We start from the raw sequence: 40,388 nt of genomic DNA, 5'->3' as shown, positions 1-40,388 counted from the left end.
CCCAAAATAGGCCTCTAAAATTTTTGGAGTTGTCCCCTAAAAACTTTGGTTACCCACTTATATCCGTTTCAATTCATCCATCATAGCTGGACGCTTTTTATATAGTATTTTCCATTCAGACACAATATCTTTTACAATTTGTGAACTACCTTCTATTTGTTGCATATTTCTTAATAAAGAAACCAAATACGCATAGTCTTTTCGTTTGTTAGCATATATAGCCATACGATTTACTTCTTCTTTGTATTTATTTATGATTTGTTCCGGATATTTTTTTACTAATATATCTTCATATAATTGTAAAACATGCAATCCTGAAGAATTCAAAACACATTCCAGTAATTGATCGTACATTTTTTCTTCTGCATATATTTCATCTAAATAAGAAGTTGTCGAAAGTTTTTGAATAATTTCTTCTCTTTTTATAAGCCATTGATCCGTAGTATATTGTTCTTTTAATTCTCTATAAATTTCCATGTCTCCTTGTTTATATTCAAGAACCAGTTTCCATAGTTGTTCAATATATAAATCTTTTTTTCCTTGTAAAAGATAAATATCTTTTTTCATTACATTATAATCAACTATTAAACCTCTGTTTTCCTGATCCAATACAATACTTTTATCTAAAACACCAAGAACGCGATCATATTCCTGATTTTTCATACATATATCTATATAATATTTTCGAATAAAAGAATATTGCCAATATGTTTCACAAACTTCATTTATTTCGTCAGGATTCTTCAACAATTCTAAATAATATTCAATCCATTTTTGAATTCGATATTTTCTTGTCCATTCATTTTGTATATAATCACAATCTTCAATTTTATTCTTAACAAAATCTAATTTTCTTTGTTCATATTCTTTTTCTTCAAATCCATAAATAATGATTCTTTCTATATAATCTGAGTCTTCAACATGATTGAAAAACCAGTTAAACATTTTTTCTTTTTCTACTGGATTTGCTCTTTCAATTAATTCCCGCCATACTTCATAGATTTGTTCTGATAATATTGTTGTTCCTCCAGCGGAATCATCCATTTCGGCACTGCAAATTAATAAAAAGATGTAATTCACAACTTCAAATGCTCCTAAATAATTTTCATTACTTATCATTTGAAATATATCATTATTTATCATATCTTCTAATTCAGATATAAAATCATCGGCATGATAATAATCAATAAAATGATCTCTACCTGCATATCTTTTTGTTATGACATCAATTTGTCGAATATATTCATTGATTATTTGTTTATTATCTGGTTTCTTGACTTTGTTGTAAAAGCGCAATAAAAGTTGTTCATCATTTAATAAAACAGATGACAGAAAAGAATATACATCTTCTTCATCAGCATTTTTAATCAACTGATCAATTTCATTTCTTTTTTTAATTTCTTCCTCAATCAAAGAAACCGGCTTTAATAAAATATCTTGTTCTATTTCTTCTTCTTTTTCAGAATAAGCAAATAATACAGCTGCCATATGTTTACAATTATTTCCTTTTGCGGCATATGGACACGAACAATACATATCGATAATTTCATCATCTTCTATCAATATATTGACTTCATAGTCTTCGTTTCCCATGACAGTGGCACTGATTTCTTGATTTGTTACTACTAAATCTTCTACTGCATTTTCGTTATAATAATCCCATCCTCTATCGAGGATACGATTTGTAAATAAATATTCCCATTCCATATTATTTTTCTTCTACTTTTTCTGGTAAATACAACCGTACTTCTTCAATTCTATTTTTTTCTAAACTAATGACTTTGATTTTAATGCCATTTTCTAATGTGACTGTATCATATTGTTTCGGAAAACATCCTAAAGCATCAATAACCAATCCACCAATGGAATCAAAATCTTCATTGTCTAAATCTAAGCCCAGGGCATCGTTTAGATCATGTAAATTAATATATCCTTTTACATCATATGTCACATCATTTATTTTTTTAATATTTTGTTGCTCTTCTTCATCATATTCATCATGAACATCTCCAACAATTTCTTCAATAATATCTTCTAATGTGACAATACCCGCTAATTCTCCATATTCATCTACAACAATTGATAAATTAAACGTAGATTCTTTCATTTCTACGAGTAATTCTGATATTTTTTTGTTTTCATATGTAAAATATGGCTTTCTTAAAATTTTATTGATATCAAAGTCATTTAAATTTTCATACAACAATAAATCTTTCATATTCACTAAGCCTATAATGTTGTCTATAGATTCTTTATAAATTGGAATACGCGTAAATTTATCTTGTCTAAATATTTTGAGTAGATCTTCATATGTACTTTCAATATCTGCCATAACCACATGAACTCGAGGTACCATGACATCTCTGGCTTTGGCATCTGAAAAATCAAATACATTATTAATTAAATTTTTTTCATCTTCTTCAATGACCCCTTCTTCATGAGAAACATCCATCATCGTTCTTAATTCTGTTTCTGTCATAGATGGATTGTTGTTGTCCATATTGGCTCCTAGTATATGTAAAACAATATGACTAATTCCATTGATACAAAAAATAAAAGGCGTCAATATTTTCATTAAAAATAAAATAATAGGTGCATAAGACAATGCGATGTCTTCAGCATGTTGTGTTGCCATAGTTTTAGGAGTAATTTCTCCAAAAATCAAAATAAATAATGTGATTAAAAAAGTCGCAACACTTACTGCAGCCCCTCCAAAAGAATAAGCAATCGTTGCAGCAATACTGGCTGCATATGTATTAACTAAGTTATTTCCAATTAGAATAGCACTTAACATTTTGGCTTCATCTTCATAGATTTTTAATAATGTTCTGGCTCTTTTATTTCCTTGTTCATCCAATGTACGAATCTTAATTCGATTCACTGAAACAAGGGCTGTTTCAGCTGATGAAAAGAAAGATGATAACAACAATAAAATAATTAAAATAATAACTTGAATTTTCAGCTCGGTGTCCATTTTTTCTCCTTATTTCTTTCGTGGAATACATAAACGAATTTTGTTTTCTTCCACCTCAATTGTTGGATTCTTTAATAAACGAATTTCTCCATCTAAATTTCCATAAATACCTTGATTATTTGTATGCAAAGATACAATGTTTCCTTTTGTGACATAAGCTAATTCCGGATAATTTAAATGTTCTCCTTTTTCATAGATTTTCGCTAATTGAATGATTTGCGTTCGCTTAATATCTTTAATTAAACAAATATCCAACATGTGATCATTGATTAAAGCTTTTGGACAAGGTTTATAGCCTCCTCCGTAATATCTTCCATTTGTGATTACAACAAATGAAAAAATATGTTCTTGTATTTTATCACAGTCAATTTGAATATCAAATTCTGAAGATATGGGCTGTCTTAAACTTGACAACATGCCTAAATAATAAGGAAGAATACCTCGTAAAGGCAGTTTCTTACGAAAATCATTCACGTGTCTGGCAACATGTACATCAAAGCCAAAAGAAACGGTATTGATGGCATATTCTCCATTGACTTTTAATAAGTCACAAGAAATAATGTCTGGATTTTTATAATATTCAAAATTTAAGAAATCTTCTCTGTCTAAGTGATCAAAATACTTAATAAAGTCATTTCCAGTTCCAATGGGAATAATCGATAACGTAATGTGTTTACATCCAGCTATTCCATTGACAATTTCATGAAGCGTTCCATCGCCTCCACACGCAAACATATGAATGTCTTCTTCCTCTTTAAATGCATATTTTCTGGCAATATGACAAGCATGATTCATGGATTGTGTTTTTTCAATGATAACCGTTTTTCCTTTAAAATATTTTTTAATTTGTTCCATCAAAGTATATAAACCATCTTGACGAGAATTCGGATTTATAATAAATACATATTTCATACAATTTCCTTTATATCTTTTATTATTTTTTCTATATCACTGGCATCATACCAATGCACATCCATTTGATGTTTAAACCAAGTGTATTGTCTTTTGGCATATTGACGAGAATGAATTTTTATTCTTTCTTTTATTATATCTAAAGACACATTATTTAAAAAATAATCTTTAAATTCTTTATAGCCAATGCCTTGAAAACTCGTATATTCCCATGTTTTTTCTTCTTGAAATAAAGAAGATACTTCTTCTACAAGACCTTGTTCAAACATTTTATCGACTCTTTGATCTATTCTTTGATGCAATACATCACGATTTAAATCCAATCCCACAAAATAAACATCATATAAAGGAATATGTTGCTGCTCCTTTTCTCGTTGCGATTTAGTTTTACCAGTATGTGCCATTTGTAGAGCTCGAATTATTCGTTTTCGATTGTTGATATGAATTTTATCTAATGCATCGGGGTCTGTTTTCTGTAATTGTTGAAATAATTGTTCATTGGATAAAGAATTTAAATAATTTGTGTATTTTTCATCTTCTTCTTCCATTTCAAATTCATAATCAAATAAAGCTGCTTTTAAATAAAGACCTGTTCCTCCACATAAAATCACTTGTTTTCCTTTATGTTGAATATCACAAATAGCTTGTCGACATAGTTTTTGAAATAACATAACATTATATGGTTGATCATAATCTTGTATATCAATTAAATGATGAACAATGCCATCCATTTCTTCTTTCGTAATTTTAGCCGTTCCAATATTCATTTTTTTATAGACTTGCATACTATCACAAGAAATTACTTCACCATTTAATTCTTTTGCTAAACGAATTGATAAACTTGTTTTTCCTATCCCCGTAGGTCCTACAATCGCAATTATTTTATCCACGTTCAAACTCCTTTAATAATTCTTTGTCACTTATCACAATCACTGTTGGTCGTCCATGTGGACAATGATATGGTTGTTCACATTTTTGAAGATCTAGAATCACTTGTTTCATTTCATCCATTGTTAGTGAGCGATGAAATCGAATGGAACTATGACATGCCATAGTTGCTAAGACATGTTTTCTTAGTTTTAACATATCGATTTGCTCATTTTGCATAAAGAAATCCAGTAAATCTTGAAAAAAATCATTTTCATGTACGTCTTGAAACCAAATTGGAATTTCACGAACAATGACTTGATCATTTCCAAAGGGTTCAAATTCCAATCCAAAATATTGCACTTGTTCATTGATTTTTGGGATTTGAACCATTATATCTGGTGTTACATTAATTTGAATAGGAACCATTAAAGGTTGTTTTTGAAGACAAGGCTTTTCTAATGATTTCTGTATCTGTTCATAATGATATCTTTCTTGAGCCGCGTGTTGATCTACAATTACGAGTCCTTGTTCATTGGAACACAAAATATAGGATTCATGGAATTGAGCCAATACTTGTAGATGATAAAAGAATTCTTTTCCCTTGGATTCTTCTTTTATTTGTTTTTCTTCTATTGGTTTTGATTCTACTTTTTGATAGGAATCAAAACCAAACAAAGATTCATTGACAGTTATAGAAGGCTTTGATTCAAATTTTTCTTCTATTTCATATGAAAAAGAAATTGGTTCCTGAACAAAGGTCATTTTCTTTTCTTTTGGTGGATTTACTTTTTCAACGGTTTGAAGTGATTGTTTCAATGTTTGTTTCAAAGTCGAACGAATCAATGATATACATTGGTTTTGTTTCGAAAGACGTACTTCCCATTTATTGGGATGCACATTGACATCCACTAATTGTGTATCCATTTCTATATTGATCACAACAATTGGATATCGATTTACCGGTAAATAATCACTATAGGCATCAATTATCGCATTTTGAATATGTGAAGAACGAATGAGTCTTGTATTTAATGAAATAAACATAAAATATTTTGTAGCTCGATTAATTTTTGGCTGAATTGCATAGCCAGTAATATGAAAATCGTCGTCTCTTTGTTCAAAGGCAATGGCATTTTCAGCTACTTCTTTTCCATACATTTGATATAAAATTTCTTGTATATTTCCATTTCCACTGGTTTGAAAAACCACTCTTCCATCATGTGATAATACAAAACGAATATGGGGATGACTTAATGCCATTTTATTAATTAAATCTGCAATCACAGAGAATTCATAGGCAGCACTTTTTAAATGTTTAAAACGAGCAGGTGTTTTTAAAAACAATCCTTCTATTTCTATTTTTGTACCTTTTGGACAATCACATCTTTCTTCGCTTATTTTTTCTCCATAACTATATCGAATCAAACTTCCTTGTTTGCCATCATTTGTTTCTAATTCTACTTTAGAAACAGCCGCAATACTGGGAATGGCTTCACCTCGAAAGCCCATAGTTGATATATTAAATAATTCTTCTTCGGAATGCATTTTACTTGTGGCATGACGAAAAAATGCCATTTTGGCATCTTCTGGATCCATTCCGCATCCATCATCAATTATGACCAGTCTTTCAATTCCGCCTTGAAAGGCTTCAATTTCAATAGTGGATGCTTGGGCATCTATGCTATTTTCAACACATTCTTTTACAATTCCAGCAGGTCTTTCTACAACTTCTCCTGCTGCAATCATATTCGTTAAGTGTTCACTTAAAACATGTATTTTAGACACTTTATTCCTCTTTTCTAATCTATTTCATCGGCTATTTTTTTTAATTCATATAAACAATCTAAGGCTTCTCTTGGACTCATGGAATCAATATCCATATCATGTAATCGATCCAGTAATTTGGATTTTTCAGGTTGAATGGGATCCATCACAAATAAACTTGGTTGATAAGAAGATGTTTTATCGATGTTTTCATAGTCTTGCAGCAATTGCTGAGCTCTTTCTAAAACTACTTTAGGAAGATGTGCCAGTTTTGCCACATGAATTCCATAGGATTTATCGGCTTTTCCTTGAACTAAACGATAACGAAATTCTATTTCTCCTTTTTTTTCTTTTACATCCACATGAATATTTTTCACACTTTGATGTGTTTGTTCCATTTGTGTTAATTCATGGTAATGCGTTGAAAATAAAGTTTTTGCCTGAATAACATCTTCAATATATTCCAACATAGATTGAGCTAGAGCCATTCCATCATAAGTGGCGGTTCCTCGTCCTATTTCATCAAATAATATTAAGGAATGTTTTGTTGCATAACGAAGAGCTACATTGGCTTCCATCATTTCCACCATGAACGTTGATTTTCCAGTTAAAATATCATCATTGGCTCCAATTCTTGTAAAAATACGATCAAAAATAGGGAGGTCACATGATTTAGCGGGAACAAAACTTCCCATTTGTGCCATAATTACAATTAAAGCATTTTGTCGCATATAAGTGGATTTTCCACCCATATTGGGTCCAGTAATTAATTCAATAGAATTATTTTCGTCCATGATCCAGTTATTTGAAATAAATTTTTTCTTTTTCATTCGATCATCTAGAATTGGATGTTTTCCTTCAATGACTTTCACATACATTTCAGGATGAAAAGTAGGACATACATATCCTTTTGAAATAGCTAATTGTGTTAATGAAACAAGAACATCAATAGTGGCCAGTGCTTTAGCACAGCTATGTAAATCAAATAATTCTTCTTTTATTCTTTGAAGAAGCTGTGTAAATAATTCTTGTTCTAATTTTATTTTTTGTTCTTGAGCATTAATAATTTGTTCTTCTTTTTCTTTTAATTCATTAGTAATGTATCGTGTTGCATTGGCTAAGGTTTGTTTCGGATAGTAGCCATATTCTTCTTTGATGGAAGGAATGTAAGCATTTCGAACTTCAATATAATAACCAAATACTCGATTATATCCTATTTTTAAGGATTTAATTCCTGTTTTTTCTCGTTCTTTATTTTCAATTTCCAATATATAGTTTTTTCCTTCATTGGATATTTTTCGTAATTCATCTAATGTTTCATTGTATCCATCATTAAAAATGCCGCCTTCTTTTAAAGAAATTGGTGGGTTTTCCACGATTGCGTTTTGAATTTCTAAATATAAATCGTAACAATTCGGTGTTTCTTTAAATTCAGGAAAAGAATCTAGTTTTTGGGCATATTCTAAAATCGGTTTAGCATGTTCTAGAGTTGTAACAAGTTGTAAAACATCTCTTGGACTGGCATTTCCATAGGCCATGCGAGAAGCAAGTCGTTCCATGTCATAGACATAGACTAAGTGTTCTTTTAAATTTTCTCTAAGCATGAAATTTTCTTTTAATTTCATAATCGCTCTTTGTCTTTTTTCAATTTTAGAAGCATTGATTAATGGCATTTCAATCCATTGTTTTAATTCACGAGAACCCATAGCACTTTGACATAAATCCATAAAAGACCATAAACTCTCGGATTTTGTGCTTGAAGAATGACTTGTGATCAAATCTAAATGATTTTTTGTTTCATAGTCTAGAACCAATGTCGATTGAGCATCCATTGATAAAATTGGCATAAAATGATCAATGTGTTGTTTCTGGGTTTCTTTTAAATAAGCCATTAATTGTGCTAAAGCATTTTCTATGATGTCTGTACTGTTTTCAGGTAATAATTTCTGGTCTTCTATTTCCAAATTTGTTTTCTTTTGTGTAGAAATAGTGATGGTTTCCATTTCTTCTAGAGCACTCATCCATCGTTTATCCAAAGAAACAGGAACCACTATTTCACTGACCTCCATTGTTAATAATGCCTTTTCCAAAGAAACAAGAGAACGATCCAATAATTGATATTTTAATTCTCCTGTACTAAGTTCACAAAATAAAAGACAAATATTCCAGCTGTTGATAGAAATAGATGCCATATAATTACTCGATTTAGCATCACTGACTTCATCCATATAAGTTCCTGGTGTAACAACTTTTATGATTCCTCTTTCAACGAGTCCCTTAGACTGTGATGGATCAGTAAGTTGTTCACAAATCGCAACTTTATATCCTTTTTTTATTAATCTTTGTATATAGGAGTTGGCGGCATGATAAGGTATTCCACACATTGGAACTTTTTCATCTAAACCTGCACTTTTTCCTGTCAATACCAGGTCTAGTTCCTGACTGGCACATTTCGCATCGTCATAAAACATTTCATAGAAATCTCCCACGCGATAAAATAAGATTTTATCTGGGTTTTGTTCTTTTACTTGCAGGTATTGCTCCATCATAGGAGATAGTTTTTTTTCTTTCATATTTTGCCTCCAATATGAGTATTATATCATTTTTTTTGAATCTTTTATAATTGTGTTATACTATTAAAAATATAAGGGGTATTGACTTTGAAACAGACAATTATTTTTAGAAATAAAATTTATAAAATTGATATAGGATTCATTACAATTTTAGTGATCATGGCTTTGACGAGTTTATTTGCGATTTATAATGCGTTTAACTTAATTAAAGTAGGATCGGGAACTTCTTATTTATTGAAACAATTTATGTGGTATATCATATGTTTCTTTGCGATGATTTTTCTTTGTTCCTTTTCCAATGATTTTATTTTCAAATACATGAAGAAAGCCTATTATTTTTTATTGACGACTTTAGTTTATTTGTTGTTTTCTCGTATTTTATATATCGCAACGGGTCATACACTTCCATTGGCTCCGAATATCAATGGAGCCATCAGCTGGTTTTCCATTCCGTTTATAAGTTTTCAGCCAAGTGAATTTATTAAAATTGTTTTAATTGTTTTAACAGCTCAAATCATTGCGAAACATCAGGAAAAATATCCAAAAGCAAATTTTAGAACGGATTTACAATTGTTTATAGAAATTGCGAAAATTTTAATTCCACCACTTGTTCTAATTTTATTGCAACCTGATACAGGTCTATGTATTATTATTTGTTTTAATATAATGGTTATGGTTTTATGTAGTGGTATTCGTAGAGGATATATTATTGGTATTTTTTCTTTCATTGGTATTTTCATTGTTTTATTTTTGTTTATTTATTATAACGAAAATGATTTACTTGTTTCTTTAATTTCAAATTATCGAGTTCAAAGAATCGATGCCTGGCTGGATCCTGAAAGTAATATCCTGGGAAGTTCTAACCAATTATATACGTCTTTACTTTCATTAGGAAGTGCTGGTTTATTGGGTTATGGTTCACAAGCTAATATCATTTCGATTCCTGAAGCACAAACCGATTTTATTTTTGCAGCCTTTGGTCAGTGTTTTGGTTTTATAGGAACGACATTTATTGTTCTTCTTTGTCTGGCTCTGGATTTATATCTATGCAAAATTGCTTATAATACCATAAATAAAAAAGATCGATTGATTGTGATTGGTGTTATCGGTATGTTGTTATATCAACAAGTTCAAAATATGGGAATGATTTGTGGTTTATTACCAATTACAGGTATTACTCTTCCTTTGATTTCTTATGGAGGAAGTAGTATTTTATCTTATTTTATTGCATTTTCTTTTGTAATGAATTTAAGTCCACAATCAAAAAGGACGATTTCATTGTCTCGTCCTAAATTCAAGAAAAAATTAATATAAGTTTTTTAATCGTTTTAAGTAAGAATAAGTACGATATCTGGCAAATCGTACTTTTTTTGTAGAAGTACAAATTTGTATTTCATGTATTTTATTTTTTTCAATTTTCCTATGATCGTAATTGATATTGGCATATTGAATACAATCACCTTTTATTTTTAGTTTTCTTGTTTCCTTCATAATATATGGATTTTGTAAAGAATGATGTTTTCGATTTGAAATAGGCATAATTTCTGTTAGTTGAAGAACATTAATACCAAAATCTACAACGGCTCCATTTAATGCCCGATTAATGGCACTAGAACCGACTTGTGTACTTACACATATTCCAGAACCACATGTTGTTTCAAATTTTTCATCATCAATATATATATCTAAATTTAATGTTTTATCCATAGAAGCTATTCGAACTTCATTTAATGCATAATAGTATTCTTCATTTTCTGGAAAATATATTTGTAAAAGTGGTCGTGTTTCAATATCAGGTTTTTCATTTTGAATAATTAAATTTATTAATTCATCAATTTCAGATTGCGTAAAATCCGTTAAAAATCCTAAAGTACCTGTATGAATTCCTACAAACATAGTGGAATCTAATATATGTATATATTGATGAATTGCCCTTAAAAATGTACCATCTCCACCCACACATATTACTAAATCTGGTAGTTGTGTGTCATATTTAAAGTCATGTTTTGTCAGTTTATCAATGATTTTATTTTTTAATTGTACGGAATTTGCATCTGTACGATCTACAATAGAAAATTTCATGTTGACCTTCTTTCATATCAGATTTATTCTATCATAGAAAAGAGGAATTTAAATATGTTTAATCAAATGGAAAGAGAATTAAAAATTTTAGTTCAAAAATTTGAATATGAAAAAATAAAAAATTCATATGATTTTTCAAATCCAAGAATTCAAAAAAATGTTTATTATGATACACCCTCTAATGAAATTAAAAACAAAGGAGGGGCTATGCGTATTCGTACAATTAATGGTCATCATTTTTTTACTTTAAAATTAAAGAAAGATAATATTACGCATTATGAATATGAAAAAGAAATAAATACAGATAAAATTGAACAAATTCAAGATAATGAAGTATTACATTGGATTCATTCTTTACATTTAAAAGAAAAACTTATACCTATCATTTCTTTTGAAACAGAACGAAGAATGTGGATTACCAATTTAGCTGAAATTTGTGCAGATAAAAATATATTTGGTGATGTGATTGATTATGAAATAGAATATGAATATCGTATAGATCATGATGGAATTCAAGTATTCAATGATTTATTAAAACCAGTTCATCTATATTATGAAAAAAATTGCTCCAGCAAAATTGCCAGAGCTATGAATTATATTTTATGTAATAAACGATAAAGGAAGGATTTGGAATTATATTCCGATTCTTTCTTTTTATATTGTTCTAATTCAACTTGTAAACTAGAAACAGATTCAATTTTTTGAAGAAGATCTTCATTTTCCTTTTTTAATTCAGATTTTTCTTTTTCCAATACCTGAATTTGTTCATCTTTTGTTTGTTGTTCAATTAAAAATGTTTGTTTTGATTTTTCTAATTCAAGTTTTAATTTTTCCTGGTACAATTGCTCAATTAATTGTTGAGATTTTTCTTTTTCTTCAATGACTGCTTTTAATTTTTCATTTTCATATCGTAATTCCATTTCTACGGTTGAAATTTCATTTTTTTCTTTACGAAAATAAGTAGATAATTTTTCAACACCTTCTGCTTTAATGGTAATACGCTTCGTCTCAGGGTTTTTATATTTCCAATCTTTATCTGGATAATCTTTTACTAATTTAGCAACTGCTTTATCAACTGTATTTCTTGATTTATTAAATTGCTGACAAATTTGTGCAATATCCATATCATAATACACATCAATAGTCTGATTTTCATCCATATTTCATACCCCCTATTCATGTATTCTGTTTCCTATTAAATCTTTAAAATTATAACAAAATTCATTTCTTCTAACAACTAATGGATGTCACTATTTTTTTCTTTTCATACGTTTTTCATTCTGATTATCCTATTTTTAATATTTATTTAGTATGATTTATTTATGATTTTCCTAACATTATATTTTTATTCATATATTTTTCATATGAACATTATTGTACATAAATGTGAATTTTCATATTTATTTCATATTCATAAATTAAAATATGAGTAATCATAAGAAATTCATATTACACAGTTTTTTTATATTATATTTATTTTTTCTTTTCATATGAATTTAATAATATATTTAGTCAATATTTTAATAATTATCTAATTTCCATGTTCATGTGATATTTTATATGAATTTAATATGATTAAAGAAAATAAATATTTCTGATTTTCAGATATGTTATCCTATAAAATATGATTAATCATAAGAAAAATATAGAATTTTATTATATTTCTTATATATATTTATTCTATGTGAATATAATATATGAAAATAATAAAAAAAATCAGATATTTATCAATATGAAAATCAGTTATCTGATCTCTTTTGAAATGCTTTTAATAAAGTTAAAGTGTCTGTGTAATCTAAATGAGAACCTAATGGAATTCCATTTGCTAATTTAGTCACTTTACATTTATCTTTTAATAATTTGGATAGATATAAAGAAGTGGTTTCTCCATCTACTGTAGGATCTAATGCCAAAATAACTTCTTCTGTATCTTCCTGTATACGATTTAATAAACTATTTATATTTAATTGTTCAGGTAAAATTCCTTTTGATGCATTAATTGTTCCATTCAAGACGTGATATACACCATTATATTCTTGAATAGATTCAATTGAATCAATATTTTTTGGATTTTGTACGACGCAAATTAATTTATGATTTCTGTGACTATTCATACATATTTCACATATTTCCCCTTCACATAAGTTACCGCATATATTACATGTATGAATTCCTTCTTTAATATCTACTAATGATTGAATCATCTGGTCTATTGTTTCATCATCCCAACTCAAAGTGGTAAAAGCATAACGTTCTGCTGTTTTCTTTCCAACACCAGGTAATTTTGAGTAAGAATCAATCATATTTTGAAATTTCTTTGGATACATATTTATTCACCTTAATCTTCTATTATTTCTAAATCTGAAAATACTTTCATTAATTCATCTTCTGTTTTATTGATTTTCATATGATTATTTTTTATTTTCACATGAACAACAGCAGGTTCAGGTAAAGTATTGTTTTTCATACGCTTTAAAAATTCATTTTGTGATTTTTCAGATTGTTCTTGGGTAATCGCAAATACTTTTTTAGGTTTACCTAATAATTCATTCATAAAATTTTCATATCCTTCTTCATTTTGGATATTATTTACATTTTTAACTTGTATATTCGAATTTAAAACAACAACCCAATATGTTTCTGAACTCGATAGTAATTTCATATTCATCAGGCTATTCGCATATTTTCCATATTCTAGATTTGATAAATATCCATTCATTTTTTCTAATTTAGATAAATCTTCCATTTTAATTTTCTTATTAGATCCTGTCAGTAGCTGGATAATATATTCATCATTTAATAAAATATTTCTTTCTTTATTTTCTGTATCTGATGTTTCACGTGAAACATTTATTTTTTGTGGAACATCAGATTTTTCTTTTGTGTTGAATACTTCTTTTATTTCATCTTGTTTTATGAATTCATTATTTCTTTCAGATTTAGTATTGATTGATTCATATGATTTTTCAATATCAATTTTGTTTGTTTTTAAATCATATGATTCAGATAATATCTGCAAAAAACAGGATTCAATATAATCTAATACATTTGAAGCAAATACAAACTTAGAATACGTGTCCATTAAATGATTTAATACATTTAATTTATAAGGAACAGATGTATTTGAAAAACAAGATTGAATAACTTGTTTATGTGAATGACTAACTAATGTTGTGTTTGATGAATAATCCATGATTATACTTTCTTTAACCAAATTTATAAAATCTTTCATAAACATTTGTAAATCAATTCCCATATTTGCGTATTGATTTAAAGTATTTAACAATAAATCTATATCTTTATTTGCTAAATAAGAATAAATTTTACCAATATCAGATACATTTAATACTCCATAAATTTTTCTAACATCATCTGCTTTAATATTCGTAATACAATAAGCAATGCATTGATCAAGAATGGATAAAGAATCTCTCATTCCACCATCTGCCAGTCTTGCAATTAATGAAATCGCATCTTCATCTATTTCAATATTTTCTTGTTTGCAAACTATGTTTAATCTTTTTGAAATGTCTTTTTCTGATACTTTTGAAAAATCATATCTTTGACAACGAGAAATGATAGTTGGAATCACTTTATTTGGTTCAGTTGTTGCGAATATAAATATGACATGTTCAGGAGGTTCTTCAATTGTTTTTAATAAAGCATTAAAAGCACTAGAAGACATCATATGAACTTCATCTATGATATATACTTTATATTTTCCTATTAAAGGTGCATATTTTACTTTATCAATTAAATTGCGTACTTCTTCCACTCCATTGTTTGATGCAGCATCTATTTCGATAATATCAGGATGATTGGATAAAGAAGACATTTTGCAATTTTCACATTCACCACATGGTTTATTTTCATTCTCACAATTTAACATTTTTGCGAATATCTTCGCAATGGTTGTTTTACCTGTACCTCTTGGACCACAAAACAAATAAGCATGAGCAATTTTATTTTGATATACAGCATTCTTTAGTGTCTGTATAATATGTTCTTGTCCCACAACATCTTCAAATTTTTTTGGTCTATATTTTCGATAAAGAGCTTGATATGCCATAATTTCACTTCCTAACGCTTCTATTATACATGAAAAAAAGCATAAAATTAATCATGCTTCTTTCTCTTTAATTTAAAAAATTGTTTTAATAAACTTGAACATTCTTGTTCACATATACCAGAAAAATAAGACGGATGATGATTGTATTCTTTGACATCAAATAATTTAGTACAAGTTATTACACTTCCTCCTTTGTGATCATAAGCACCAAAATAAACATTACGAATACGAGATTGAATAATGGCTCCAGCACACATTGGACAAGGTTCCAAAGTAACATATAAATCACATTCTTCCAAACGCCATGTATTTAATTTTTTACATGCTTTTTGAATCGCAAGAATTTCTGCATGAGCAATGCTTTGTTGTGTTTTTTCTCTTTTATTATGCGCTCTGGCAATGATTTTTCCATCTTTAACAATTATACATCCAATAGGTACTTCATCTTCCTGAAATGCTTTATAAGCTTGTTTAAGAGCCTCTTTCATCCATTTTACTTCTTCCATAAATTCTCCATATAAAAAGCTACCACACATGACAGAGCATACTTAAGGCTGCTTCGTTCCCGACCTGACCTGATTCATAAGATATCATTGTAGTAGCGTTAGTATTATAACAGTTTCAACAATTTAAATCAACCATCCATTTTTTTAGAAAATTTAAATTGGAATATCCCGTTTTTTTTACGACTATGAATTTGTTTATATCAAATATATATCAAATAATTGTCTTCATTTTATTCAATTGATGCTAATCTAGTTCTTAAGAACAAAATCAATTACTGTTTTAAAATCATAAAATATAAGATAATTATCAAATTAATTAAAAATATTCAAAGAGTGTATTTGTCAATCTAAAATTGAGCCACTTATCAATGATAAATGGCTTCTCTTTGTTTAATAGTTAATTTTTAATTGGCCTTTATTACGAGTTCACAATAAGAAAGTATAGTATTTATTCATTATTATTCGATATTTTCAAAAATATTAAAAATATAAATATATTGTTGTCATACTAAAATATAAAAAGGAATATCTCGTTGAGAAATATTCCAATATAATATTAACCAATTTTTTTCTTTCCACCCATATAAGGTTGTAAAACTTTTGGAATTAAAATAGAACCATCTTCTTGATAGTTATTTTCAATCAAAGCAATTAATCCTCTAGGAGAAGCAACGACTGTATTATTTAAAGTATGTAAAAAATAAGTGCCTTTTTCTCCTTTTGTACGAATTCCTAAACGTCTTGCTTGTGCATCTGATAAATTTGAACAAGAACCAACTTCAAAATATTTCTGTTGTCTAGGTGACCATGCTTCAATATCACAGGATTTAACTTTTAAGTCTGCTAAATCTCCTGAACAACATTCTAATTGACGAACAGGAATATCCCAACTTCTAAATAAATCCACCGTTAATTTCCACATTTTTTCATACCAATCCATAGATTGTTCTGGTTCACAAATGACTATCATTTCTTGTTTCTCAAATTGATGAACACGATACAATCCTCTTTCTTCCAATCCATGGCTTCCTCCTTCTTTTCTAAAACAAGGAGAATAAGAAGTCATGCTGACAGGTAGTTCTTCTTTTTTTAATATTTGTCCTTTAAATTTACCAATCATTGAGTGTTCAGAAGTACCAATTAAATATAAATCTTCTCCTTCAATTTTATACATCATAGCTTGCATCTCTGGAAAGGACATTACACCTGTTACAACATCTGAGTGAATCATAAAAGGAGGAATCGCATATGTAAAACCATGATCAATCATAAAATCACGTGCACATGCAATCATGGCTTCATGTAAGCGAGCAATATCTCCTAATAAATAATAGAATCCTTCACCACTAGTACGACCTGCAGCTTCTTTATCCATTCCATTGACTGCTTTGATAATATCAGCATGATAAGGAATTTCATAATTTGGAACAAATGGTTCTCCAAAACGTTGTACTTCTACATTTTCAGAATCATCTTTTCCAATTGGAACACTTGGATCAATAATATTTGGAATTTGAAGCATTTTATCTCTTACAGAATCACGTAACTCATTTTCTTTTCTTTCTAATTCTTCTATTTCTTTTGCGATATCTGCAACTTTTTGTTTTACTTGAGCTGCTTCTTCTTTCTTTCCTTGCTTCATCAATAAACCAATTTCTTTAGAAATTTTTTTACGATCAGCTCTTAAATCATCTCCTCTTTGTTGACAAGCACGTAGTTCTTTATCTTCTTCTAATACTTCATCAACTAAAGGAAGCTTTTGATCTTGAAATTTTTTTCGAATGTTTTCTTTTACAACTTCGGGATTTTCTCTGACAAATTTAATATCTAACATAATTTCCTCCTAAAATAAAAAAAAGAGATACCACCCATAAAGGGACGATATCTCGCGTTGCCACCCTTTTTACTTTATAAAATAAAGTCACTTGACATGATAACGGTATGTACCGAATTTAACTACTTTATTCATTAAATTACTCAAAGGTGCTTTTCTTTGTTTCTTTATAAATGTTTTCACCAGACACATTTTCTCTACAAAAAAGAAATCAAATACTTTTCCTTTTCAACGTTTTACTCATCATTTATATCATTAAAAACATAAAAATTCAAATAAAAGAGTAGTAAAAAACTACTCTTCATCTTTTTCTTCATCTTGATGATAAATCAAAGTAACTTTAGTAACCTTTGCATCTTCCGTTAAATTAATTAAACGAACTCCTTGTGTATTACGACCATAAATACCAATCTTAGATAAATCAATACGAATCATAATACCAGTACTTGAAACAATCATTGCATCTTCATCTCCATGAACCGATTTTACACAAACTAAATTACCAGTTTTTTCTGTAATATTAATTGTTCGTACACCTTTTTTACCACGAGACGTTAAACGATAATCTTCAATCTTACTACGTTTTCCATATCCATTTTCGGAAATAGACAACAAAGTATCACCTTCACTGCTTAAAGCAACACCTACTACTTGTGAACCATCACAATTAAATCCAGCAACTCCAGCTGCATTTCGACCCATCATACGAACATCTGTTTCTTTGAATCGAACCGCTTTTCCATTAGATCCTGCAATAATTACGTCATCTTCACCTGTTGTCATTTTCACAAATGCCAAAGAATCATCTTCACGTAAAGTAATAGCTATTTTACCACTTCGATTAATACGCATAAATTCTTCTAATGGAGTACGTTTTACCAATCCATTTTTTGTCACAAATAAAATAGATTTAAATTCAACATCTTGTCGAACCGGTAACATCGTCTGAATTTTTTCATCTTTTTGAAGATCAATTAAATTCACAATTGGAAGCCCCTTAGCTGTTCTTGAACCATTTGGAACTTTATAACCCTTAATACGATATACACGACCTTTATTTGTAAACAACATCAATGGATCATGATTATTCATAGTGATCATCGTATCAATTGAATCTTCTTCATTTAAAGTCAACGACTTAATTCCACGACCACCACGATTTTGTGTTTTATATGTATCCACTAATTGAGATTTAATATAACCAGATTCCGTCAACATAATCACAACATCTTCTACTGGAATTAAATCTTCATCATCCATATCTACAAAACTATCTGAAATTTCTGTACGACGATCGTCACCGTATTTTTGATCAATTTCAGTTAAATCCTTACGAATAATTTCTAAAATACGAGAATGATGTTCTAAAATATCTCGATAATCCGCAATCTTGATTAATAAATCATTATATTCATTTTCAATTTTATCTCTTTCTAAACCAGATAAACGACGAATCTGCATCGCAAGAATAGCCTTTGCCTGTGCTTCACTTAAACCAAAAGCTTCGCCTAATTCAATAATCAAACCAGCTTCATCGCTTCGAGAATGACGAATTAAATGAATAACTTCATCAATATGATCAATCGCAATTCTGAATCCTTCTAAAATATGAGCTCTATCCAATGCTTTCTTTAATTCAAAACGAGTCTTTCGTTCAATGACTTCCACTTGAAAATCAATATAATCCGTAATCACTTGTTTCAAAGACAATTGTTTAGGTGCTCCATTTTCCAATGCCAGAATATTAATTCCATAAGATGATTGCAAAGGCGTCATACGAAATAACTGATTTAAGATAACATCTTCCTGTACATCTTTTTTCAATTCCATGACAATACGAATACCTTCACGATTACTTTCATCATTTAAATACGTAACACCTTGAATTTCTTTATCACGAATTAAAGAAGCCATTTTTGTAATTAAACTCGCTTTATTGACTTGATAAGGAATTTCATAAAAAATAATACGTTTCTTACCATTTGGCTCCACTTCCAATTTATATTTCGAACGAATTAAAATAGAACCACGACCCGTTTCATATGCCTGACGAATCCCTTTGCGACCTAAAATAATTCCACCCGTAGGAAAGTCTGGACCCTTAATATATTCCATCAATTCCAGTACAGTAATATCTGGATTATCCATAACCGCAAAAATAGCCTGAATAGTTTCTGTTAAATTATGAGGCGGAATATTGGTTGCCATACCAACCGCAATTCCCATGGAACCATTAATTAATAAATTAGGAATACGACTTGGAAGAACAGTTGGCTCTGTTTCTTCGCCATCGTAGTTTTCAATAAAATCCACTGTATCCTTATTAATATCACGCATCATTTCCATAGAAATTTTTGACATACGAGCTTCTGTATAACGCATTGCAGCTGCTCCATCACCATCTAAAGACCCAAAATTTCCATGTCCATCTACTAATGGATAACGATAATTAAAATCCTGTGCCATACGAACCATGGCATCATATACAGCTGTATCTCCATGAGGATGATATTTACCAATAACATCCCCAACAATACGAGCACTTTTCTTATGAGCAACCGACGAAGTGATATTTAAAGAATTCATCGCATGTAAAATACGACGATGCACTGGTTTCATTCCATCTCTTACATCGGGTAAGGCACGCTGTACAATAACAGACATAGAATAATCCAAAAAGGATTCACGCATCTCTTTTGAAATCTCTACATCCTCAATATAATCATATTTCTTTTCCTGATCCATTGTGCCCTCCTATTAATAATCCAATTTTGCATAAACTGCATTGGTTTGAATAAAATCACGACGAGGTTCCACATCTTCACCCATCAACATACTAAATACACTATCAGCTTCCATCGCATCATCAATATTGACACGCTTTAAGATACGATTATTTGGATCCATTGTTGTTTCCCATAACTGCTCTGCATCCATTTCTCCTAAACCTTTATAACGCTGAACCTTATATCCATCTTTAAATTCCTCACGCAGCTGATCCATTTCCTGTTCCTTATATGCATACGCAATTTTCTTTCCTTTTTGGACTTTATAAAGAGGAGGCTGAGCAATATATACATAGCCATTTTCAATAACCGGTTTCATAAAACGATATAAGAACGTTAACATTAACGTACAAATATGACTACCATCAACATCGGCATCTGTCATAATAACAATTTTATGATAACGTAGTTTATCCAAATCCACATCCTCCTGGATACCACAACCAAAAGCCGTAATCATACTGCGAATCTCAGCATTTTCAAAGATACGATGTGTACGTGCCTTTTCTACATTTAAAATTTTTCCACGCAAAGGTAAAATCGCCTGTGTCTTCGCATTTCGACCTTGTTTTGCTGACCCACCGGCAGAATCCCCTTCGACAATGAAAATTTCACATTCTGAAGCATCTTTACTCGAACAATCCACTAATTTTCCAGGTAACGCATTGATACCATCCAAAGCCGATTTACGACGCGTCATTTCACGAGCTTTTTTAGCAGCAATACGAGCTTTAGAAGCTACTATACATTTTTCAACAATTGCCCTGGCATCAACTGGATTTTCTAAGAAAAACTTTTTTATTTGTTCTCCTGCAATATTAGAAACAATCTTACGAACTTCACTATTTCCTAATTTTGTTTTAGTTTGACCTTCATATTGAGGATCCGGATGCTTAACAGAAATAATCGCAACTAAACCCTCTTTCACATCATCTTGTGACAAAGTTTCATCTTTTTTCAATAAATTATTATCTTTTCCATATCCATTGATGACACGAGTTAACGCCATACGGAATCCATCTTCATGAAAACCACCTTCATGCGTATGAATATTATTACAGAACGAATAAATATTTGACTGATATCCATCATTGTATTGTAAAGCCACTTCCGCAAAAATATCATTTTGTTTGCCACCCACATAAATTACACGATCACTAATTAATTTTTTTCCATGATTCAAATAATTTACATATTCAATGATTCCGCCTTCATATTTATATTCTGCTTTTTTTACAGGATCGATACGACGATCTTCAATCGTTAAACGAATATCTTTATTCAAAAAAGCCAATTGACGAAGACGCGCATTTAAAACATCAAAATCATAAACTGTTGTTTCTTTAAAAATTTCTGGATCTGCTTTAAAACGAACCATAGTACCCGTTTTATCTGTAGTTCCAATTACTATTAAAGGCGAAACTATATTTCCTCCATTTTCAAAACGAACATTATAAATTTTCTGATTCTGATAAACCGTTACTTCCAGCCATTCACTTAATGCATTTACAACACTGGCACCAACACCATGTAGTCCCCCAGAAACCTTATATGCACCACCACCAAATTTACCACCGGCATGCAAAACTGTCATAATTGTTTCAACTGCACTGATACCTGTTTTTTCATGCACACCAACAGGCATACCACGTCCATTGTCAATAACACAGATTACATCATCTTTTTCAATAATTAAATTAATTTCATTGGCATAACCTGCTAATGCTTCATCAATTCCATTGTCTACAATTTCCCAAACCAAATGATGTAGTCCACGAGAACTCGTGGAACCAATATACATTCCAGGACGAAGACGAACTGCTTCCAATCCTTCTAATACCTGAATATCATCAGCTGTATATGAATGATCCACATGCGTGGCTTCGTTTTCTAATTCCTCAAATTCCATCATTTTATTTTCAATCATTGCGAAACCTCCTTCACAAATCCATTTGTAACTTCATAAAACTTGACATTTCGATTTCCAAACCACGACACATTAATTTTTTCTGCCGTCGTAATAAATATCTGCATATTCACAGGAAGAATCGAAAGAAGTTCTTTTTTACGACTCTGATCTAATTCACTAAAAACATCATCCAATAATAAAATAGGATACTGCTTTGTTTTTTCATAAATCATTTTGGCTAACCCCAATTTCAAAGCCAATAAAAAACTACGCTTTTGACCTTGACTCGCCATTTCACTGACACATTTTCCATTTAATAAAAATTGAATATCATCCCGATGAATTCCATAATTCGTCTGTTTATATAAACAATCTTTATCAAAACTATTTTCATATAAATTAACAATTTGATTTTTTAAATCCTTAGAACAATCAATAAAAGACACATACCTTGCATCTAATTTTTCTTTTTCTCTTGAAAAAAAAGGATACAATTCATTTGCATACTCCATTAAGTTTTTTAAAAACGTAGTTCTTTGTTGAATGATAACAACTTCATCTTCAATCATTTGTGAAGTATAAACCTGAATTAATTCCCTGTTCACATTTTCCTGCTTTAAAGCTGCATTCCGATTTTTTAAAGTACGATTATAATGCGACAAAGTAAACGTATATTTTTTTGATAACTTAATTAATTCCATATCAATAAAATTACGCCGTACTTTTCTAGGCGCATTAAATAATAAAATATCATCGGGACAAAAAGAAATTGCATTCACAATGCCTACAAAATCAGAATACTTTTTTATAGAATTGTCATTATGGAAGAGATGTTTTTTCTGATTGGAAACAACGACTTTGACATTAGACACTCTGTGATGGGACTCAACTTTTGCTTCAACTAACATTTGATCAAACGAATCCTGAATCATATTTGTAAAATCATTCGTTCGAAAAGAATGAAGATGACTCAAAAAATATATGGACTCGACCAGATTGGTTTTTCCTTGTGCGTTTTTTCCATAAAAACAATGAATATAATTTTCCTTAAAGTTAAATTCAACATTTTCAAAATTACGAAAATGAATTAACCTCAAAGACTTTATATTCATTCCACTTCAATCCTTAAATTCTCATCAACTGTAACAACATCATGAACACGAATCTTACGACCTCTACGATTATCTTCTATACCATTTACATAAATGATATGAGAACTTAAATAGGCCTTTGCTTCGCCTCCACTTGATATAATGTTACAAGCTTTGAGCAACTGGGCTAAGGTGATATATTCATTTTCTAGTTTAAAACGCATAAAACAACCCTCTTTCCACCCATAAATAATACCATAAAAACTGCCAATTTACCATAATAAAAGGAGCCCTAAGCCCCTTAATCATAACTACGAACTGGTACAACAATCATCAATACAGAACAATCATCTGGGTTACTAATTTTTATTGGTTTCATCAAACCGGCAAATTCTAATTTAACGCGATTACAATTCAAAGCACGAATTGCTTCTAACATATATGTTCCATTACAAGACAAACGAATATTTTCACCACTATATTGACAAGAACTTAGAATCTCATCTGAATTTCCAATTTCACTTGAACTCGTTTTAATATGTGTTTCACTTTCAGTACATTCTAATTTAATCAAATGAATCTTTTCATTTCGAATAAAGTTCGTACGATCAATAACACCAGCTAATTCATGACTAGAAACCAGCATATGAGAAATTTCAGTTGTTGGAATAATTCGATCAATATCCGGAAAAGTACCATCAATTAATCGAGACTGAATAATTGTATGGTCAAAAACAAATTGAACTTTTTTTGAATCAATAAATAAATCCACAAAATCATTCGCATCACTTAAAGATTTTACAACTTCGGATAAAGATTTATTCGGAATTGTGATATTGAAATCATATGAATCATTCAATTCAATTTGTTTACGAGCTAGACGATAGGAATCTGTTCCCGAACAACAAAGAGTATTTCCATTAGCTTTAAAATTAACACCATTTAAAACAGGACGCGTATCCTTATCACTGCACGCAAAAGCCGTTTGCGAATAAATTAGTTTTAAGTCTTCACTTTTTAATTGAATTTTTGTATTTGGAACAGAAAAATCAATATTTGGATATTCATTAAATTGAATTCCATTTAAATTAAATTGACCATTTAAATTGGAAATACAGACCTTTGAAAAATCAATTAAATCAACAGTTACTAATTCACTATCCATTTTACGAATAATTTCTAAAATATATTTTGATTCAATAATAATAGAACCCGTTGATTCAATAACAAGCTGATTTTCTTTAGAAGCCAAAAAACTAGAACGAATAGAAATATTTGAATCACTTCCTGTTAAAGTAATTAAATCATTCGATACTTGAATACAAATTCCAGATAAAGCAGGTAAGGGAGAAAAAACACTAATGGCTCTTGAAACAATATTAAGTTTTTCTAAAAAGAATTTACGATTAATTTTAAATTTCATAATAACCTCCTATTTTTATAAAGTAACAACAATAAGGATGTGGAAAATGTGGAAAAAAATTCAAATTTTCCTTAATCTTAAACAAAAATCCATATTTTTTGAATGTGGAAAACATGTGGAAAAATGTTGAAAACTAAACATTTAATGTAGATTTAATACGACCAATCGCAATACTAAATGCCTCTTCTTCCTCCATTTTTTGACAAGCCCTTTCATAAGAATTCAAAATCGTTGTATGATCACGATTTCCCAGTTCCTGACCAATAGCCACATAAGGCTTATGTAAAAGTTCACGACACAAATATACAAAAACATGACGAGCATTCATAATATTTTTTTGCCGCGATTTTCCTTCTAAATCTTTATAAGTAAAACCATAGAAACTTGTAACAGCTTTTTTTATTTGTTTCATTGTTAATTCATCTCTATTTTGAATAACAGGTTCCTTCATTAATATACGCTGTGCAAAATCTAAGTCAATCACATCTGGATTTTCAATTGTCGCATTAAAAATCAACTTATTTAAGCTTCCTTCCAAATTACGAACATCATCTGAAAATTTACTGGCAAGATAATCCAATACTTCATCTTTAATTAATATAGAATCTTCATTTCCTTCTAATTTTTTGCGAAGAATAGCTTTACTTGTATCAAATTCCGGTTTGGAAATATTTGTGATCAAACCAGAAGAAAAACGAGAAATCAGACGATTTTGAAGTCCACTTAATTCATTTGGATGCATATCACTGGTCATTACTATTTGAGCATTTCTTGAAATCAATTGATTATATACTGTAAAGAAAACTTCTTGTGAAGAAGACTGCTTTAAATTTTGAACATCATCAATTAAAAAATAATCAAAATTCGATAACTCTTCTTTTACTTGTTCAACCATATTCCCATAAATACTTTTTGTCTTCATGGCATCCAATAAAATTGTGACTAATTGACCTGAATACGCATAAAACACTTTGATTTCCGGTCTTTCTTTTTTCAAAAAATTTCCAATGGCATGGAGCAAATGCGTTTTTCCTAAGCCAGAATTACCATAAATCATAATTGGATTAAATGTATGTCGTGTCTGTGTACAACAAGACAAACACGCAGCATAAGCTTCCTGATTACAGTAACCTTGAACAAAATTTTCAAAAGTGTAATCAGGATTTAAAGAATTTTGTACAAGTTCAATCTTTTTTTGTTGAACAGGATTAGAAATAGGCATTAATTTTTCAGCATCATTTTGTTCAAAAAACTGAATGGATACAGATTCTCCATATAATTCACTTAATGTAGACTCCAGTAATTGTTTATTTTCATCTTGATTTAAAATTTTAAATGTAATAACAGAACGATAACTCACATAAGCTACATGATTTTCAATATTAAATAAATTTGTTTTTTTAATCCAGGAATTATAAGTTTCTTCGGAAAAAAAATGAGAAACTTCAATCGCATTTAAAACTTGTTTCCATAAATCTTGTAAAGATGTCATTTTAAACCCTTCTTTTCTGTGTTAATTATTATACACGAAACCATGAAATAAGTGGAATAAAAAAAGTTTTCCACTGACTTTTCCACTTTTCCACAATTAAAAATGAGGAAAAAGATATCAACAATGTGGATAAGTCTTAGAATTGTGGAAAACTGCTGTGGAAAAATAGGACTTATCCACTTACTTTTACAGCTGATTTTCCTTTAAAAATAAAGAAAAATTAGTGTTTTCCACAATTTATTAAAATGTGGAAAAATATTTTTTATTTTTACAGTGGAAAAAGCTAAAATTAAGGTGTAAAAGTAAATTATTCTTGTTTTTTATTATAGAAGTTGTACAATGAATCAAGCCTGAAAGGGGAAAAACAATGACTTATAGATTTGCATTAGATATTCAAAAAGAAGAATTCAATTACTTTGTTCAAAATCATGAATATTGTAATTTATTACAAAGTTATCAATGGGCTAATATCAAACAAAACTGGGATCACTTATATACGGGAGTATATGAAAATGAAACATTAGTAGGAACTGGATTGGTTTTAATTAAAAAATTACCGATGAATTTTAGTATGTTTTATCTTCCTAGAGGACCTGTTATGGATTATAAAAACGAAGACTTATTGCGTTTTTATTTTAAAGAACTAAAAAAAATCGCAAAGAAAAAAAATTGTCTTTTTATTAAATTTGATCCAGCTATTCATATTAATGATTATAAATCAAAAGACAGTAATACAAATTATTATCCGGATACTCAACTTTATTTAAATATATTTAAAAGACTGGGAGCTAAGCATCATGGTTTTACTATGAAAATTGAAGAAACCATTCAACCTCGTTTTCAATCAAATGTATATGCAAATGAAAATATAGAAGAAATACTCCCAAAACATACCAAACGATTGATTAAAGATGCCAATCGTCGAAATGTGAACATCATTTCTGGACAAAAAGAATTAATTGATGAATTTTCTCGTCTGGTTTGTTTAACAGAGCAAAGAAAACAAGTATCTTTAAGAAATAAAGATTATTTCACTTTATTAATGAATGAATATCCAGAAGGTGGTGTTATTTTCTTAGCACAATGTAATTTATATCAATTATCAAATCAAGCACATGAAAAGAAAATTGAATTGGAAAAAGAAATAAAAAATACACCAGAAAATGCAAAAAAGAAATTGCGTCGTCTGCAAGATCAAATGAATTCAATTGAAAAAGATATCAAAGAATTTGATGAAATGCTGGATGAATTTGGTCGTAAAGATCAGCCAATTTCCATTGCGGGTATATTAAGCATTCAATATGGAAATACATGTGAAATGTTATATGCTGGAATGGATGAAAGATTTAAAAAGTTTATGCCACAATATAAAGAATACGTAGAAAATTTTAAATGGGCATTTGAAAGAGGTTGTATTTACAGTAATATGGGAGGTGTTGAAGGAACACTGGATGATGGATTAACAAAATTTAAAGATAATTTTGATCCAGTTATTAATGAATTTATTGGAGAATTTGATTTACCAGTGAATCGCTTATTGTTTAAGCCAAGTTTAATAGCTTACGAAAAAATGAAAAAAAGAATAAGAAGTTAAATATTTTGTATTGACATTAAAAAGTTCGTATTGTTATAATGTACAAGCAATCTTATTTGAAAATTTAGAGAAAAAAAGACTGAGGGGTGTAATAAAATGAAAAGAACATATCAGCCAAGTAAGAGAAAACACCAGAGAACTCATGGTTTCCGTGCTCGTATGGCAACTGTTGGTGGACGTAAAGTGCTTTCTAGAAGAAGAGCTAAAGGAAGAAAGGTATTATCCGCATAGAAATCACCAAACGGTGATTTTTTTGTAGTGATAGGAGGATTTTCATGAAAAAAGCGTATCGAATTTGTAAAAATTATGAATTTTCTTCTATTATTCACAAACAAAATTTTATCAAATCGTCTTCTTTTATTTGTTATTTTCAACCAAAAGAAGAAGAACACAATCGAATTGGAATCAGTGTCAGTAAAAAATTAGGAAATGCAGTTTGTCGTAATAAAATTAAAAGACAAGTTCGAAGCATGGTCGATGAAATTTTTGATTTTCAAGAGGAATTCGATGTGGTCTTAATTGTTCGTCCGGTATATTTGAAAAAAAGTTTTGGTGAAAATAAAGAAGAATTGAAAGTAGACAGAGAAAAAATGAAACGAAAGAGTAAAGAAAAAAGAGGTAAAAAATGAAAAAATTTTTACAAAGTAAAGCAAAAATTTTAATGGTCTGTTTCTTTGTCTTGTTAACTTGTACAGCTTGTTCAAATCCTCGTGGAAAAGATGGTAAAACAAAAGTTGATCAAATTATTGCGATTGAAGAAACACAAGTTGAAAGATCAAAAGTCAGTATTGAAGGTTCTGAAAAAGAATATAAAAATTTAAAAGATGATGATTTAATCACAATTGAAAAAACAGAATTCACAGATGCCTGGAAAAATGGATGGTTTGAAGGAATTATTGTATGGCCAATTGCTCAATTATTAAATTTAGTTGCTACTTATACAGATGCCGGAATAGGAATCATCGTTACAACTGTATTAATTCAATTGCTGTTGTTTGCTTTCACACATAAGTCGCAAATGTCTTCACAAAGAATGCAGGAAATTCAGCCGGAAATTGCTCGTATTCAAAATAAATATGCAGATAAGACAGATGAAGCATCTAAAATGAAGATGTATCAGGAAACACAGGATTTATATACGAAATATGATATTCATCCATTCGGAACAATGTTAATTACATTCCTGCAATTCCCAGTTATGATTGGAATGTATTATGCAACGATGCGTGCGATTACAGTTGTAAATGGAACATTCTTGGGAATGGATTTATCTGGAACTGTTATGCAAGGAATTACAAAAATGCAATTTGGATATATTATCATTTATGTGTTGATGATTGTATGTCAATTTGTTTCTATGAAACTTCCTCAATGGTTGAAAAAATATGAAGATAAACAAAACCATGTCAAAGTAAAGAAATATGCAGAACCAGAACAAAAGGCAAGTGATCCAACACAAATGACAATGTATATGTCAATTGTTATGATTGCTGTATTGTATATTTCCTGGCCAATTGCGATGTCCTTCTACTGGATGGTTTCTTCTTTGTATCGTATTTGTCAAACATTTGTTTTACATGTCATTATGAAGAAAAAATAGAGGTCATAAAATGAGTTTTCAAAGATATAGTGGAAAGACATTAGAAGAAGCTGTTAACAACGCAGCAAAAAGTAAAGGCGTTTCTTCTGATTTATTAATATATAATATTCTTGAAGAAAAACAAGGATTTTTAGGAATTGGTCGTAGCGTTGAAATTGAAGCTTATTGTGAAAAAGATGTAGAAAATTTTATTAAAACATATATTGAAACCTTTTTTAGAAACGCAAAATTAGATGGAGAAGTTCAAATTGAAAATGACAATGGATTTTATAAAGTTGTTGTCAATACAGCTAATAATGCGATTTTAATTGGAAAAGGTGGAAAAACATTACAAGCTTTTAATCGCTTAGTTAAAGCAGCTGCAAGTGCGGAATTCAAAAAAAGAATTGGTTTATTAATTGATGTAAATGGATATAAACAAGATCGATATGAAAAAATTTGTAAAATGGCTATTCGCGTCGCAAAAGATGTACGTCGCACAAAAGTGAATGCTGTTTTAGATCCTATGCCAGCGGATGAAAGAAAAGCTATTCATAATGCTTTATCTTCAATGAAAAATATTTCAACACAATCCGAAGGTGAAGGAGAAGGTCGTCGTTTAAAAATCTTATATACACCACAAAAGAATGAAGAATAACGGGCGATAACCCGTTATTTTTTTGGGAGGCAGTTATGAAAATAATTATTGGATTAGGAAATCCAGGAAGAGACTATGAGAATACAAGGCACAACGCAGGATTTATGGTCATTGATGAATTGGCTAAAAAATGTCAATTGGAATTTAAACAAGAAAAATTTTCAGCTTATTTTGCCAAAGGAAAAGTAAAAGGAGAAGACGTTATTTTATTAAAGCCAACGACTTTTATGAATAACAGCGGATTTTCTTTGCGTCAATGTCTTGATTTTTATAAAGAATCCATGGAAAATGTATTAGTCATATATGACGATAAAGATTTACCAGTAGGTAAAATTCGTTTACGTCAGCAAGGAAGTGCAGGGGGACATAAAGGAATTAAAAGCATTATGGAATGTACATTCAATCAGAATTTTGATCGTATTCGTGTTGGAATTGGAAAAGATGAAAGAATTCCAATAATTCAATGGGTTTTATCAAAATTTAAAGAAGAAGAAAAAGAAGATTTACAACAAGCTATTGAACAAGCTTGTCAAGCCGCCTATTTTGCTATTGATCATTCATTTGAAATGACAATGAATCGCTATAATAAGAAATAATATGAAAGAAAAAATTATCAAATGGTTTGATGATAATATTGTAGTAAAACAAATACAGGAAAAAGGAAACAATATTGGAAATCTCTATCCAATGGAAGAAGCTCTTTTACTTGTCAATGCCTTTAAACAAGATCATCAAACAAGAATTATTGTAAAAAGGAATCGCTATCAAGCGCAGCAACTATACGATCGAATGTCTTTACTCGATTCAAATGTGCTGCTTTTTGTCATGGAAGAAAGCTTACGTGTACAGTCTATTGCTTCGAGTCCAGACGATAAAAACCATTTAATATATTCTTTAACACAATTTATTCAAAATAAAGAACCAAAAATCATTATCTGTAATTTGGCTTCATATGTTCGTTTTTTACCCGATGTATCGTATTTCAAACAAAATTGTATAACACTGAAAGTGGATATGGAATATGAAATGAAAACATTGAAAGAACAATTAAATCGTATGGGATATACAAAATTAAATTATGTCGATCGTCCATGTACATTTGCTTCTCGTGGAGGAATTGTTGATATTTTTTCATTGGAATATGAAAATCCCATCCGAATTGAATTCTTTGATACAGAAATTGAATCTATACGATTCTTTGATGTAAATACGCAAAGAACAATTCAATCCATTTCTTCTATTGAAATAAGCCCAGCTACAGATTTATTATTCAGTGACAATCAAATTAAGGAAATCAAAGAAAATGTCTTTGAATCTCTAGAAAAACAAAAAACAAAATTATTTGAAGAAGAAAAACAATTATTAGTGGATTCCATTGAAAAAGATATGATGCTTCTTGAAAATTACAGCAATGAACCACATTTATATATTTATTATGCCTATACAACAAAAAGCCAATTAAATGATTATGTTGAAAATGCCATTACAATTTTTAGTAGTGAAGAAGAAATAGAACGCTATTATAAACAATTAAACAATGAAAATATTTCTTTTATTCAGGAAATGGTACAAGATCGAAAATATTTACCCAAATATATTTTATTTCATGATTTATACAAAAACGAATACATGGCATTTCATGAATTTTTGGATTTTCATCATCCCATTCAATCGGATATATATCCCATTGAAAAAGCCAATCAATCCATTGAAAAAATCATGGAAACCATTGATGTGCAACAATCGTATTTTGCTTTAACAAAAGATGAAAAAGAAAAAATAAAACAAGTTTGTCCAGATGAAAATATTAAATATATAGAGCCTGTTTTTTATGAAGGATTTCAATACCATGATCAATTTGTTTATACACAAAAAGAATTGTTTATTGAATATCGAAAGAAAAATGTATATCAGAAAACATTTAAAGAAGGACAAATTTTAGAAAATGTATTGGAATTAGAAAAAAACGATTATGTTGTTCATGAGCAATATGGAATTGGGCAATATCTGGGCATTGTAACAAGAAATCAAAATGGAAAAAATATTGATTATCTTCATATTATTTATCGAGACAACGGAGAATTGTTTGTTCCTTTATCTAAATTTAATTTAGTAAGAAAATATATTTCTCATGAAGGAGTCGGTGTTAAGTTAAGTAAATTAGGAAGCAATCAGTGGCAAAAAACAAAAGAAAAAGCCAATCAGAAAATTGAAGAAATAGCACAAAGACTTATTGATTTATATTCTCAAAGAAATGAAAATATAGGATTTGCATATGAAAAGGATGATGAACTTCAAATAGAATTTGATGAAGCATTTGAATATGAATCTACACCAGATCAGATTCAGGCAACACAGGAAATCAAACACGAAATGGAAAAACCTAAGCCAATGGATCACTTATTGTGTGGTGATGTTGGATTTGGAAAAACTGAAGTGGCTATGCGATGTGCATTTAAGGCAATTACTAATGGAAAACAAGTTGCTTTTTTATGCCCAACAACTATTTTATCTTTACAACACTATCAAACTGTTGAAAAAAGAATGAGTTGTCATGGAATCAATGTAGCTTTAGTGAATCGCTTTGTCAGTGAAAACGAATTAAAAGATATTCGTAAGCGTTTATTAAATGGTTCCATTGATATTGTAGTAGGAACCCATAAATTATTAAATAAATCTTTTAAATATAAAGATCTGGGATTTTTAATTATTGATGAAGAACAAAGATTTGGAGTAGAACACAAAGAAAAAATCAAAGAAATGAAAAATAACATTGATGTTTTATCTCTAAGTGCAACACCCATTCCAAGAACCATGCAAATGTCTTTGATTGGTATTCGAACAATTTCTCAATTAAATACACCACCAGCTATGCGTCATCCTATTCAAACGTATGTGATTGAAAAAAAAGATAATGCAATCAAAGAAATAATTCAAAGAGAATTAGCACGAGAAGGACAGGTTTTTTATTTACATAATCGAGTTTCAACAATTTATTCAACAGCACAAAAAATACAAAAAGAATTTCCAGACAGTAAAATTGCAGTTATACATGGAAAAATGAATCGTGAAGAAATTGAAGATATTATGTATGATTTTTCAAGAAATGTATATCAAATTCTTGTATGCACAACTATTATTGAAACAGGAATTGATATTGCCAATGCCAATACCATTATTATTGAAGACGCCAATCGATTTGGATTGAGTCAGCTCTATCAAATTCGTGGACGTGTTGGTCGAAGAGAAAAAATCGCATATTGTTACTTGATGATAGAACCTGAAAAAGAATTAAATGAAAAAGCAGATAAGCGATTAAAAGCTATCAAAGAATTTACACAACTAGGAAGTGGCTATAAAGTAGCCATGCGTGATTTAACCATTCGTGGTGCCGGTGATTTATTAGGACCACAACAAGCTGGTTTTATCAATCAAATTGGATTAGATTTATATTTAGAAATGTTGTCACAAGCCATAAGAAAAAAACAAGGAAAAGAAATCAAAAAAGAATCAATCAGGCAATCAAGTGTTTCTTTGGATGGATATATTCCATCTGCGTTTACGGACAACGATGGAGATAAATTGTTTTTATATCAGGAAATTCAAAACATTACAACTGAAGATGAATTAAAACAATATAAAGAAAGAATTAATGACTTATATGGAAAAATTCCAGTTCAAGTTCAGCATTTATTTGAACAAAAAGAATTGGATTTATTTGTGAATATAAAAGGTGTTCATTCTTTAAAAGAAGAAGAAAAATATTTTGTGATTGAAATGAACGAACAATGGACAAATGCATGCAATGGTATTCAATTATTTGAAAAAATGAATGCCATCAGCAATAAAATCAATTTAAGACTAACAAACCATAGAATTGTGATTTATATTCCAAAAAAACCAAAAACACTTTTATATAAAGTCATTCAATTATTAGAGGAAGACCTATGAGATTAGATAAATACTTAAAAACGGCACGAATCTTAAAAAGAAGAGAAGCCGCTAAGGAATTAGCTCTTCAACAGAGAATCAAAGTCAATGGAAGAATCGCAAAACCGAGTACAGAAATTGAAATTGGAAATGTGATTGAAATTGAATTTGGTTTACGTATTTTAGAAATTCGTGTATTAGATATTCAAAAACAAGTTTCTAAACAAAATGCACAGCTTTTGTTTGAAATTATAAAAGAGGAAAAAATAAATGAAAGTTGTATGTGCGATATTGATTCAAAATGAAAAAGTCTTGATTGCACAAAGAAAAAATGGATTTTTTGAGTTTCCAGGAGGAAAAGTCGAAAAAGGAGAAAGCGAACAAGAAGCTATTTGTCGGGAATGGAAAGAAGAATGCGGTATTGATATTGAAAATGTGAAATTCTTTAAAAAAGGAAAAGACTTTCAAGATGGACAAGACATTGATTTAACTTGTTTTATTTGTACTTCCAGACAAAAACCTGTTATTCATGTGCATCAGCAATTTGTTTATACAACACCGGATCATATTTTTGATTTTCCTTTTTTTGAAGCGGATGCACATATTGTAGAAAAACTAAAAAAGGAGTGGCCATGTTTAATCGAACAAATGAAGCAAAAGTATTAAGAGACCCTATTCATGAATATATTCATATTTCTTATCAAGTAATATGGGATTGCCTGAATTCCAGGGAATTTCAAAGGCTTCGTCGTATTCATCAATTAGGTGGTAATTTTCAAGTTTATCATACAGCCGAGCATTCTCGTTTTTCGCATAGTTTAGGAGTCTATGAAATCGTTCGAAGAATGTGTTACGAAGTAGAAAATATAAACAATAGTTTAAATGAATTTGAAAAAATACAAGTTATGTGTGCGGGTTTGCTGCATGATTTGGGTCATGGACCTTTTTCTCATATGTTTGAATCCATTACTCAGAAAAGTCATGAAGACATCACAATGGAATTAATTCTTGATGAAAAAACAGAAGTACATCAAGTATTAAAAAAAGAACATACAAATTTACCAAACCTGATTGTATCAATTTTAAATCATAGTCATCCCAATCAAATGCTCAGTCAAATGATTTCTTCGCAATTAGATGCCGATCGAATGGATTATTTATTACGAGATGCCTATGAAACAGGAACCAGCTATGGAAAATTTGATTTAGAAAGAATTTTAAGAACGCTTCGCGTCAAAGATGGAAATCTTTGTGTAAAAGAAAGTGGGATGCATTCCATTGAAGACTATATCATGGCCCGTTATCATATGTATTGGCAAGTGTATCTTCATCCAGATGCAAAATCATATGAAATTCTGATTGAATTATTTATCAAAAGATATCAAAAAATTCGAAATCAAATAAAAATTCAGAGTCTGGAATTATTATTTGAACCATTAACAAGTGATTCCTTTTATTTATTAGATGAAAATCGATTATTTTATAGTTTTCAGCAAGCTTTATTTTGTGAAGACGAAGAATTAAAAGATTTAGCCAATCGAATATTAAATCGACATTTGTTGTCTTTTAAAGAAGATGAAAAATTAAATGGTCATTATCAATATGTTTACATAGAACAACAAATGGAACAGGATTATTTGCCTTATCATGAAAATAAAGATCCAATTTGGATTTTAAACAAAAATAATGAATGCATTCCTATATCAAAGTGTTCTGAAATTGTTAAAGCCTTATTGAGAATGGAAACAAAAACAAAGAAAAGGATTTTTTATAATTGAAAAAAAATAAAAATATAGTATTATAAACACGCTATGAATTTAAAAGTAACGCTTATGGATTTAATTCAAAAAGAATTGATCTTTGATGGATGGGCTTTAATTAAAAAAATAAAAAATGGAATATCTATTGAAATGGATACCATTACCTGGAAAGTCTATGAAAAAGGATTAATTATTGAAAGTAAATCCGATTATAAAGTTGTGCTAATGTTAAAGGATCAATCTCAAACAAAAGGAAACATTGAAACAGAATTTGGATGTTTAGACTTGCAATGTGAAACAAGTCTATATAGAATAAATGGAAATTGTATAGAAATAAAATATCAATTAATTCAAGGAAATGAATCACAGTTATTTCATTTTATTGTAGCGAATAAGGAGGATTTGGCATGGCAGGCATTGATATTCAATTAAAACAGGCAATTCAAAAAGCAATTTTTCAAGCCTATGAAATGGAATTGGATTGGCAAACAATTGTGATTGAAATTCCAAAAAATAAAAATCATGGTGATTTTTCAAGTAATGTGGCAATGCAGCTGACACGTCAATTAAGAAAAAATCCAAGAGAAATTGCACAAAATATAATCAATGCATTTGAATTGGATAGTGTCTCTAAAATTGAAATAGCTGGACCTGGTTTTTTGAATTTCACGTTAAAAACAGATAGCTTTACTAATGTAATTAAAGATATTTTAGAACAGAAAGAAAAATATGGAACACAAAAACCAAATGGCATAAAAGTAAATTTAGAATATGTCAGTGCGAATCCAACTGGTTCTTTGCATCTAGGACATGCACGTGGAGCGGCTTGGGGAGATAGTTGTGCTCGTATTATGAAAAAAGCAGGATATGATGTAACGCGTGAATATTATGTAAATGATGCAGGAAATCAAATCACAAACTTGGCTTTGTCTTTAAATGCTCGTTATCGCCAGGCACATGGATTGGATACACAAGTGGGTAAAGATGGATATAATGGTGCTGATGTTAAAGAAAAAGGTTATGAATTAGCAAAACAATATCCGAATCAGTATTTGGAACCAACAGAAGAAAATCTAAATTTCTTTCGAAAAGAAGGAATTCAATTTGAATTGAATAAAATAAAAAAAGATTTAGCTAAATATCGTGTTTCATTTGATGTATGGTCAAGCGAACAAGCCATTCGAGATGCTGGAAAAGTAGAACAAGCTCTTCATATTCTTGAAGAAAAAGGGTATATATATGAAAAAGAAGGAGCTCTTTGGTTTGAAACAACACGTTTCAATGATGATAAAGATCGTGTATTAAGAAAACAGGATGGTTCTTATACATATTTGGTACCGGATATTGCGTATCACAATGATAAATATCAAAGAGGATTTGATTATTTAGTTGATTTTTTTGGAGCTGACCATCATGGATATATTCCACGTTTAAAAGCGGCTATGAAAGCCCTTGGAAATGATGAAAATCATTTGAATGTGGACATTATTCAAATGGTTCGTTTAGTAAATGATGGCGTTGAAATGAAGATGAGCAAGCGAGAAGGAAATGCGACAACCATCAATGAATTGTGCGATAGTGTTGGGGTTGATGCAGCTCGTTATTTCTTTGTTCAAAGAGCATTGGATTCGCATTTAGACTTTGATATTGAATTGGCAAAGAAACAATCCAATGAAAATCCGGTTTATTATGCACAATATGCTCATGCCAGAATGTGTTCCATTCAAAAACAGGCACAAGACATTGAATTGGCTTGTTCTTATGATTTATTGGTGGATGAAAAAGAAATTGAATTAATGAAGACTTTACAGGAATTCAATAAAGTCATTATTGAAACAGCTAAGAGCCGTCAAGTCCATAAAGTATGTCATTATATTCAAAATTTAGCGTCAAAATTCCATAGTTTCTATAATGCTTGTAAAGTAGTGGATCGAAATCATTTAGAATTGAGTGCGCAAAGATTGGCTTTGGTCAAAGCAACACAGATTGTTTTAGCAAATGCATTGGATTGCATAGGAGTTGAAGCGGTCGAATCAATGTAATTTTTTTAAGGAGTAGTATTATGAAAAAATCTATGATTGATGTGGCTCTTCGTGTGTTAAAAGAGCAAAAAGAACCGATGTCTTTTATTAATTTATGGACAGAAGTAAGCAAGGAAATGGGATACAATGAATCTCAATTTGAAGACAATATCGCACAATTCTATACAGATCTTTCAATTGATGGAAGATTTTTCAGCATGCCAAAGAATTTCTGGGATTTAAAATCACGTCATACTTTATCTGAAAGTACTATGGACACAGATTCTTTATCTATTGATGATGAAGACGAAGAAGAAATCGAAGAAATTGAGTAAATGTCATTCTTTATTCATTTTGAATTGATACAATGAATAAAGAAAGGAGAGGAATGTGTATTTAAAAAGGAAATTGGGTGATTCTAATTTCCTTTTTTTGTGAACTCTTTTATAGGATATGATAAACTATATGCGAGGTAAAGTTATGTTTAAAAGTATTCGTTATGTATTAAAAGAAAATTTTTCAAATTTATATCGAATTTACAGCATCTCTAAATATGAATTATTAGCGGATATGCGAGATACTCGACTTGGTATATTCTGGAACTTTGCAGGACCAGCTATCAATGTATTAACATATTGGTTTGTGTTTGGTTTTATTATGGAAAGACAAGCCGTAGATGATATTCCATTTTTTAATTGGATGTTAGCTGGAATGGTGGTCTGGTTTTTTATTCGTCCTTGTATTGTGGATGGATGCAATGCCATTTTCTCGCATTCAAAAATGATTTCAAAAATGAAATTTCCGGTCAGTATTCTACCAGCCACAGTTGTATTAAAAGAATTATTTAATCATCTTTGTTTGATGGTGATTGTCATGGTTATTTTTATGTTGCAAGGCTATAAACCATCTATTCACTGGTTAGGACTCATTTATTATTGTTTCTGTGCCTGTGTATTTAATATTTCGATTACCTTGGTTCTTAGTGTATTAAATATGATTGCACGGGATACAAAAAAATTTGTTACATCACTAATGCGATTATTACTTTATATGACACCTATATTATGGCCACTATCCAGATTTGAAAACTATCCATGGATTACATTTATTATGAAATTAAATCCTATTTATTATATAGTATGCGGATATAGAGACTGTTTCTTCTATCACGAAGGATTCTGGCCATATCGCTATCGTGCCATTTGTTTCTGGGCCATCACATTTATTTTATTTGCGCTTGGAAGTGTATTGATGCATAAATTCAAAGCAAAATTTGCGGACTTAATTTAAGGTGGTGAATACATGGAATCCTATGCCGTTATTTTTGATCACGTATCAAAAATTTATACATTAAAATCAAATGATAAAAAACACAAAGGAAAACAATTTTATGCTTTAAAAGACATTAGCTTTAAAATACCTGTGGGAGAAGTTGTGGGAATTTTAGGAACCAATGGATCAGGAAAATCCACAATGTCAGTTATTTTATCTGGTATTTCTGAACCAGAAGAAGGAACCATTACCGTGAATGGAGAACAAGCTTTAATTGCCATCAATACAGGTTTGAATCAACAATTAACTGGATTGGAAAACATTCAGTTAAAAGGGGCATTATTGGGATTAAAGAAAAAACAAGTTCAAAAAATAATTGATGATGTCATTGAATTTGCGGAATTAGGTGATTTTTTATATCAACCTGTAAAAAAATATTCATCGGGAATGAAATCTCGACTGGGATTTTCCATTAACCTGGCATTAAACCCAGATATTATTGTGGTTGATGAGGCTTTATCAGTTGGTGATAAAGGATTTGCGAAAAAATGCTTAGATAAAATGACGGAATTGAAAAAAAGTGGAAAAACTATTATATTTATTTCGCATTCACTTCCACAAGTTATTTCTTTTTGTGACACAGCCATCTGGCTTGAAGGCGGTGTATTAAAAGAATATGGAGACATTCAAACTGTTGCCAGTCATTATGATGAATATGTAAAAGAATTGAATGCTTTATCGAAAAAAGAACAAAAAAAATTATTAAATAAAAAATTTGAACAACGCATCATAAAAGAAAAAAAGAAAGAATCGTTATTGAATCGATTATTTGAAAGGTAGGAAAATATGAAAACAGTCATTACATATGGAACTTATGATTTATTTCACGTAGGTCATTTAAATTTATTAAGACGAGCAAAAGAATTAGGAGACTATTTAATTGTAGCTGTAAGCAGTGATGATTTTAATGCTTTAAAAGGAAAAAAATGTAAAATCAAAGACACAGATCGAATGGCTATTGTAGAAGCCATTAAATACGTAGATAAAGTCATTCCAGAAACAAATTGGGAACAAAAAATAGAAGATGTAAAAAAATACAATGTGGATGTTTTTGTGATGGGAGATGACTGGAAAGGAAAATTTGATTTTCTAAAAGATTATTGTGAAGTTGTATATTTACCAAGAACTGAAGGTATTTCTACAACACAATTAAAAGAAGAATTAAAACAATAGGAGAAGAAAATATGTTACTGAGCATTGTTATTCCATTTTTAAAATATAAAAACTAT

General features: G+C 29.7%; 36 protein-coding genes, 1 other RNA gene and 1 other annotated feature. Of the genes, 18 read left to right on the top strand and 19 right to left on the bottom strand.

Annotated elements, in window-relative coordinates:
- Positions 1-57: 57 nt before the first annotated feature.
- From ACI32A_RS06150 to mutS, 6 genes are read right to left on the bottom strand one after another with little or no spacing between them, the layout of a single operon-like run.
- A complete protein-coding gene (locus ACI32A_RS06150) occupies positions 58-1,707 on the bottom strand; it encodes an SWIM zinc finger family protein (protein ID WP_439754161.1) in 1,650 nt (549 codons plus the stop codon).
- A 1-nt stretch (position 1,708) separates the two neighbouring features.
- On the bottom strand, positions 1,709-2,974 hold the full coding sequence (locus tag ACI32A_RS06145; RefSeq protein ID WP_439754160.1) for an HlyC/CorC family transporter: 1,266 nt from the start codon (positions 2,972-2,974) through the stop codon (positions 1,709-1,711).
- 9 nt (positions 2,975-2,983) lie between these two features.
- The gene (locus tag ACI32A_RS06140; protein WP_439754159.1) at positions 2,984-3,886 is read right to left on the bottom strand and encodes a diacylglycerol/lipid kinase family protein; all 903 of its coding nucleotides are present in this window, start codon (positions 3,884-3,886) and stop codon (positions 2,984-2,986) included.
- Positions 3,883-4,776, bottom strand: coding sequence for a tRNA (adenosine(37)-N6)-dimethylallyltransferase MiaA (gene miaA, locus ACI32A_RS06135; RefSeq protein ID WP_439754158.1), 894 nt, complete (start codon positions 4,774-4,776; stop codon positions 3,883-3,885). Before miaA ends, ACI32A_RS06140 begins: the two co-directional genes overlap by 4 nt.
- Entirely contained in the window at positions 4,769-6,541 is a 1,773-nt protein-coding gene (gene mutL, locus ACI32A_RS06130) for a DNA mismatch repair endonuclease MutL (protein WP_439754157.1), read from the bottom strand. The genes miaA and mutL overlap by 8 nt, the downstream gene beginning before the upstream one ends.
- A gap of 14 nt (positions 6,542-6,555) precedes the next feature.
- Positions 6,556-9,093 (bottom strand): DNA mismatch repair protein MutS, encoded by a 2,538-nt coding sequence (gene mutS, locus ACI32A_RS06125; RefSeq protein WP_439754156.1) that lies wholly within the window; start codon positions 9,091-9,093, stop codon positions 6,556-6,558.
- An 87-nt stretch (positions 9,094-9,180) separates the two neighbouring features.
- Between mutS and ACI32A_RS06120 the strand changes: the two genes are divergently transcribed.
- Positions 9,181-10,407, top strand: a complete 1,227-nt coding sequence (locus tag ACI32A_RS06120) for an FtsW/RodA/SpoVE family cell cycle protein (RefSeq protein ID WP_439754155.1) — start codon at positions 9,181-9,183, stop codon at positions 10,405-10,407.
- Here ACI32A_RS06120 and ACI32A_RS06115 read toward each other — a convergent pair.
- Positions 10,399-11,175: an NAD kinase gene (locus ACI32A_RS06115; RefSeq protein WP_439754154.1), complete on the bottom strand. Its 777-nt coding sequence runs from the start codon at positions 11,173-11,175 to the stop codon at positions 10,399-10,401. The genes ACI32A_RS06120 and ACI32A_RS06115 overlap by 9 nt on opposite strands.
- Positions 11,176-11,229: 54 nt before the next feature.
- Here ACI32A_RS06115 and ACI32A_RS06110 point away from each other — a divergent pair, with 54 nt between their 5' ends.
- Positions 11,230-11,793: a CYTH domain-containing protein gene (locus tag ACI32A_RS06110; RefSeq protein WP_439754153.1), complete on the top strand. Its 564-nt coding sequence runs from the start codon at positions 11,230-11,232 to the stop codon at positions 11,791-11,793.
- On the opposite strand, the gene ACI32A_RS06105 is transcribed toward ACI32A_RS06110, so the two are convergent.
- The 12 genes from ACI32A_RS06105 to dnaA form a co-directional block, all read right to left on the bottom strand.
- Positions 11,769-12,335 (bottom strand): hypothetical protein, encoded by a 567-nt coding sequence (locus ACI32A_RS06105; protein ID WP_439754152.1) that lies wholly within the window; start codon positions 12,333-12,335, stop codon positions 11,769-11,771. The two genes, ACI32A_RS06110 and ACI32A_RS06105, sit on opposite strands and share 25 nt — an antisense overlap.
- A gap of 579 nt (positions 12,336-12,914) precedes the next feature.
- Positions 12,915-13,502: a recombination mediator RecR gene (gene recR, locus ACI32A_RS06100; protein WP_439754151.1), complete on the bottom strand. Its 588-nt coding sequence runs from the start codon at positions 13,500-13,502 to the stop codon at positions 12,915-12,917.
- Between the two features lie 11 nt (positions 13,503-13,513).
- Positions 13,514-15,244 carry a DNA polymerase III subunit gamma/tau gene (dnaX, locus tag ACI32A_RS06095; protein WP_439754150.1) on the bottom strand — a complete coding sequence of 577 codons (1,731 nt, stop codon included), beginning with the start codon at positions 15,242-15,244 and terminating at the stop codon, positions 13,514-13,516.
- A gap of 47 nt (positions 15,245-15,291) precedes the next feature.
- Complete coding sequence (locus ACI32A_RS06090) at positions 15,292-15,750, bottom strand: nucleoside deaminase (protein WP_439754149.1); 459 nt, start codon at positions 15,748-15,750, stop codon at positions 15,292-15,294.
- Between the two features lie 6 nt (positions 15,751-15,756).
- Positions 15,757-15,854: signal recognition particle sRNA small type (ffs, locus tag ACI32A_RS06085), an RNA gene on the bottom strand.
- Between the two features lie 452 nt (positions 15,855-16,306).
- On the bottom strand, positions 16,307-17,584 hold the full coding sequence (gene serS, locus ACI32A_RS06080) for a serine--tRNA ligase (protein WP_439754148.1): 1,278 nt from the start codon (positions 17,582-17,584) through the stop codon (positions 16,307-16,309).
- A gap of 37 nt (positions 17,585-17,621) precedes the next feature.
- Positions 17,622-17,825: a binding site (T-box leader), on the bottom strand.
- A 53-nt stretch (positions 17,826-17,878) separates the two neighbouring features.
- Positions 17,879-20,329: a DNA gyrase subunit A gene (gene gyrA, locus ACI32A_RS06075; protein WP_439754147.1), complete on the bottom strand. Its 2,451-nt coding sequence runs from the start codon at positions 20,327-20,329 to the stop codon at positions 17,879-17,881.
- Positions 20,330-20,341: 12 nt separating this feature from the next.
- The gene (gene gyrB, locus ACI32A_RS06070; RefSeq protein ID WP_439754146.1) at positions 20,342-22,297 is read right to left on the bottom strand and encodes a DNA topoisomerase (ATP-hydrolyzing) subunit B; all 1,956 of its coding nucleotides are present in this window, start codon (positions 22,295-22,297) and stop codon (positions 20,342-20,344) included.
- Positions 22,294-23,391, bottom strand: a complete 1,098-nt coding sequence (gene recF, locus ACI32A_RS06065) for a DNA replication/repair protein RecF (protein ID WP_439754145.1) — start codon at positions 23,389-23,391, stop codon at positions 22,294-22,296. The genes gyrB and recF overlap by 4 nt, the downstream gene beginning before the upstream one ends.
- Positions 23,388-23,594 (bottom strand): S4 domain-containing protein YaaA, encoded by a 207-nt coding sequence (yaaA, locus tag ACI32A_RS06060; protein WP_439754144.1) that lies wholly within the window; start codon positions 23,592-23,594, stop codon positions 23,388-23,390. The genes recF and yaaA overlap by 4 nt, the downstream gene beginning before the upstream one ends.
- Positions 23,595-23,671: 77 nt before the next feature.
- Positions 23,672-24,793: a DNA polymerase III subunit beta gene (gene dnaN / locus ACI32A_RS06055; RefSeq protein ID WP_439754143.1), complete on the bottom strand. Its 1,122-nt coding sequence runs from the start codon at positions 24,791-24,793 to the stop codon at positions 23,672-23,674.
- 133 nt (positions 24,794-24,926) lie between these two features.
- Complete coding sequence (dnaA, locus tag ACI32A_RS06050) at positions 24,927-26,285, bottom strand: chromosomal replication initiator protein DnaA (RefSeq protein WP_439754142.1); 1,359 nt, start codon at positions 26,283-26,285, stop codon at positions 24,927-24,929.
- 367 nt (positions 26,286-26,652) lie between these two features.
- On the opposite strand from dnaA, the gene ACI32A_RS06045 reads away from it, so the two are divergent.
- From ACI32A_RS06045 to tagD, 16 genes are all read left to right on the top strand, one after another.
- Positions 26,653-27,879 (top strand): peptidoglycan bridge formation glycyltransferase FemA/FemB family protein, encoded by a 1,227-nt coding sequence (locus ACI32A_RS06045; protein WP_439754141.1) that lies wholly within the window; start codon positions 26,653-26,655, stop codon positions 27,877-27,879.
- 96 nt (positions 27,880-27,975) lie between these two features.
- Positions 27,976-28,110, top strand: a complete 135-nt coding sequence (gene rpmH, locus ACI32A_RS06040) for a 50S ribosomal protein L34 (RefSeq protein ID WP_154459378.1) — start codon at positions 27,976-27,978, stop codon at positions 28,108-28,110.
- 44 nt (positions 28,111-28,154) lie between these two features.
- Positions 28,155-28,508 (top strand): ribonuclease P protein component, encoded by a 354-nt coding sequence (gene rnpA / locus ACI32A_RS06035; protein WP_439754140.1) that lies wholly within the window; start codon positions 28,155-28,157, stop codon positions 28,506-28,508.
- On the top strand, positions 28,505-29,479 hold the full coding sequence (locus tag ACI32A_RS06030; RefSeq protein WP_439754139.1) for a YidC/Oxa1 family membrane protein insertase: 975 nt from the start codon (positions 28,505-28,507) through the stop codon (positions 29,477-29,479). The genes rnpA and ACI32A_RS06030 overlap by 4 nt, the downstream gene beginning before the upstream one ends.
- A gap of 10 nt (positions 29,480-29,489) precedes the next feature.
- Positions 29,490-30,116: a protein jag gene (locus ACI32A_RS06025; RefSeq protein ID WP_439754138.1), complete on the top strand. Its 627-nt coding sequence runs from the start codon at positions 29,490-29,492 to the stop codon at positions 30,114-30,116.
- Positions 30,117-30,151: 35 nt separating this feature from the next.
- The gene (gene pth, locus ACI32A_RS06020) at positions 30,152-30,712 is read left to right on the top strand and encodes an aminoacyl-tRNA hydrolase (protein ID WP_439754137.1); all 561 of its coding nucleotides are present in this window, start codon (positions 30,152-30,154) and stop codon (positions 30,710-30,712) included.
- Position 30,713: 1 nt separating this feature from the next.
- Positions 30,714-34,067: a transcription-repair coupling factor gene (gene mfd, locus ACI32A_RS06015; protein WP_439754136.1), complete on the top strand. Its 3,354-nt coding sequence runs from the start codon at positions 30,714-30,716 to the stop codon at positions 34,065-34,067.
- A complete protein-coding gene (locus ACI32A_RS06010) occupies positions 34,064-34,351 on the top strand; it encodes an RNA-binding S4 domain-containing protein (RefSeq protein WP_439754135.1) in 288 nt (95 codons plus the stop codon). The genes mfd and ACI32A_RS06010 overlap by 4 nt, the downstream gene beginning before the upstream one ends.
- Complete coding sequence (locus tag ACI32A_RS06005; RefSeq protein ID WP_439754134.1) at positions 34,317-34,712, top strand: (deoxy)nucleoside triphosphate pyrophosphohydrolase; 396 nt, start codon at positions 34,317-34,319, stop codon at positions 34,710-34,712. Before ACI32A_RS06010 ends, ACI32A_RS06005 begins: the two co-directional genes overlap by 35 nt.
- Positions 34,679-35,824, top strand: a complete 1,146-nt coding sequence (locus ACI32A_RS06000) for an HD domain-containing protein (RefSeq protein WP_439754133.1) — start codon at positions 34,679-34,681, stop codon at positions 35,822-35,824. Before ACI32A_RS06005 ends, ACI32A_RS06000 begins: the two co-directional genes overlap by 34 nt.
- Positions 35,825-35,857: 33 nt before the next feature.
- Complete coding sequence (locus ACI32A_RS05995; RefSeq protein WP_439754132.1) at positions 35,858-36,238, top strand: hypothetical protein; 381 nt, start codon at positions 35,858-35,860, stop codon at positions 36,236-36,238.
- Positions 36,214-37,848 carry an arginine--tRNA ligase gene (gene argS / locus ACI32A_RS05990; RefSeq protein WP_439754131.1) on the top strand — a complete coding sequence of 545 codons (1,635 nt, stop codon included), beginning with the start codon at positions 36,214-36,216 and terminating at the stop codon, positions 37,846-37,848. The genes ACI32A_RS05995 and argS overlap by 25 nt, the downstream gene beginning before the upstream one ends.
- 20 nt (positions 37,849-37,868) lie before the next feature.
- A complete protein-coding gene (gene rpoE, locus ACI32A_RS05985; RefSeq protein ID WP_439754130.1) occupies positions 37,869-38,162 on the top strand; it encodes a DNA-directed RNA polymerase subunit delta in 294 nt (97 codons plus the stop codon).
- Between the two features lie 145 nt (positions 38,163-38,307).
- Complete coding sequence (locus tag ACI32A_RS05980) at positions 38,308-39,117, top strand: ABC transporter permease (RefSeq protein ID WP_439754129.1); 810 nt, start codon at positions 38,308-38,310, stop codon at positions 39,115-39,117.
- Positions 39,118-39,129: 12 nt separating this feature from the next.
- On the top strand, positions 39,130-39,939 hold the full coding sequence (locus ACI32A_RS05975; RefSeq protein WP_439754128.1) for an ABC transporter ATP-binding protein: 810 nt from the start codon (positions 39,130-39,132) through the stop codon (positions 39,937-39,939).
- Positions 39,940-39,945: 6 nt separating this feature from the next.
- Positions 39,946-40,332 carry a glycerol-3-phosphate cytidylyltransferase gene (gene tagD, locus ACI32A_RS05970; RefSeq protein WP_439754127.1) on the top strand — a complete coding sequence of 129 codons (387 nt, stop codon included), beginning with the start codon at positions 39,946-39,948 and terminating at the stop codon, positions 40,330-40,332.
- Positions 40,333-40,388: the final 56 nt, after the last annotated feature.

This window comes from Floccifex sp. (assembly GCF_051873555.1).
Lineage (GTDB): Bacteria > Bacillota_I > Bacilli_A > Erysipelotrichales > Erysipelotrichaceae > Floccifex.
The sequence above is the reverse complement of the archived record's forward strand: the minus strand, read 5'-3'. Positions and strand labels throughout refer to the sequence as shown.

Bases quoted from the DNA above. Each gene is read 5' to 3' on its own strand.
- ACI32A_RS06150 (WP_439754161.1), bottom strand. From the start codon at position 1,707: ATGGAATGGGAATATTTATTTACAAATCGTATCCTCGATAGAGGATGG.
- ACI32A_RS06145 (WP_439754160.1), bottom strand. From the start codon at position 2,974: ATGGACACCGAGCTGAAAATTCAAGTTATTATTTTAATTATTTTATTG.
- ACI32A_RS06140 (WP_439754159.1), bottom strand. From the start codon at position 3,886: ATGAAATATGTATTTATTATAAATCCGAATTCTCGTCAAGATGGTTTA.
- mutS (WP_439754156.1), bottom strand. From the start codon at position 9,093: ATGAAAGAAAAAAAACTATCTCCTATGATGGAGCAATACCTGCAAGTA.
- ACI32A_RS06115 (WP_439754154.1), bottom strand. From the start codon at position 11,175: ATGAAATTTTCTATTGTAGATCGTACAGATGCAAATTCCGTACAATTA.
- ACI32A_RS06110 (WP_439754153.1), top strand. From the start codon at position 11,230: ATGTTTAATCAAATGGAAAGAGAATTAAAAATTTTAGTTCAAAAATTT.
- ACI32A_RS06105 (WP_439754152.1), bottom strand. From the start codon at position 12,335: ATGGATGAAAATCAGACTATTGATGTGTATTATGATATGGATATTGCA.
- recR (WP_439754151.1), bottom strand. From the start codon at position 13,502: ATGTATCCAAAGAAATTTCAAAATATGATTGATTCTTACTCAAAATTA.
- dnaX (WP_439754150.1), bottom strand. From the start codon at position 15,244: ATGGCATATCAAGCTCTTTATCGAAAATATAGACCAAAAAAATTTGAA.
- ACI32A_RS06090 (WP_439754149.1), bottom strand. From the start codon at position 15,750: ATGGAAGAAGTAAAATGGATGAAAGAGGCTCTTAAACAAGCTTATAAA.
- serS (WP_439754148.1), bottom strand. From the start codon at position 17,584: ATGTTAGATATTAAATTTGTCAGAGAAAATCCCGAAGTTGTAAAAGAA.
- gyrA (WP_439754147.1), bottom strand. From the start codon at position 20,329: ATGGATCAGGAAAAGAAATATGATTATATTGAGGATGTAGAGATTTCA.
- gyrB (WP_439754146.1), bottom strand. From the start codon at position 22,297: ATGATTGAAAATAAAATGATGGAATTTGAGGAATTAGAAAACGAAGCC.
- recF (WP_439754145.1), bottom strand. From the start codon at position 23,391: ATGAATATAAAGTCTTTGAGGTTAATTCATTTTCGTAATTTTGAAAAT.
- yaaA (WP_439754144.1), bottom strand. From the start codon at position 23,594: ATGCGTTTTAAACTAGAAAATGAATATATCACCTTAGCCCAGTTGCTC.
- dnaN (WP_439754143.1), bottom strand. From the start codon at position 24,793: ATGAAATTTAAAATTAATCGTAAATTCTTTTTAGAAAAACTTAATATT.
- dnaA (WP_439754142.1), bottom strand. From the start codon at position 26,285: ATGACATCTTTACAAGATTTATGGAAACAAGTTTTAAATGCGATTGAA.
- ACI32A_RS06045 (WP_439754141.1), top strand. From the start codon at position 26,653: ATGACTTATAGATTTGCATTAGATATTCAAAAAGAAGAATTCAATTAC.
- rpmH (WP_154459378.1), top strand. From the start codon at position 27,976: ATGAAAAGAACATATCAGCCAAGTAAGAGAAAACACCAGAGAACTCAT.
- rnpA (WP_439754140.1), top strand. From the start codon at position 28,155: ATGAAAAAAGCGTATCGAATTTGTAAAAATTATGAATTTTCTTCTATT.
- ACI32A_RS06030 (WP_439754139.1), top strand. From the start codon at position 28,505: ATGAAAAAATTTTTACAAAGTAAAGCAAAAATTTTAATGGTCTGTTTC.
- ACI32A_RS06025 (WP_439754138.1), top strand. From the start codon at position 29,490: ATGAGTTTTCAAAGATATAGTGGAAAGACATTAGAAGAAGCTGTTAAC.
- pth (WP_439754137.1), top strand. From the start codon at position 30,152: ATGAAAATAATTATTGGATTAGGAAATCCAGGAAGAGACTATGAGAAT.
- mfd (WP_439754136.1), top strand. From the start codon at position 30,714: ATGAAAGAAAAAATTATCAAATGGTTTGATGATAATATTGTAGTAAAA.
- ACI32A_RS06010 (WP_439754135.1), top strand. From the start codon at position 34,064: ATGAGATTAGATAAATACTTAAAAACGGCACGAATCTTAAAAAGAAGA.
- ACI32A_RS06005 (WP_439754134.1), top strand. From the start codon at position 34,317: ATGAAAGTTGTATGTGCGATATTGATTCAAAATGAAAAAGTCTTGATT.
- ACI32A_RS06000 (WP_439754133.1), top strand. From the start codon at position 34,679: ATGTTTAATCGAACAAATGAAGCAAAAGTATTAAGAGACCCTATTCAT.
- ACI32A_RS05995 (WP_439754132.1), top strand. From the start codon at position 35,858: ATGAATTTAAAAGTAACGCTTATGGATTTAATTCAAAAAGAATTGATC.
- argS (WP_439754131.1), top strand. From the start codon at position 36,214: ATGGCAGGCATTGATATTCAATTAAAACAGGCAATTCAAAAAGCAATT.
- rpoE (WP_439754130.1), top strand. From the start codon at position 37,869: ATGAAAAAATCTATGATTGATGTGGCTCTTCGTGTGTTAAAAGAGCAA.
- ACI32A_RS05980 (WP_439754129.1), top strand. From the start codon at position 38,308: ATGTTTAAAAGTATTCGTTATGTATTAAAAGAAAATTTTTCAAATTTA.
- ACI32A_RS05975 (WP_439754128.1), top strand. From the start codon at position 39,130: ATGGAATCCTATGCCGTTATTTTTGATCACGTATCAAAAATTTATACA.
- tagD (WP_439754127.1), top strand. From the start codon at position 39,946: ATGAAAACAGTCATTACATATGGAACTTATGATTTATTTCACGTAGGT.